Origin of the sequence: Paenibacillus alkaliterrae (assembly GCF_021532375.1) — a bacterium.
Lineage (GTDB): Bacteria > Bacillota > Bacilli > Paenibacillales > Paenibacillaceae > Pristimantibacillus > Pristimantibacillus alkaliterrae.
In genome coordinates, this window is record NZ_JAKGAP010000007.1 from 171014 (window position 1) to 228684 (window position 57671).

Here is a 57671-nt window from a genome sequence, read left to right on the forward strand (position 1 = left end):
GTGGACGTTCCCGATCATCCCGGTATTATAGGTAAAATAACAAGCGAGCTTGGCAATAGCCGAATTAACCTGAGTAACATTCAAGTAATCGAGAGCAGGGAGGATGTGCCCGGCATTTTGAGACTGTCGTTCCGGACTCAGGATTATTTGGATCAAGCTATCGCTCTGCTGTCAGCTAACGGCTATGACGTACACCTTTAGGGCTGTGCGTCCTTTTTCTTATTTGCTTAATAAAAATGAAAACGCTTATTGACAACTTGGAAGCGTATACATATAATAAAGGTACAGTATGGTTTCTCTCCACTCCTATCCAAATCCTTCGCACTTTGTGCGGACCACCTTTATAGGTGGTTTTTTTTTTGCCCATTTTCTTCTTTTCATTTGTAAAATTATTGAATTTCATCCTTTTGTCGAAAGAAGCAGGAATTTGGTCTTGGAACTCGAATTATATGTATACTCGTATTTTTTGAATTTTTTATGATAAAGACCGCAACTTTTCGTTCACGGGTCGGTACAATGTTACAGAACGGTCCGGGAATAATCCGCAGGTGGAGGAGGTTCGCCTGTCATGACTGATTCCCAATTAATACGTGAGATCAAGGATGGCAATGTCGAGCTCTACTCCGAGCTTATGCGGCGCTATCAACGGAAAATATTGGCATTCATTTATCACATGCTTAAGAGCGCTAAACTTGAGCTGTTAGCCGAGGATTTGTGCTCGGAAACCTTTTATAAAGCTTACCGCAGCCTCCACTCGTTCCGCGAAGTGGATGCTTCTTTTTCGACCTGGTTATATACGATTGCGCGCAATACCGTTCTAAGCGAGCTTCGCAAGCAGAAATCTGCGCATATGTCGCTTGATGACTCGGGATTCGAGCCGGTTGCCGCGCTCGATGCGGCACCGGAGCAGCATGTGCTTCGGAATGAGCGGATGGCAATGGTTCGGGAAGCCATAAATAATTTGCCTGAGAAGCAGCGCTCGGCACTTATTCTTCGGGAATATGACCAATTAGACTATCAAGAAATCGCTAATATTTTAGGACAAACGGTCAGTTCCGTAAAATCACTGCTTTTCCGGGCGAGAGCAAGCGTTAAGGCGCAGCTGGAGCCGTATTTCGGACAATCGCCGTTGATGGAAGAATTCGAAGGGATGAATACGAGATGAATTGCAACGATGCACAAGAAAGATTCGGCGAATATTGGGATTTATCTGAACAGGACGATGATCGTAAGGCTATAGATCGACATCTGCTTGAATGCAACTCTTGTAAGGAACAATTTCGACTCTGGGAGGAAAGCGAGGATATGATTCGCTTCCTGTCGGAGGAAGACGAATTGATCGGACCTACGGAGCATGTAAATCGCAATGTGATGGAGCGCATTTATGCGGAAGAGTCCTGGCTAATGCCGATCCCCCATAAGAGCTATCAATTCAGCAAATCATTCCGCCGCAATTTCGCACTCATCGTTGCCGCATGTATGGCGATGTTTGCCTGCGCTTTTTTCGTATTCGTGTTCGATAACGAGGAAGGCGCATCGCAGGCGCAGGTTGCCGAGCTGTCAGGATTAATGGATACGGCGAACGTATCGGGAGATGGACTTGTCATTACTGCAGGCATTTTTGCGGAAGTTCCGGTTGCGAGCATTAGCGATCCTTTCGTACTGAAGGTAGTGCCGGCTTTTCCGCAATACTATGTGGCGCTATCTTTACTTGGCATCATTATGACATTGCTCATTTTGAACTGGTTGTCCAGGACGCGCAGCTAATGGACTTATCTACTGAAGCTCCTGAGGGAGCTTTTGCTGTTTATAGAGAAGGAGATGAGAAGACGTTTGATTATCGGATTGGTGCGTCATGGGAAGACGGATTGGAACGCCGAAGGTAAAATACAAGGTCAGACCGATATTCCGTTGAATGCGGAAGGGTTAAGACAAGCTGAAGCGCTTTCGGAGCGTTTAAGCAGGGAGAAGCGCATATGGGACGCCGTAGTATCGAGCGATTTGCAGCGTGCGCAATCGACCGCCCGCATTATTGCTGAGAAACTAGCCATCCCTCTGCTTGAAGGCGATCCGCGCTTGCGTGAAAGATATTTCGGAGAGGTTGAGGGAACGAAGGAGCTGGAGCGCCATACGCGTTGGGGCAAGGATTGGCGTCAAGTCGCCAATGGCATAGAGCCTGATGAGGCCGTGCGGACTCGCGGGCTTAATGCCATTAAACAGTGGCAATCCGAGCATCCGAATCGCAAACTTCTCGTCGTGTCGCACGGCAGCTTTCTGGCGCAAATCATTTCGGAGCTGTGCGCGGAGCTGGAGGATCAGCATTTGAATAATCTCTCCTACTCCATATTAGAGCTTCGCGGCGAGAAATGGTATCCGCAGCTTTATAATTGCACGATTCATTTAGATCTTTAGCAAAGAGCTTATGCAAGAGGCCTTCTCCCGAACATAGGAGAGGGTCTCTTTTATTTATATAAACTCGTTTTTCGATCACGGTTATAAAATAAATCATATTTTCCCATAATGGTACTAACTAACGCTGATCCATCGCACAATTTACTTACGAAGCGAGTCCTGCTTACTTTTAAAGGCGGGAATTCACAGAAAGGAGAGAGTTATGAATTTATCGGATATGCTAGGATATGCAGATATACAGCAGCTTAGCAGAATTGCAGACGTTTACCGATGCGAGTGCAATGGGCACTCCAAAAACGATTTGATTCAATCCATTCTCTCCACCGTAAGTCGAAAAGATGTCTTTGAGGCGCAAATAAGCAGCATGAAGCTGGAGGATTTACGTTTTCTAAACTCATTGCTGTTCGAAGCGCGCAGCTCCTACAGCTTGGAGGATTTGATCGCACGCGTCCAGCTAAGCAGATTTGGAGAAGAGTCTGCTAAAGTGGAGGTTGAGCCGCCTAAGAAATCAAAACGAAGCAAAAAAAATGCGGAGACCGATAATAAACCGCTCAGTCCGAGAGAAATGATCGCTAATTTCAAGCATCGGGGCTGGCTGTTCAACGGTTTTAGCGGTCCAAGCCGGTATCTGTTTCAGGTTCCGAACGACTTGAAGACCCGCTTTCGCGAAACGCTGGCAAAGAGGTTTGCCGCAGAGCTGCAATATACGGACGAGCCGCCCGTATACCGCGATGAGCAATTGCTGATTCATGACGATGTCACGCAGTTTCTTCATTACATTTACCACAATGAAGTGCAGCTCACTGCCGATGGCTCTATGTACAAAAGGTTTACGCTGCAGTTGCTTGACCGTTTCGGAGTGCAGGAGGAGCTGCCGGCCAAAGGCGCATGGCGTTTCGGCTACGGCAAGCATTTCAATCACTATCCAAACCGGTTTTCGTTCATCTACGATTATTGCTTCTCTAACCAATATATAAACGAGAATCAAACCTCATTGACTTTATCAGCGGCGGGGGAGGAAAGGCTTGCGTCGAAGCCGGCCGGGGAAGCGGAACAGATCTATCGGTATTGGTTAAAGCTTTATAAAGGACCTGTCTCGAATTTGTTATCGCTTGTGCATTGGATGAGCGCTTTGGCCGAGCAATGGGTGACGGTTGAGTCGTTAAGAAAGGTGCTTGTCCCCTATATTAAGCCTTACTATTACGACGATGCCAATACAATTTTGGAGCAGAGAATCATGAGTATGATGGTTCATCTGGGTCTGCTTCGTCTAGGCGAGCATCCGCTGTTTGGAGCCGTAGTAAGAATGACAAAAGCAGGCAGAGCCATAATCTCGGGAGTTAGTTTGGACGAGCAAAAGCAGATGACCTTAAAGTAATATTCTATTTCGCTCTTGGTACGGGCTGAAATATAAGCTAGAGTATAGGTATGACACTTGTACGTTCTTATATTTTATATCCAAAGGGAGCGAATGAAGGATGTTACTGCCGTTCAAAGGCATGATGCCGAAGGTTGATGAGGAAGTATACATAGCGGAAGGCGCCAAAATCATTGGCGACGTCACGATCTCGCGGCATAGCACGGTTTGGTTTAATGCCGTGCTGCGCGGCGATCTAGCGCCGATAACGATTGGTCGAAGCTGCAATATTCAGGATGGAACAATAGGCCACGTCAATACGAATCAACCATTGATTTTGGAAGACGAGGTTTCGGTCGGTCATGGCGCGCTCATACACGGCTGCCTGATAGGCAAAGGCACATTAATTGGAATGGGGGCAATCGTACTTAACGGCGCAGACATTGGTGAATATGCTTTAATAGGAGCCGGTTCGATTGTTACAGAGAACAAAAAAATACCACCCTATACTCTTTCTATCGGTTCACCCGCCAAAGTCGTAAGAGAGTTGACAGAGAGCGATTTGCAGCGCATGAGAAAGACGATGGAGAGCTACGTGACGAAAGGAATAGAATATAGGATCTCTTAACGCCGGTTTGGAGGTGTATCCTATGGACAAAATGAAAGTATCGTATGAAGCCATGCTCGGTCTAGTTGCGGAATTCGTGCTTGACGAGGCGGTGCTGAAATTTCAAACGAATCAAATTAACACCGCAATCGATAAAGCGCTGGCTGCTGGAGACGAGGATACGTTTTACCGTCTTGCGAAACAGTTACATGAATTAAAAAGATAGCGTCTGCTCGAAGGTTTTTGTTGTAACCGGGCAGCGCGGAGCTTCCTTGTTTGAGCGGACGCAGAAGTCCGCCCAATCAATAGGAGGCTTTTTTTTGTGAGATAACAATTGGCAAGAAGGTGGAATGGGGGTAACATAGAGATTGCGAAACGGGTCATTATGTTAAGGAAGCGGGATGAGAAGGATGAAGTTTAGCGAAATATCGTGCGAGCAATGGGAGGAGCTTAGTCCTTTCCTGGATACCTGCCTGTTGCCGGTAACGGGAATGACAGGGATGGTGCAGCCTTTTGAAGCAACCGCGTGGCTGGAGCGATTGCGGGACATTATGGATTTAATAGAAATTCCGTTCAAAGGCAGAGTGGTTACTTACCCGGCATGGCATTATATTTCTGACCATAGCGCATTTGCTGAAATGTTAAATGAATGGTGCGCATCGGTCAAAAAAGCGGGTTTTCGTTATATCATTGTCGTTACGGCAAATCAGACTTTAAATATAACGGGTCCGGAGATTGATCTATCGCTGCGTCCGGACGAGGACGGGGGCCTTCCGCTCCAGGCTGAAGTATCGGGGGCAATTCGTGCATTATGGAGTGGTCAAGCTACATAAACTTATTGCTTTTGTCGTATAATGTTTACGAAATTTGGGGAAAACAAATGGCAGACAAGGTCAAATGTGACAAAATGATAACAAATTATTGAACGGCTTTTTGATAACCATGCAAATATCCAGCCATATTCTTGACGCTCCCAAGCACCTAGGCTATTATAAGTTATGTCCTAGTTCGTCATGCGTTTTTGCCATGCGGCAAGACGCGAGATATGGTTGGCAAAGGGGGTTAGAACAGAAGATGAGTAACCATGAACAACACGAAGCCGCGCATCGACCGGTTCAGCGCAAGGAAATGTCCCGGCGTCAATTTTTGTCATATACGCTTGGCGGCACGACTGCATTTATGATGGGTGGCGCGGTATTGCCAATGGTCCGTTTTGCAGTGGACCCGCTCTTGGTTAAAAAGGGCGAAGGCACTTATGTAAAAGTTGTGGAAGAAAGCAAGATTACGAACGAACCGCAAGAATTCAAATTTACGATTCATCAGATCGATGGATGGTATGTAAGCGATCCGGAGCTTTCGGCTTGGATTTCGAAAGACGCGAACAACACGATATTCGCGCTCTCGCCTGTATGCAAGCATTTAGGCTGTACGATAGGCTGGAACGTGAAGGGCCTGAACGAGTATGACTGTCCTTGTCACGATGCCCGTTACACGAAAGACGGTAAGAACATTACCGTTGCACCAACCCCGCTGGATGAGTATGAAGTGAAGCTTGAGAATGGATTCGTGTACTTGGGTCCTGTAAAGCCGAATACGAGAACGAAATAAGGAGGGCGTATTGCAGATGTTTAAAAGTGTATACAACTGGATTGACGAACGTCTTGACATTACGCCGCTTTGGAGAGATGTGGCTGACCACGAGGTGCCAGAGCACGTTAACCCGGCTCATCATTTCTCTGCGTTCGTATATTGTTTCGGCGGCTTGACGTTTTTCATTACCGTCATCCAAATTTTGTCCGGAATGTTCCTTACGATGTACTACGTTCCAGACATCATTAATGCTTATGCAAGCGTTGACTACTTGCAGCACAAGGTTGCATTCGGACAAATCGTTCGAGGCATGCATCACTTTGGGGCAAGCCTTGTTATCGTTATGATGTTCCTACATACCCTGCGAGTATTCTTCACTGGCTCTTACAAAGCGCCTCGAGAAATGAACTGGGTAGTCGGAATGCTCATTTTCTTCATTATGTTAGGCCTGGGATTCACCGGCTATCTATTGCCATGGGATAACAAAGCTTACTATGCAACTAAAGTAGGTGTTGAAATCGCTGCATCCGTGCCCGTACTGGGACCTTATATCGCTGACTTCCTATATGGGGGCGATATCGTAGGTGCACAAACGCTCACTCGTTTCTTTGCGATCCATGTATTTTTCCTGCCTGGCGCATTGATTGCGATGCTTGCGGCGCACTTTATTATGATTCGGAAGCAAGGCATTTCAGGACCACTTTAAGCGAAGGAGGGCTTACTTATGGCGCATGGTCATAATTCGAACGAGAAGGTTGTCTTTGTCGGCGACTCGCGTGTAAAGAAAAGCAACCATCCTAACATTCCGCCAGACTATACGTCCTTTCCGGGCAAATCGGAAGCGTTTATCCCGAACTTCCTGTTAAAGGAATGGATGGTTGGCTGTGTAGTTTTGGTTGGTTTTCTAGTATGGGTTATTGCAGAGCCGGCACCGCTTGGCTATCCCGCAGATCCGACTAATGCTGCTTTCATACCGATGCCAGACTGGTATTTCTTGTTCCTATATCAATTTTTGAAATATCCATACGTATCGCAGGATTATATATTGCTCGGTACGCTTGGCGTCCCAGGTGTCATGTTCGGCGCTTTGATGCTCGCTCCATTCCTGGACACAGGAAAGGAACGCCGCTTCTACCGTCGTCCGATCGCATCTTCTCTAATGATTCTATCGCTAGTGGCATGCGTATACTTGACCGTCGTGTCTTGGGATCATTACCAGCATATGCTGGAGGTTAACGGACAAGTGCCGGAGCATCATGAACGTGCAGACAAAGCTCGCGAAGCTGCATTGGCTGGTGAAGAACGTCCTAACTACATGGAGCCGGAAGTTGAAGCCTCGCTTGTTGATGCAAACGATCCGGCAATGGATATTGCCAAGCAAGCGCAATGCATCGGTTGTCACGCGGCTGATTTGAAGGGTCAAGGAAGTATTCCGGGACTCGCAGGCGTTGGTGATCTTCTGACGAAGGAAGAAATCGCAGACGTTATTACGAACGGTCGCGGCGGTATGCCGGCTCAAGCAGACAAACTTAATGCGGAAGAGATCGATCAGCTGGCTACCTGGTTATCCAAGCAGAAAGTTGCTGCAGAATAAATGTATGCCAAATAAAAACCTGATCGTATTTATACGGTCAGGTTTTTTTGAATCGTACACCGGAGGTGGAATGGTGAATGAAGCTCTCTTTTTTTTGGAGCCGTGAATTTTTGCTTAACCGTTCTTTTTTATGGCTGCTGTTCCTCGTTAATCTTGCGGGGACGATATACGGATACATATGGTATGAATATCAACTAATCGACACGTACAATACCCATCCGTTATGGAGAATCGTGTTCGTTCCGGATTCACCGACAGCGAGTTTGTTTTTTACCCTGGCCCTGCTCTATTTATTGTTTCCGCCCCACAGGCCTAGCAGGCTCGTCTCAATTGGCAGGAGCATCCTTGAAGCGTTAGCTGTCGTTTGTTCGGTTAAATACGGCTTATGGGCCGTGGCGATGATTGCAGCGGGCGCGTGGCAGGGTGCCGACTTGAATTGGAAGCATTATATGCTCGTAACCTCTCATTTAGGGATGGCCTTCGAGGCCTTGCTGTTTTTCCGATTTATGAAAGCGGGAGCGGCGGCATTAATTGTCGCGACCGGCTGGTTATTTCTGAATGATACAGTCGACTACACGTTTGGTGTATTCCCGACGCTAGCCGACGAGCTTGACGATGATTTGTCGGCTGTAAGAGCGTTCACGTATGGGCTTTCTATATTTAGTTTGGCGGCAGCTCTTCATGTATGGTGGTGGCATAGAAAAAAGGTATAACATGGGACATCCCCTCATAGATTGGTCTATGGGGGGATGTCCATGAAGGTACGATTTATTATTCCATTCATCATATGTATCGTCATGATGATCGGTTCGGCAGGCGCTGTCTGGGGGAACGCTTCTTTATTAAGTCAATATTCACCCGTACTCTCATCTGGTCCATATAAACAGTTGACTCGAATGGATGAATTAGCAAGCTCTTTATATCAAGCTGCATATACGAATAATCGCCAAGCCGGTTATGTTCAGGTCCAGCAGCTGCAGCGTATATTAGAAGGAGAACTCAAATATTCGGCAGGTATGCCCGAAGGCTGGCGAGTAATGGAGCAGGATGCCCGTTTCATCGAACAAACGCTTATAAGCGGAGCGACGACTGCCGATTGGCTAATGGAGGCTGCGCGCTTAAGGCTTGCGACGGATGCACTCGTACGTCCCGAGCATGCGTTGTGGCTCCAGTACGAGAATATAATGCTGGACGATCTCTCGCGCGTCGAGAAGGCCTGGAAACGCCAAACAGGGGACGGGGCTATAGCGGCCAGAGCCGCGATGAACAGCCTCCAGAAGCATGCGGAACGTATAGAGCCTTCTATTGCAATGATGTATGGCATCATGCATGGATCGGAATTGATGGAACGAATTCGTTATACGAATCAGCTGTTAGAATCAAAATCCTTGAGCGCGTTGAACGCGGATATGGTTACCCATTCATTGAAGTCCTTGAAGGAAGCGATTACCCGCGTATATGATCAGGGTGGACGGGCTGACGTGCTGCCGGCAGTCGCTCCGTTAGGCGCGGCGAACCCGCTGAGTTGGACTCTCTTTTTAGGCGCAATCATTTCTGCGGTGCTTACTTATTCCGGCTGGAGGAAATATAAGACGAATCCTTTTGGCGTCAAGCCCTTATCATAGCGTCATTCTTCCTTGAAGCCTTCGCCCAGCACATCATGCACTTCATTAATAACGATAAAAGCCCGCGGGTCGATAATGCGAACAATCGTTTTCAGACGGCGAATTTCTTGCCGGTGAACGACGCAGTAGACGACCTCTTTTTGTTGACCGGAAAATGCGCCTTTGGCAGGAATAAGGGTAACACCGCGGTCAAGCTCGATTGTAATTTTCTTAGATAGGGCTTCTCCTTTATCGGTAATGATCGAGAATGCTTTTGCTGCGTATGCGCCATCTTGAATGAAATCAATTATTTTGGAAGCGATGAATACCGTGACCAGTGTATAGAGTACCTTTTCAATGGAAATGTAGAATAACGAAATGCCAATAATGACCGCATCCAGCGTCAATATAATTTGTCCCATGCTAATACCCTTGGACCTGGTGACGATTCGTGCGACGATGTCGACTCCTCCCGTCGTTCCCCCGAAACGGAATACGATGCCAAGTCCGGTACCAAGCGTTACACCAGCATATAAGGCGGCTAGCATATAATCATTCGAGCTTTGAAAGGGGATGAGCATGCTGCGATCAATTAATCGTTCCATAAGCGCCAAAAAACCTGATAAGGAAATGATCCCGATCAGCGTATATACCATTTGGCCGCGTCCAAGCGCCTTCCAGCCCAAGAAAAACAAAGGAATATTAAGAAGTAAGGTAGAAAGGGAGAGGGGCCAGCCTGCCGCATAGTTGAGCAGTACCGCAATGCCCGTCACGCCTCCTTCCATGAGCTGGTTCGGGAGCACGAAGTAATGCAGTCCGAATGCATAGATGGCAGTGCCGATTAGAATGGGAATGATCATTCGCATTTGTTTTAGCGTTTTGGACATCGGTCAGCGCTCCTTTATGTTTTTAGTAGCACTTCAAGCCTAATCATCATACTGGATAGCTAATAAGTATTTTATGGATTCACCTTTAGTATGGCTCAATTCCCCCTTTCGAAAAACATTGATTTTAAATAGGCGAATACGTTAACATAAGAATGTGTAGCTATCGGCAGAAAGGAAGCTAATCGATGTCGGAAAAATCGTTGTCGGAAATTCAGCGAGAAGTGGACGAATACATTTCTCAATTTAAAGAAGGCTATTTCAGCCCGTTAGCGTTAATGGCAAGAATGTCAGAGGAAGTTGGCGAGCTTGCCAGGGAAGTGAACCACTATTACGGTGAGAAGCCCAAGAAGGCCGATGAAGCGGAAAACACGGTCGAAATGGAGCTGGGCGATATTTTATTTATTCTATCTTGCTTTGCGAATTCGCTCAACATTGATTTGGCGGAAGCACATAATAAAGTCATGCACAAGTTCGCTACACGCGATGCGAATCGGTGGACGAAGAAAATGACCGAACTGTAAACAAGCTCCCTACATATGCTGTACCATCAACCTGTGTACAAGGAGGATGGGCGGATGGATGGAGAGAGCTGCATCAAAAAAGCGTATGAATTCATCTTTAACAGTGATTTTGAGCAAGCGATATATTGGTTTGAGCAAGCGATTGCCGCGGAGCCGGAAAATGCATCTTATTATCATAAATGTGCCGTATCCTGCGCAAGAAGCGGCAAGTGGACGAAAGCGAAGCAGTATGCCGAGTCGGCGCTAAGGCTGGATCCCGAGCAAAAAGAATATCAATATCATATGCAAACCGTCGAAGCAAGTCTGTTGCTCTCCGAAGCGGATTTATTGCTTGCTTCAGTTCCGCCTCGATTGAGCGAAGCGGCTGAGCTTTTGAAACGCGTCGTTGTATTGGATCCGCTAAGCTTTGACGCATTTTATACGCTTGGAGTAATTTATGCATCGCTGAATCAACTGGAAGAGGCGGTAGTGAATGCGAGGGAAGCGGTGCGGCTTGATCCAAGTCATTCAGCGGCCCGCAGGTTATTCGCAGATGTCAATCGAAAGCGGCGCATGCTGCGCGACCGCATAAAAGCACGTAAAAGAAAAAGGATCAGGTGATTAGCATGACGACACAAAAAATAAAAGTAGCAGTAGCGGGAGCAAGCGGAAGAATGGGGCGGGAGGTTGTGAAAATGGTGCTGGAGGACGAGGCGCTCCAATTGGTCGCTGCCGCTGCTCCTTCAGCAGGTCCTGTTGATGCGGGCATCTTTGCTGGAAAAGCGAATACGGGGGTAATCGTAAGCTCATCACTCGAAGAAGCTTTAAACGGATCGGGCGCGGATGTTTTAGTTGATTTCACAGTGCCTCAAGCCGCATACAGCAATACGAAAACAGCGATTGAATACGGAGTTCGTCCTATTATCGGGACAACCGGCTTTACGCCTGAACAAATTGAGGAATTGGACGAGCTTTGCCAAGAGAAAGGAATCGGCGGCTTGATCGCTCCTAACTTCTCGATCGGAGCGATACTGATGATGAAATTCGCGGCAGAAGCTTCAAAATATATGCCGCATGTGGAAATCATAGAATATCACGGAGACCAGAAGCTGGATGCGCCTTCAGGCACGTCAATCAAAACGGCCGAGCTTATTTCCCAAGCGCGGCAAGAGCTCCGTCAAGGCAATCCGAATGAGGAAGAAGTGATTGAAGGCGCAAGAGGCGGCTATTACAACGGATTCCGCATACATAGCGTTAGACTTCCAGGCGTGTTCGCGCAACAGGAGGTCGTATTCGGCGGTTATGGGCAGACGCTCAAAATCCGTCATGACTCCTACGATCGCGCCGGTTATATGCCGGGCGTTAATGTTGCCGTAAAAAAGGTTATGACTTACAACGGTTTAATATACGGCTTTGAACATATTATGGATTAGTTTCATTTGGCAGCGGGAGAGGGGAACGGTATGTTAAACATTGCATTTATCGCACATGATCGCAAGAAAGAGGAAATCGTAAATTTTGTTATCGCCTATGAGAATGTATTTGTTCCTCATCGCTTGTATTCGACCGGTACGACCGGTACTCGCATTATGGAGCAAACCGGCTTATCCATTCATCGCTTTATGTCAGGTCCGCTCGGCGGGGATCAGCAAATTGGCGCATTGGTTGCCCAGAATGAGATGGACCTCATTATTTTCCTGCGGGATCCATTGATGGCGCAGCCGCACGAACCGGATATCATTGCATTGCTCCGTTTATGCGATGTGCAGGGGATTCCGGTTGCGACTAACGTTGCTACTGCAGAATTGCTTGTTAAAGCGCTTGAGCGTGGCGATTTTGCATGGCGCGAGCTTGTTCATAAATATAAACCAGGTATAGAAGAATGAGTGATAAGCTGGATACTCTCGTATTTGGCGCTCATGCGGATGATGCTGAAATCGGAATGGGCGGCACGATTGCGAAGCATGTACAAGCCGGTTACCGCGTCGGCATTTGCGATCTTACCGGGGCGGAGCTGTCCTCGAACGGTACTGTAGAACTGCGCATGCAGGAGGCCGCTGAAGCATCCGCAGTGCTTGGTTTAGCTGTCCGTACAAACCTTGGGTTGCCCGACCGCGGCTTGGAGCCGACGCGCGGCCACATCGATCGTATCGTTGCAGAAATACGTAAATTCAAACCGCGGACGGTATTTGCTCCATTCTGGGTAGACCGTCATCCCGACCATGTAGCATGCAATCGTTTGGTAGAGGAAGCGGTATTCAATGCGAAGCTGCGCCGTTATATGCCCGAGCTGCCGGCCGTGCAGGTCGAACAACTTATCTATTATTATATAAATGATATAGATCAAGTATCACTGGTTGTCGATATCAGCGATTATTATGAGACGAAGCGCAATGCACTAAGAGCGTACCGATCACAATTCGATTCGTCATCGGGAGGCGCCGATCGCGTAGCTACACCATTGACTAACGGCTATGTGGAGCGCGTAGAAGCGCGTGATTCCTTGCTTGGACAAGCTCGCGGATGGGCATATGCCGAGGGTTTTGCATTGAAACGTCCGCATGCCGTACAATTTTTTTGACAAATCGTACAGCTCTTGTCGAATACAATAGGATGACGTGACCAACACAGGAGGTGCGAAATAGTGGCGAGAAAATTGAAGATCGGGATAACTTGTTATCCAACCTTAGGGGGATCGGGCGTCGTTGCTACAGAATTAGGCAAGCTGCTCGCCGAACGCGGTCATGAAATTCATTTCATAACCCACAGCATTCCGTTTCGACTCGGACAATTTAAAAAGAATATCTTTTTTCATGAGGTTGAAGTGAATGATTATTACGTATTCCGTTATCCTCCTTATGATTTAGCTTTAGCAAGCAAAATGGCACAGGTGGCCAAGATGCAGCAGCTTGATCTTCTTCATGTGCATTATGCAGTCCCCCATGCGGTATGCGCGTACTTGGCTAAGCAAATGAATGGCGACGGCCTCAGAACCGTTACGACCTTGCATGGGACCGATATTACCGTGCTGGCGCAAGACGAATCTCTAAAGGATCTGATTCGACTGGCGATTCACCAAAGCGATGCCGTAACAGCCGTATCGAATGATTTAATAAATGAAACAAGACAGCTGCTTGATATTACTACACCTATAGATTTAACTTATAATTTTGTGGATAAGCGAGTATATTACCCGCGGGATATAATCTCTCTGCGATCGGATTTTGCTGCGCCGAACGAGAAAATTTTAATGCACATCTCGAATTTCCGTCCCGTTAAGCGGGTAGGCGATGTTATAGAAATTTTTGAACGTGTTTCCAGAAAGTTGCCTTCTAAGCTTCTGTTGGTAGGAGAAGGACCTGAGCTTTCAAAGATGCAATGCCGTATACGGCAGCTCGGGCTTGAGGACCGTGTCCACTTCCTGGGCAAGCAAGAGGATGTTGCGCAAGTTATTTCCATGGCCGACGTACTTCTTCTGCCTTCGGAGAAGGAAAGCTTCGGCTTGGTTGCGCTTGAGGCTATGGCATGCGGCGTCCCGACGATCGGATCCGACGCTGGAGGGATTCCGGAGCTGGTTACGCACGGGGAAACCGGCTTTTTATCAGCGATCGGCGATGTTGAGGACATGGCCGCAAACGCGGAGCGACTCTTGACGGATGATAAGCTGCACGAGCAGTTTAAGAAGGCATGCATGTTTAGAGCTAGACATGAATTTTGCAATGATGTCATTACAACGCAATATGAGCAAATTTATTATCGTGTGCTCGGAATTGAAGCAGATCTGCCTGTCGCTGTCTGCAGTGAATAGAAGTATGGCTGCTGCAGAGGACGGTGCTTGATGTGGAGCAATTGCTGCCAGAACCCATAAGGATTGCTTCGCCCATCGTAAGACGGCTTCGAGCGCATGAATTCGAAGCCGTCTTTGTTGGCGGCTGCGTTCGGGATACGGTGTTAGGCTTACCCATAAAGGATGTCGATATTGCAACATCGGCCCGGCCGGAGCAGGTGATGGAATTGTTCGAGCGCTGTATTCCGACAGGATTGCAGCATGGAACAGTTACGGTCCTATATGAAGGGTCTGGCTATGAAGTTACAACCTTTAGGCAGGAGTCCAGCTATGAGGAGCATCGCAAGCCGGAGAGCGTTCTTTACATTACAAGCTTGGAAGGCGACCTGCTTAGACGGGATTTTACGATGAACGCGATGGCTATGGCGGAGGACGGAGAGCTGCTGGATCCGTTCGGGGGTCTTCGCGATTTGGAAACAAAGGTTCTGCGATGCGTTGGAGATGCGGACGCCAGGTTTCAGGAGGACGCGCTTCGTATGCTCCGGGCCGTTCGATTCATCGGCGCTTATCATCTGATACCAGCCCATCATACATGGAAAGCGCTTATTCGGCATCGAAAGCTGATGAAATTTATCGCAATGGAGCGAGTACAAGCAGAGCTTGATAAAATGATGGCAGGAGCGGCGCCGCAAAGAGCGCTTTATTTTGTTGGCGCGAGCGGGCTGCTGCTGCATCTGAAAGAGCCGCTTACCGAGGATGCTTTATTAGCTCTAACGAATGCTTGCCGAACTGCCGAATCAGCTTCGTTATTTTCGCGATTGCACCAGCTGAGTTCTCTTGACTTGAGATGGGCTGCGGTCGGAATCGGGTTAAGCCTTGCTTTGGAGGACATTCTGCATGTCATGCAAGTGCTGCGATTTTCGAATCAGCGCACGAAGAGCATAGCCGCCATTTTTGCTATCCATAAACAAGCGTTAGTTCTTGCAAACCAACAAGACGAGCAACTGCTGCGTTTGGAGTGGATTAAGCTCATTATACGCTTCGGGGAAAGCCCGGCTAAAGAATGGATCGACGTACTTCGCGTTTTAACGGGAGGAAATCTAACCCGCCTGAATGGCTGTTTGTCGCGTTTTGAAGTATGGTTGAATGAGATTTCGATTTCTTCGTTAAAGCAGCTTAAAGTGAACGGCAGCGAGCTTAAAAAGCATTTGCGCCGGAAGCCGGGGCCATGGATTAGCGATTGGCTGAACAGACTGCTGGTCGAAGTCGCTAATGGTCAGCTTGTGAACGACAAGCAGCAGCTTCTTAAGCAAGCATCAGAATGGGATAAAGAGGATACTAATGATGAATAATGAATCGTTGTTGCAATTGTTTGAAGCAAAACCTGGGGAATATGTATCCGGAGAGAGCATAAGCCAAGAGCTCGGCGTGAGCCGAACAGCGATTTGGAAACACATTCGCAAGCTTGAAGCGGCGGGCTACCTTTTTGAAGCGTCCAGGCGGCTTGGTTACCGTCTTATTAGCGCGCCGGACAGCTATTCCTTAGAGGAATTACAAAACAGCTTGACCTCTACCGTTTTCGGTAAAAGCTTGAATCTGTTCGATTCTGTGGAGTCTACTCAAAATCTTGCTCGTGCGGCTGCGGAGGAGGGGGCTGTTGAAGGGACGATCTTTCTCGCGGAGCAGCAGCTCAGCGGCCGAGGCCGTATGGGACGCGGCTGGATCTCGCCTCGCGGCAGAGGGATTTGGATGAGCATGGTGCTGCGTCCGTCCGTGCCGGTTCATTTTGCCCCGCAGCTTACGTTGTTGACGGCTGTTGCGCTTTGCAGAAGCTTGATGCGGGTAACTTCACTTCCGATCGGGATCAAATGGCCCAATGACCTGTTGATCGGCGGCAAGAAAATAAGCGGCATATTACTTGAGTCGGCAGCCGAGGACGAGCGTCTTCGTTATGTTATCGCAGGCATTGGAATAAGCGTGAATTTAGAGGCAGCCGATTATCCGGAGGAATTGCTTGAGAAGGCGACATCCCTTCGAATCGCAGCTGGACAGAAATGGGACCGTAACGAGCTTATTGCTGATTTTTTGAAGGAGTGGGAGCAGCTTTATTTCCTCTATCAAGAGCAAGGCTTCAGTCTGATTATTACGTTATGGGAAGCTTTGTCTGTCTCGCTTGGAAAGCCGGCAAGACTGATCACCCCGCAGGGGGATATAGTGGGCATTCCGGTCGGTTTAGACGAAAGCGGAGCGATTCGCGTTGAGCTTGCGAATGGATTGACTAAAGCCGTTTTTTCAGCAGAAATGGGAGAACCGCAATAGGACGATTTCTTTCGTTTACGGAACGTGAAAAATTTGTTAAACTACATGTATCAGGCGGTATTTTTCGAAAGCTGCACTGATCTAGGAATCACACAATGCATATGATTGGAAATGCACACTCTGCTCTGAGCCGTAGGGACCGAGACAGAAGGAAGCACGACAAGCAAACGTTTCCTTTTCAGTTCGGGGACCTTTTTAGCAGCGGCTAAAAGGTTTTTTTGTGTTTATCCTATCATTGAACGGGGGATGAAGCTGATGAGGAAACGACTGACGATTACGAATATGAAAAAGATGAAGCAGGACCGCAATGCGATTTCCGTATTGACAGCTTACGATTATCCTTCAGCCAAGCTTGCTGAGGAAGCAGGCATCGACGTTATTCTTGTCGGTGATTCGCTCGGAAACGTCGTGCTGGGTTACGATACGACGATACCTGTAACGATTGACGATATTGTTTACCATACAAGAGCGGTTGCCAGAGGAGCGCAGCAGACGTTCATCGTAGCGGATATGCCGTTCATGACGTACGGCATCGGCCGCGAAGCGACGCTTCGCAATGCGGCGCGCATTATGCAAGAAGGCGGCGCCCAAGCCGTGAAGCTCGAGGGCGGATCAGACATGGCTTCCGATGTAGCCGCGCTTGTCAAGGCCGGAATACCGGTGATGGGACATATAGGCTTAACCCCGCAATCGGTACACCAGCTTGGCGGCTATAAGGTACAAGGAAAGCTGGATATGGAAGCCGAGCGTCTAATGAATGATGCGAAAGCGTTGGAGGAAGCGGGAGCCTTTAGCCTCGTTTTAGAGCTTGTAACCGAACCGCTGGCTACATTAATCAGTGATTCGCTTGCCATCCCTGTCATCGGAATCGGCGCAGGCCGCGGATGTGACGGTCAGGTGCTCGTGTATCATGATATCTTGCAATACGCATCACCGTATTTCGAGAAAAAATTTGTGAAAACCTATGCCGATATCGGCTCAACGATAAGAAATGCCATTGAAGCTTATGTGAATGACGTGAAACAAGGCGCTTTCCCCGGAGAGGATCATGTATTCTCGGCGCAGCCGGCTGTCTTCGGGCCGCTTTATGGCGGCGCCGAGCAAAGTTCGAAGGAAATCGCGAAGGAAATCGGGCACCAAGGCGAACAGCAGGCAAAGAAGGAAGGACGGCCCATATGAACATTTGCCGAACGAAAGCGGAGCTAAAAAGGCTAATAGCCGAATGCCGCAAGGATGGTCTAAGCGTCGGATTTGTCCCTACAATGGGATTCCTTCATGAAGGCCATGCGAGTTTATTGCGAAAGTCTAAAACGGAAAACGATGTTACGGTGCTCAGCATCTTCGTCAATCCGCTCCAATTCGGACCGAACGAGGATTTGGAGAGTTATCCTCGGGATGAGAATCGCGACATTGCTTTGGCGCAGGAGAACGGAACGGATATCGTCTTTATCCCTTCCGTTCATGAAATGTATCCGGAGAAACCGCTGACCACAGTCATTGTGAATCAAATTACGGATCGGTTATGCGGAGCTTCAAGACCCGGGCATTTCGACGGCGTCGGTACGGTCGTCAGCAAGCTGTTTCATCTCGTACAGCCGGATCGCGCTTATTTTGGAATGAAAGACGCTCAACAGGTCGCCGTTATCCAAAAAATGGCGGACGATCTTAATTTCCCTGTGAAAATCGTCGCCTGTCCAATTGTGCGGGAGCCAGACGGTCTCGCCTTAAGCTCACGGAATGTCTATTTGAGCGCGGACCACCGACAGCAAGCTGTTGTACTTTCACGGACGCTGCAGGAAGCGGAGAAGCGGCTTGCTGACCCCGATATAACCGTGGAACGGCTTCTTGCGTTGGTAAAGCAGCAAATCGGTAAAGCGGGAGATGCCGTAATTGATTATGTGGAATTGCTGTATTATCCAAACCTGCAATTACCGGAAGCGTCAGCTAAAATTCAAACCTTAAGACAACCTTTATTGCTTGCATTAGCTGTTAAATTTGGTGCGACTCGATTGATCGATAATAAAATATTTGACGCGGCGGAGGTGAATGAATATGTTCAGAACGATGATGAAATCGAAGCTGCATCGGGCAACCGTAACGGAAGCGAACCTGAATTATGTCGGTAGCATTACCATCGATGAGGATTTGATGGATGCGGCTAATATATGGGAAAATGAAAAGGTGCAAATCGTAAATAATAATAATGGTGCGCGCTTCGAGACGTATGTCATTACGGGAAAACGAGGATCGGGCGTTATTTGCTTAAACGGAGCAGCGGCAAGGCAAGTACAGCCTGGCGACCAAGTGATTATCATATCTTATGCGATGATGACGGACGAAGAAGCAAAAGCGCATAAGCCGATCGTTACCATTCTCGATGAAAGCAATCGGCCTTTGCAGTTGTTAAGCGCAGAGCTTCACGCAACAATCCTTTAACTTCATGATTAGTCCGGCTTGCCCCTGCGTTATGTAACGGCTGGTATACTGTATGAAAAGCATCGATTAAACAAAAAATGAACATAACACTCCTTAATTCTTTGGCGAAGGCGGGATGCGGTATGTTCCAGCATATGTTTGCATCAATGAACGAGATGCTTGATCGAATTATTGACGGTTATGAAGGTGCAGATGCACAGGAGAAACTGAAATTTGCAGAGCAAATGATTGAGCTTAAAAAAATGAGCGACACTTTCATTGAACATTGGCTCGATTTCGAGGAAAAATTTGCTAATTTCAAGGAACAGCACATGGAACTCAAAGAAACAGCCAACGCTGCGATGAAATCGAAGGAACCAAAAGCTGCTGGAAGTGCCATGTCCACATGCAATTCAGCAGATTTGGAAATATCAGATGAGGCTGCCACGATCATTAATAAAGGCCAAGGCTATTATAAGTTATTTATGTTTCCGCAGGCTGCCATACAATTTCAGGCTGCCATGAATCAAGCTCCTGATTGCAATTTAGCTAGACTTTTTTTAGGCATGACGTATATGCATCTTCAAAATTGGAGCGAAGCACAAAGACATTTTCAAATGCTTATTTCTTTAACAGACTTTCCTAAGTGGCGGGCAATGGGCTATAATGCGCTAGGATGCATTCAAGCGGTTTACATGAATATTGCTAAAGCTGAACAGCTGTTTATGAAAGCATATGATGTATGTCCAAGCTTCAAGGATCCGCTTAATAATCTTAGATCATGTCAAGAAACGCCTCAGAAATTATCGTTATATTTCGGAAGCACGGAGCTGTGCTGTTTGTGAGAGGAACGGGGAATAAATGAAATTCGCAGTATTGGATTTAGAAACGACGGGACATAGCTCAGAGGATGACATTCTGCAGATCGGTCTGGTCATTGTTTCTGATGAGCTGGAAATTATCGATACCTTTTGCTCCTTTGTTCGACCTAATATCCCAATACCTGCTTTCATCACACAATTGACGGGTATAGGTGAGTCGGATGTAGCCGATGCTCCCGGGCTTAATGAGGTGTTTGGCAAGCTTATTCCGATTCTTGATGATGCTGTGCTTGTTGCCCATAATGTCGGTTTTGACGCAGGATTTCTTAATCAAGCGCTTGGTCGCTGCGGCTACCAGCGATTTGCCGGACGAAAATTGGATACGATAGAACTGCTGCGGATCTTATATCCGACAATTAATACCTATCAGCTTGGAGCTGTCTCCGAACTGTTTGGCATCGTGCACGAGCAGCATCACCGTGCGGATAGCGATGCAATGGCAACCGCGTTATTGCTTATCGAATCGATCAAGAAGCTACGTCAACTGCCGCTGCTCACTTTGCAGCGGCTATCCGTTCTTATCGACGATGGGAGCGATTTAAGCTGGTTTATTAAAGAAACACTAAGACTAATGGAATATCGCACTCTATTTGAGTCCAATGAATATGAATATTTCAATCAATTTGCACTGAAGGTTAGGGAATGGTCCGATGAACAAGCGCCGCGTTCAGGAAGCAGCGAGGAACCGTTAAACGATTTATCCTTCAACCATTATTTAGACGATGTAAAGGCTCGCTTCAAGCAGCGGTTTGAAAATTATGAGGAGCGGGAAGCGCAAACCGCGATGTTTCAAGAGGTTTACAACGCGTTAAGCAGCAATCGGCATTTGTTGATCGAAGCTGGCACAGGAACAGGCAAGTCGCTTGGCTATTTAATTCCAGCCCTGTATTATGGTATACAAAATAATAAGAAAGTTGTTGTAAGTACACATACGATTAACCTTCAAGAACAGCTAAGGCAGCGCGATTTGCCCCTTCTTGAGGAGGTTCTTCCGTTTGCCTTTAAAGCCTCCATCTTCAAAGGGAGAGGGAATTATTTGTGCTTGCGCAAATTTGAGGGAAAAGTGAATACGAAGGATTTAGTATCGCCTATCGACGATACGGTTACGGCCGCTCAGATGCTCGTATGGCTAGGTGAAACGGAAACCGGTGATCAAGAAGAGCTTAATTTCGGCAATAAAGGATCCGAATTTTGGTCAACGGTTGCCAGCGATACGGATTCTTGCTTGAATCGTGCTTGCCCGTGGTTCAAAAGATGTTTTTATCATCGCGCCAAGCATGAATCGAATATTGCGGATGTTTGCATTACGAATCACTCGATGTTATTTACGGACATTCAAGCCGACCATCGGCTGCTGCCATCATATACACATCTCATTATTGATGAGGCACATCATGTTGAAGAGGTTGCCGGTAAGCATTTGGGGATGCAAATCAATTATTTTTCCTTGACACAGGCCGTCCTTCGTTTGTATAAGGATACACGTTCGGGACTTTTACCTGCACTGCGCCAAAAGCTGCTATACGAAGACGATGCCCATCAATCTGCATGGATAGAGACGATCGATACGGTTATTCCTATCTTTCAAGAAGTGAAGGAGCATTGGGATAAGCTCTTTGAAATGTTTTACAGCTTTACGTCAACTTCAACCGATGGACCATCCGATAACGGGCAAACGGTATGCCGATTGAAGAAAGATGAGCTGCCAGGCGGCTGGGACGATGCGGCGAACGTCGAGTCGAATGTACATACGGAGTTAAATCGCGTAATTCGTACAGTAGAGAAAATGATGACCGACATAAAGGACCGTATTGATGACATGTCTGTTCAAGCTATTTTGACCGATTTGAACGGCGCGGTTCGGGATTTGACGAGAGTGAAGGATGAACTGCGGACTTTCATAAAATTAGAGCTTTCTGAATCCGTGTTTTGGATCGAGGCAAGCAGCGTTTACCGTTACCGGTCCGTACAGCTATACGGCATGCCCGTTGATGTAAGCGCCCAGCTGCAAAAATATTTTTTCGATGTAAAAGAAAGCATCGTGCTGACATCTGCGACATTATCCGTTCAAAAATCGTTCCAATATGCCGAAGAACAGCTTGGCCTTAGCGGATATGAAGAGCAAGGAAGATTAAAAACGGTTCAGCTCCCATCGCCATTTAATTATCGGGAACAGGCTCTGGTCGTCATTCCTCGTAATTTTCCCGTACTAAAAGGGGCGACGGTTGATGCTTCCTATCTCGAAATGCTGGTTCAATCATTAGCCGCTTCAGCGAAAGAAACAAAGGGCAGGATGCTGGTCTTATTCACGTCCTACCGTATGCTTAAGCAGGTGTATGAGCCTTTGAAGGAGATGCTTTCGGCTTCGGGAATTCAGGTGCTTGGGCAAGGCATCGACAGCGGGAACCGGACGAAGCTAACAAGACGGTTCCGACAAACGCCTGAGTCCGTCTTGCTTGGAACGAGCAGCTTCTGGGAAGGAGTCGACATTCCGGGAGAGGCCTTAATATGCTTGGCGATCGTGCGGCTTCCTTTCCAGCCGCCGAATCATCCGCTGGCGGAAGCAAAGGCCGAGTTGCTGCAAAGACAAAAGCAAAATCCGTTTATGAAGCTTTCGATTCCGCAGGCGGTTATCCGTTTTAAGCAAGGCTTTGGCCGGCTTGTCCGCAGCTCGCAGGATAAAGGCATTGTTATCATTTATGATACAAGAGTCATTGATACCTTTTATGGAAAGCATTTCTTGTACTCTCTGCCGGGTCCAAAGATCGAAACGATGCATACCGATCAGATGATTATCCGTATGAGGGAATGGTTGGAGGAGGAACGATGAAGCAAACGAAAATTTCCGAAGCTGTCGTCAGAAGGCTCCCGATCTATCTTCAAGTATTGAATGAAATGCATAGCCGTGAAATTCAAACCGTTTCTTCACAAGAATTGGGCTATAAGCTCGATTTGAATCCTGCTCAGATCCGAAAGGATCTTGCCTATTTCGGTGAATTCGGCCGTAAAGGCATCGGGTACGATGTTCAATATTTAATTGAGAAAATCAGGCAAATACTAAAAGTCGACCAAACCATTAAAGTAGCATTGGTAGGAGCCGGCAATCTGGGTCACGCCTTGTGCAATTACAATAAATATTCAAAGGATAACATGCAGATTACTGCTGTATTCGACGTGCTTCCGAGCAAGATCGGTTCACATATCAATAGCTTGAAGGTATTGCCGATGAGCGAGCTGGCACGCGTCGTGGCTGAACAAAATATCCGCATCGGAATTATTACGGTCCCGGCATTTGAGGCGCAAAACGTGGCAAATCAGTTCGTTGAGGCCGGTGTGGAAGGCATTTTAAATTTCGCGCCTGCTATATTAAGAGTTCCTGACGAGGTGCGTATACAGAATGCCGATTTTACGAAGGAACTGCTTAGTCTGGCCTATTATTTAGTTAGAGAAGGAGAAGCCGAAAATGAGTCAGATTTGGATTGAAAATGGTTTGTTTGTCACGATGGATGATTCTAATCCTTCTTTTAAAGGACATATGGTCGTAACGAATGACCGCATTACGTACTTGGGAACGGAATCGCCGCAGCAGCTTGAGGGAAGCGTGCAAAAGGTTGACGGGAACCGGATGGTTTTCATGCCAGGCCTTATAAATACGCACGGACACGCAGCGATGAGCTTGCTGCGCGGCTATTCGGATGATCAAAACCTGCAGGTATGGCTGGAGCAAAAGATGTGGCCAATGGAAGGCAAATACGTCGATCAGGATACCCGGGCGGGCAGCGCGCTTGCCATCGTGGAGATGCTTCGCACCGGCACGACGGCTTTCGTCGATATGTATGATCGCATGGACCAAGTTGCTCAAATGGTGCTGCAGGGCGGTATTCGCGGCATTTTAACCAGAGGCGTAATCGGACTTTGTCCGCAGGATGTGCAAGAGGCTAAGCTGGTCGAAGCTATCGCTTTCGCAAGGGATTGGAATGGAAAAGCGGATGGCCGCATCACGACGATGATATCGCCTCACGCGCCATATACTTGTCCTCCTGCGTATATCGAACGATTTGTACAGGCTGCTCACGACTACGATCTGCCTCTGCATACGCATATGTCGGAGACGCTTGCAGAGGTCGAGCAGAATGTGAAAGATTACGGTGTAAGACCGGTTGAGCATCTGGATCGGCTAGGTTTTTTCTCGCGTCCCGCATTAGTGGCTCATGCCGTCCATCTCCATGATTCGGAGATTGAATTGCTGGCTGCGAAAGGGGTTTCCGTTTCCCATAACCCTGTCAGCAATCTGAAGCTGGCAAGCGGTATAGCGCGCGTGCCTGAGCTGCTGCGTGCCGGCGTAACCGTATCTCTCGGTACGGATAGTGTGGCGAGTAATAATAACTTGGATCTATTCGAGGAAATTCGGTTCGCAGCTTTGCTTCATAAAGGCGTATCCGGAGATCCTACAGCCATCCCGGCTATGGAAGCACTTAAGCTGGCGACCGTATATGGAGCGAAAGCGATCTGGCAGCAAGATCATATCGGCAGCTTGCGTGAAGGGATGAAGGCTGATTTCATTGCGATCGATTTGGAGCAGCCTCACTTTTATCCGAAAACGGATATCATATCTCATCTCGTCTATTCCGGCTCAGGCCGCGATGTAAAGCATGTTTGGATTGATGGTCGGCAGGTTGTGCGGAACGGCGAATGTACATTGCTCGATGAGGAAAAAATTCGTTACGAGGCGCAAGCAAGCTTCGAGCGCTTGCTTCAAGCCTAATGCGTGTCATCTCCAAGAAGCGTCCGCCGTTCATGACGCCGCATCGATGGATCTTCCTTATTGCAGCTGGCATTCTGCTGTCAGCAACCGGATTCGGAGTTTATTTCCGCGAAATCCAAATGCCTAGATGGACTGCAGCAAGCGATGCCGAGGCGAAAGCGATCGAAGCAGCCGGACTGGAAAATGTTGATAACGTATATAATCATGTCTGGCATAAGGAAAGCTGGATCGTAGAAGGCAGCGATCTGGACGGCAACAAAGTGTTCGTGTGGTTAACCGGCGACAACGAGTCTCATGCAGTTAAGGCCGAGTATGGCGTTTCTTTCAAACAGATCAAAAATACGTTTCTAGTAGAGAAGCCCGACGCGGCGATTAAACGAATTCAGCCAGGAATGTTTGACGGTAAGCCCGTATGGGAAGTATTTTACAGTATCGGCCAGAGCCCGGAACGATATTACTACGAATTTTATATGTTTGACAGCGGAACGTTTATTGATATGTACCAGCTGCCTGCCAAAACGGAGCCATAAGGCTCCGTTTCCTATTTTTACAACGTCAATCCCGATCGCAAATATGATATACTTTCGTATAGCGGAGTTGATATACGGAATATACAATCATACGCTTTGGGAGGGATTTTGACTATGATGAAACCACGCGTGATGCCTATTATAATTACAGCTGCAATTTCCGCTTCTGTATTATTCGGGGGTTGGGCTATATATAATCAAGCGGCTGTAGCAGCGCCATTAGAAAAGGCCGTAAAAAATGTTGAGGGTGTCGTCTCCTCTACTAAGCCGGTAATGACAAGTGACCGAGTCATGATAGATATGGTGTTAGAGCCGGATGCGAACGTTAAGTCCATCTATGAGACGGTCCAAGCGAACGGCAAGGATGTGTTCGGTGACCGCAAGCTGGAACTGAATATTAAGGCGGAGTCAAGCAAGCAGCTTGAAGAGCTGTGGTCGGCTTCCTTATTTCAAGTAGCGGAGGCAATGGAAACGAAGGCCTACTCTGATATTCCAATAGCGATGGCGGAAGCCGCCGAGTCCTATAAAGATGTATCCGTTACGACAGATATGGATGATACTAACGTGTATATTACAATTAAAAATGCTGAATCCGTAAAATATGTCGTGCTTCCTCGCGCGGCTGCCCAATTGGGGGTGTGGTAAGATGCGTAAATATTTGCCCGAGATCGCAATCGGCATCGTCCCTGTCCTTCTTGCTTTTTTCATTTTTATCGGACAGAACGTCGTACCGATTCTGCTGTTTGGCGTATTAGGCTTTGTCGTATTCTATGCATCGCGCGGAAGAGGAAAAATGACGGCATTATCGAGTCAGCAGCGTCGTCCGAGCGTAAAAGCAACTCCATTTACTTTTGAACAAATCGGCGGTCAGGAACGAGCGAAGCAGGAGTTAGTCGAAGCGCTTGATTTTCTCGTTCGTCATGAGCAAATCGCTAAGCTTGGGATCAGGCCGCTTAAAGGTATTTTGCTAGCCGGACCGCCGGGAACAGGCAAAACTTTATTAGCGAAAGCAGCTGCACAATATACCGATTCAATTTATTTGGCCGCTTCCGGCAGTGAGTTCGTTGAGATGTACGTCGGCGTAGGAGCAGGGCGGGTTCGGGACTTATTCAAGGAAGCGCGTACGAAAGCGAACAAAACAGGGAAAAGCAGCGCAGTTATCTTTATCGATGAGATCGAGGTCATTGGCGGCAAAAGAGACGGCGGCCAGCAGAGAGAATATGATCAAACCTTGAACCAGCTTCTAACGGAAATGGACGGCATTCACGCGAACGAATCGCCTCGCATTTTGCTCATAGCGGCGACGAACCGCAAGGAAATGCTGGACAGCGCACTGCTTCGTCCGGGAAGATTCGATCGGCATATTCATGTTGAATTGCCCGATAAGAAGGGCAGGCTGCATATTTTGAACATCCATGCAAACAATAAGCCAATCGCCGAAGACGTTGACTTGGAACGCATTGCCACCGAGTCCTACGGCTTCTCAGGCGCTCAGCTTGAAAGCGTCATGAATGAAGCGGCTATATATGCCCTGCGCGAAGAGCAGGACAAAATTGCCGAGAGCCATCTGACGATGGCGATCGATAAGGTTATGATGGGGGAGAAGACTGACCGCGAAGCGTCAAGAGAAGAACGCGAGCGAGTAGCCCTTCACGAGCTTGGCCATGCCATTATGGCGGAAATGGTTCGCCCGGGGAGCGTATCCCAGGTTGCCTTATCGCCTCGCGGTAAAGCGCTCGGCTACGTGCGTCATAATCCGCAGCAGGACCAATATCTTTATACGAAAGCTTTTCTGAACGGTCAGATTATGATCGCGTTAGGCGGAGCGGCGGCCGAAGAAATGTTCTACGGGGATCGGAGTACAGGCTCGAGAGGTGATTTCGAGCAGGCCATGAGCATCGTGAAAACGTTGGTTGAATCCGGGTTAACGGATCTCGGTATTATAGATTCCTCTATGATGACCAAGGAATCATGGGCCGGCATTAACCGTTCCATTTTGGACGAGCTAATGGAGCAAACGAAAAAAATGCTGGAGCCGAAGCGCGGCATATTCACGCAATCTTTGCAGACGCTGCTTCGCGAAGAAACGCTTAGCGGTGATGAATTCCGGCTTCTATTGAACGGAACTACAGCGGCATAATGCTTTTATAATATTACAATTTGAAGGCGGAGCAGGCGTCCGCCTTCTATTTTTTATGAAAACCGTTATAATAAGATCTGACAATATACGCAGAGAAAGCTGCATAAAGGTTATAAGGCGCATTCTCAACATACTAAAGGGGTTATATACATTGAACATAAAAACAGTCGGCGTGGTCGGAGCAGGTACGATGGGTCAAGGTATTGCCGAAATGCTGGCATCAAAAGGCTTAGAGGTCATCATCATCGAGCAATCGGAGGAGCGGCTTGATTACGGCAAGCAGATGATTGAAGTTAGTCTGGATAAGCAAATCGAGAAATGGGCGCTTACGAAGGCGGAAAAAAAGCTCATTATGAACCGGATTGAGCCATCGCTTGGCTATGACAAGCTTGCCGGTTGCGAGCTTGTCATTGAGACGATTACAGAGGACCTGGACAGCAAGAAGGAAATATTCAAGAAGATAGACAAGATTTGCGGCGCGCATGTTATTTTGGCGAGCAACACCTCGACGCTGAGCTTGACAGAGCTTGCAAGCGTAACTGGAAATCCGGACCGTGTCATCGGGATGCATTTTATATATCCCGTATTCAAAATCGACTTGGTTGAAATTGTTAGAGGATTGAAGACATCGGAGGACACCTTCGCAAGAACGAAGCATTTTGTCGAGGAGATCATTAGAAAGAAGGGAGTCATGGTGTTCGAATCACCCGGATTCGTGACGACTCGGCTTATATGCTTGTTCATAAATGAAGCCTTGCATGTGCTTGAGGAAGGCGTTGCGTCAGCTGAGGATATCGATAGTGCAATGCGTATAGGTTATTCCTTTCAGCACGGGCCTTTCGAAATGTGCGACCGCTTCGGGCTGGATTCCGTTCTGGCCGCTTTGGAACGGATGTTCCGCGAGTACGGCGAATTGAAGTACCGTCCATCAATCGTGCTGAAGAAGATGGTGCGTGCCGGACATCTTGGCGTCAAATCAGGCGCGGGTTTCTTCAAATATGATATGGATGGAGATCGAATCGGATGAAAATACTCGTAATCAACGCAGGAAGCTCGTCTTTAAAATATCAGCTCTATGATATGAGTAATGAATCTGTGCTTGCAAGCGGGCGCGTTGAGCGAATCGGCATGGATTCCTCCATCGTTACGCATGAACCGATCGGTAAACCGGAGGTTAGGCATGTAAGTGAAATATTAGATCACGTTACTGCTGTGAAACGGGTTACCGATATGCTGCTCCATCCGGAGTTTGGAGCAATCAGAAAGCTGACGGAAATTGAAGCAGTCGGTCATCGCGTCGTTCACGGCGGCGAGGCATTCAGCAGCTCCGTTCTCGTTACGCCGGAGGTAAAGCTTGAAATCCGCAGATTGTTCGATCTTGCGCCGCTGCATAATCCAGCCCATATGATGGGAATTACGGCGGTTGAAACGAATATGCCTGATGTACCGCAAGCCGTCGTATTCGATACGGCCTTTCATCAAACGATGCCGAACACCTCCTATCTGTACCCCATTCCGACAGTTCTGTATCGACGTCACAAAATACGCAGATACGGCTTTCATGGAACGTCGCATTCTTATGTAAGCGCACAGGCAGCCGCCTATTTGCAGAAACCGCTGGAATCGCTTAAAATGATCTCCTGCCATATTGGGAACGGAGCAAGCTGTGCGGCTATTTTAGATGGCAAATCTTTTGATACAAGCATGGGAATGACGCCGTTAGAAGGTTTGATGATGGGCACGAGAAGCGGTGATCTTGATCCGGCCATCGTTCCATTCGTCATGAATAAAGAAGAATTGACATTAAATGAGGTAAATTCTATGCTTAACAAGCATAGCGGCATGCTGGCTATATCCGGAATTAGCAGCGATATGCGAGAAGTAACCGAAGCCATGAACGATGGCGACAAAAATGCAAAGCTGGCTTTCGACATGTATACGTATCGCGTGAAAAAATATATCGGAGCATATGCCGCAGCCATGAACGGACTGGATACGCTCGTATTTACGGCAGGCGTAGGCGAGAACTCCGCTGCACTTCGTAAAGCAGTATGCGAGGGCATTACTTTCCTTGGCATTGAGCTTGACGAAAAACGCAATTCGGAGCGGAGCAAGGATGCGAGACAAATATCGACGGACAATTCCAGAATCAAGGTGCTTGTGGTTCCAACGAATGAGGAGTTGTTGATCGCGAGAGATACCTATAATCTCGTTAAGCAATCCGAAATTTCATAAATGCAGAATAGTTGGGGGGACAGCAAGCAGTGAACAACGAGATTTGGAAGGCGTATTCGCATGGGATGGCCGCTGCGTTGCAGGAAGGCGGCGTACATGTATCCGCCATGCTGCTGCGTACATACCGCCAGCTTGATTTATCGGATACGGAAGCGATGCTTTTGTTGCAAATTATGGTCTATATGGAAGCGGATTTGAATGATTTCCCGACGCTGGAGGAGCTAGCCGAACGTATGGGACTATCGGTCCGAGAGGTTGGCCAGCTGTTGGGCAGGCTTATGAAGGATGAGTTCCTCACCATTGATGAATATATTGACAGTTCGACCGGAATGCAGTCCGAACGGTATAATTGGAGCGGCTGGCTGTTCAAAGCCGCGCAGCTGACGTCCGAGCTTAAGCGGGAGACGAAGAAAGCGGAGCGGCAGCCCGCGAAGCCGCTTTCTGCTTCATCTGCCGATTTATTCAGCGTGTTCGAGCAGGAATTCGGACGTCTGCTGTCGCCGATGGAGTGCGAGACGATAACGGGATGGCTTGACCAGGATCGTTACACGGATGAGATTATACGTTTCGCTCTAAAAGAAGCCGTATTCGCCGGCAAGCTAAGTTTGCGATATATCGACCGGATTCTGATTGAATGGAGCCGAAACCGGGTGACGAACGCCGATGAAGCGCGAGCCCATTCGCAAAAATTTCGCGGAGGAAGAGGCTAAGCCGCCAGGCTTGGCCTATTTTTGCATAGGGCTTGTCCAAAAGGCACTCATCGTCTATTTAAGTTGAACTAATACATCAAGCGAGATCACGGCTGCTATTTGGATCATAGAAATATGATAAAATAATGATACCTACAGAGAAATATAAAGAAACGATTACTTAAAAATGAAATGGAGGAATTATAAATGAAGTGGAAAGAGGTAAGGGAATTATTTCCAAACCAATTTGTTTTAATCTCAATCCTTAATTATCATGAGGGAAAAGATAAAAAGGTAATAAACGAAGTTGCACCTATTCGTTCAATATTTGAAGAAGATGCAAATAAAGAATTTTTCAGAGCAGAACCTGGAAGCATTGTATATCATACATCTAATGAGGAATGTGTTATTCATATTCGTAGAGATCCATTGATGAGAGTGAGACGAGTGTAATGATATTTCGTATGATGGACAACTTATCACTACTTCTCTCACTGTTAGATTTCAAGGGAGAATGCTACAAATTAATGATGTTATTATAGATACCGGTTCAGTACAGGAATATTACATATTCGGAGAATTATTATCATGGGGAGGTGTATAAATAAGTGAATTTTAACATCGATCTTGAGCATAAGGAGAACGATATTTCAATAAAACAAAGAGCGGTCCAAAACCGGTTGTTCCCGTTTTGGACCGCTCTTTGTTGATTGAGAATGAACTTAACGATTTCCGCGCTGCAGCAGCTCGAGGCGGTACACGTATTCGAATATAAATTCGAATGCTTCAAGATGGCGCTTCGCTTCGAAGGCGTTTGCTCCCCAAGCATAAATGCCGTGCTTGCGCAGCAGGATACCTGGAATGTTCGATGTGATTCGCTCCGTAATCTCAGGCACGATTGACGGGATGCGGGCAAAGTTTGAAACGATCGGAATTTCAATATGCGCTTCCTCGTCCCATATGTTAAATCCTTTGATTAGCTCGACACCGTCCACGGGCACCGATTTGCGATTCCAGAAATATTCAGAGATTACGCTGTTAAACACAGTATGGACGTGAAATATAGCGCCGGCACCTGTTAGCTTGTATATTTCGCAATGAATCAGCGTTTCCGCCGAAGGCTTAAGCCGAGTCGCTTCGCAAGGCTTGCCGTCTTGATCGACAAACAAGTAATCCTCAGGCGTATGTACCGTCTTATCTTTACCGCTTGCCGTCACGGCAAACTGGAATTCATCCGGCTTGAAATCTCCGACACGTATGGACAGGTTGCCGCTTGTGCCCGGGAACCAGCCGCGCGAGGCGAAAAGTTCCTTGACGTCGCGGAGCTCGCTTAAAGCCCGCTGCTTATCCTCTAAAGCAATTTGTAGAAAGCTCATTTCGAAATCGTCCTTTCAGCATTCATCTCGTGAATGATATCGTGAAATGTTTCGTATTCGTGATGCGGCAGTCCAAGCTCCTTGCATTTCGCGGTCAAGTGGGAGCGCGAGTAAACGACATCTGCCAGCTTGGCGCCTTCAAAATCGGTTACGCTGTCGCCGATAATAATACGCTCGTATTGGTCGGCAGGGAAGCGGCGCATGATCGTCGTCTTGCACATGCCGCAATCGTTGCCGCAATGCTCATCGCATGGATTCGGCCACAGGATTTCAATGACTTCACCGCTGAAGTCGCTTCCGTTGCAATAAATATGATCCTGCGGTATGCCGAAGGGCTCAAGTATCGGATAAACAAAAAAATCGATACCTCCGCTTGTCACATAAAATGCAATGTCCTGCTCTTTGCAAAACGACAAAAAATCAGCGAAGCCTTCCCGAATGCGAGCATTGGAAATGCCGAATTCAATAACCTCTTTCTGAATGGAAGCGGGGAGGAGACGGAACAATTGCCCGACTCCGTCCTTTATAGAAAGTTCCTGGGCGATGGTCTGTTCGGCAATCCGTTCCCAGCCATCTGGATTGAAGTGCTTGATGATCGCGATAATATTGTCATTCATCGTAATCGTACCGTCAAAATCACAAAACACGATGCGTTTTTTAGCTGCTTGATTATCACTCATTATTCTTTAATCCCCCACGCGTTAATAGCGGCCTGCAGCGGCTCATTGCCGGGTTCCGAGGCTGCATCTCGTAAAGGAACTCCGTCCATTACTGCTCCAATGGCTTGACGGAACGCTTGTCCGCCTGCTGCTGTACCCATGGCATGGCCGTGGATGCCCCCGCCGGCATTAACGACAACGTCCGTGCCGAAATCCTTCAGAATGAGCGGGACAAGTCCAGGGTGGATGCCGGCAGACGGGACAGGGAAGCTTGTCCGAAGTCCATGCAGCGGGGTCGTTAAAGCATCCTTCACAGCCAGATTCTCTTCCTTCGGCATCACAACCGAGCCGTAGGGCGAAGGGAAGAGAACGAGATCGGCCCCAGCCAACCGCATTAGCTTGCCGAGGAGCAGCGGAGCGCTGAACCCATAATGCGGTGACGGATACATCGCGCCAGCCATGGCTGGATGGGCTGCTATGGGCACATTGATCGATTTATCACTGCTGAGCTCATGGAGTACATCGTAGCCGTATGCCAACACGTTGAACAGCAGTGCGTTTGCGCCTGCTTGGACGGCTTTGCGGGCATTAGCGGCAAGCTTTGAAGTAGGACCGGTCAGGTTAACGGCATACAGCAGCTTTTGGCCGGTTTCGGCTTCCGCAAGGCGCGCTGCGTCCATACAGGCTTCAACACGCTTCTCAAGCGGCGTCAAAGGATTTTCGAACAAAATTTCATCGTCCTTAATCAAATCGACGCCGCCTAATGCTTGCATGTAGAACTGATCCTTCAAATTAGCAAGATTGTGGCCGACAACGGATTTGAAAATACTCATAAGCAGCGGCCGGTCATGAACGCCCAGCAGGTCCCGGACACCGTCCAGTCCAAATGCCGGACCCGGGAAAGCGGAAGCGAAATTATCGGACACATCCAGGTCCAGCAGCTTGATCTTGCCGTCCATCGACAGCTTGCCGAACACCGTGACGAGCAGGGCAGGCAAATCGCGGCTAAAGTTTATATCCGGATAGGAGATTTGAATATCGGCATAACGCTCGCCTGGAGCGGCTCCGGCAGGTTCATGGACATAAACTGAAAGCACTTTGCCGAGATGCTTTTCCATTTCGGCCTTTTGCGCCTCAGGCAGCTCCGTCCAGCTGCCGACTGTTAATCCGACAGCGATCGAAAGCGCCTTTTTGTTAAAATCGGCTTTATCGTCATAAGAACGATAGGTTGCTATGCATACTCCTTTCATTCCGTAATACTCCTTTCGATTGCTGCGCCAAGCTCGCCGGCACGTTCAGCAGAGCGATGAACGGCTTTTATAATCGTTTCCGAAAAATGACGCTCCGCCATTAATTCAAGCGCAGCTTGTGTAGTGCCGTTTGGCGAAGTCACTTTTCGGCGAAGCTCAGCAGGCTCCTCGCCCGTTGACCGAACCATCTCCGCTGCGCCCAGAACCGTCTGAACGACAAGCTCTTTCGCAGCTTCCTGCGACAAGCCAAGCTGGCTCGCTGCTTCAATCATAGACTCCATAAAATGATATACATAAGCAGGTCCGCTGCCGGAAACGCCGGTTACCGCTTGCTGCAGCGATTCGTCCACGATCGCATTAATGCCGATTGAGCTGAAGATCGCCTCGGTGAGCAGTCTTTGCTGCGGCGTGACTGACTCGGAATAACTGATGCCTGTTGCTCCGAGACCGATTGTGCTCGACGTGTTAGGCATAGACCGTACGATTGCTGCTTGTTCGCCAATCATCTGACCAATAGAGCTGATCGATAAACCGGCGATAACCGAAATGATGAGCTGCTTTTGGGATACATAAGGCTTGATCTCGGCCAATGCGGCAGCCGCATCCTTTGGTTTCATCGCAAGAAAGATGATATCGGCTTCCCGCAAATAGGCTTCATTGCTGGAGCCTTGAATAACGGTTTGAACGCCGTAACGCTCGTGGAGCTCTGAGAGACGTTCCTTGTTATGCCGATTGAGCATAGAAATACGGTTAGGCGCAATAAGCTTCTCGTTAATTAGGCCTCTGACGATCGCCTCGGCCATCGAGCCCGCCCCGTAAAAACTAAGCTGCAGCGAGGCAATGCCAGTTTGTGTTAACAGTGACATGGTAGAATTCCTCCGATACTCAAATGGAATAATAAGCAAAAGAAGGCTGTAGGTTAGCCCCGAATTTGTCCGTTTCCGAAAACCCGATATTTCGTAGAAGTAAGGGCAGGCAAACCCATCGGTCCGCGCGCATGCAGCTTCTGCGTGCTAATGCCGATTTCCGCGCCGAACCCGAATTCGAAGCCGTCCGTGAAGCGGGTAGATGCATTATGATATACGGCAGCCGCATCGACCTCATGTATGAAACGATCGGCGTTTTGCGCGTTTCCGGTTACGATGCATTCGGAATGCTTGGTGCCGAAGCGGCTTATATGATCGAGGGCTGCGTCGAGATCTGAAACTACTCGGATATTCATTATATAATCATTATATTCTGTGCCATAATCCTCATCTGTAGCAGGCTTAGCCGAAGCAAGCAGCGAAGTCGTCCGTTCGCAGCCGCGAAGCTCGATGCCGGCCTGAATGAAACGATCGGCCAGCCGAACCAGATGCTTCTCTGCAAAGGCCTCATGAACGAGCAGCGTTTCCATCGAGTTGCAGACGGAAGGGCGCTGTACTTTGGCGTTAAAGGCAATGGCTGAAGCCATGTCGAAATCGGCGCTTGCATCCACGAACGTATGGCAAATGCCGGCTCCCGTCTCTATAACAGGCACGGTCGCATTTTCGACGACATTGCGGATAAGAGATGCGCCGCCGCGCGGTATAACGACGTCAAGCAAGCCGTTTAGCTTTAGCATTTCATTGACGGATGCGCGGTCCGAATCCTCAATTAGCTGAATGGCATCCGCCGGCATTGCCGTTTCACCAAGAGCCGCCTTAAGCACCTCTACGATTTTGCGATTTGACTCGATGGCTGCGGAGCCCCCGCGAAGCACGACGCTATTGCCGGTTTTCAGGCATAGTCCGGCGGCATCAACCGTTACGTTCGGGCGTGCTTCATAAATCATGCCGATAACGCCAATCGGCACGCGTACCTTCTCGACTTTCAAACCATTTGGGCGGTCAAAATGTTCAAGCAGCTCGCCGACAGGATCCGGAAGTCCGACAATTTGACGCAAGCCCTCTGCGATTGCCGCGACCCGGTCGCCGTTTAAAGCAAGCCTATCAAGCAGGGAAGGGCTGGTGCCTTGCTCGCGTCCGCGCTGCAAATCGAGAGCATTCGCTTCAATTATAGCTGCCTGCCCGGAGAGTAAGGCATCCGCCATATGTAGAAGCGCCGTATTTTTTTGTTCGGTCGTCAGTCTGTTCATTATTGCTGCCGCATCTTGGGCTAGCGCTGCTTTCTGTCTCACTTCACTGGTCATGGAAGACTCCTCCTTATTATTTCAACGTAATCCATTCGTCGCGGTGAATAACCTCAATACGTGAAACATCGACTCTGCGTCTTACTTCTTCGGTAGTTAAACCTGCTACCGCTTGAATTTGCCATGCTGCATAATTAACGACGCCGCGGCCAAGCGTATCGCCAAGTCGGCTGGTTACCTCTACGACGTCGCCAGGCAGGAATTCGCCTTGAATATCCGTTACGCCCGCCGGAAGAAGGCTTTTGCCGCCTTCGAGCAAAGCGGATACGGCACCGTCATCAACGCCGATTCGCCCTTGAGGGATTGAATGGAAGCCAAGCCATTGCTTCTTCATGGACAAGGTATGAAGCTTCGTATCGAAATAGGTGCCGCGGCCATTGCCTTTGGCTGCGAGCGTCAGATCGCCTTCCTGCTGCACCTTGCCGATAAAGGCATGCACGCCGCCGCGCATGGCGATGCGCGCAGCCTCGATTTTGGAGCGCATGCCGCCTGTTCCTACGGAAGATCCGGCGCCGCCTGCCAGCTTCATAATATCCTCGGAGATCTGATCTACCCGCTCGATTTTGACCGCTTGCGGATTTTTGCGCGGATCCTCTGTATATAAACCATCCATATCCGTAATGATAATGAGCTTCGCTGCTTTCGTCATTGCCGCCACTAGTGCCGATAGGTTGTCATTGTCCCCGAATTTAAGCACGAGCTCATCGGTCGCGACCGTATCATTTTCATTAATGATCGGAATAATCCGCTGCTTGAGCAGTTCTTCTATCGTCATCAAAGCATTTTGGATACGGCGACGGTTGGAGAAATCTGCGCGGGTAAGCAAAATTTGCGCAGCTACGATCCCGTATTGGCTGAAGGCCTCCTGGTAGGCTTGCATAAGCAAAGCCTGCCCGACCGCGGCAGCCGCTTGCTTCTCGTGAACGAGCTTCGGCCTTGCGGCATAGCCTATTTGGCGAAAGCCGGCTGCTACCGCACCGGAGGTCACAAGCATAACGCCGTCACCGTTTCGGTGCACAGAGGCTAATTCGGCAGCGAAGTACCGGATTCGCTCACGGATTAGACCGCCTTCCTCCGATGTAAGCGAGCTGCTGCCAATTTTTACAACGATACGTTCTGACATAATTAATCCCATCCTATGCTTGTTTCGTGACGACAAAAAAGGCTTTCGTCCATAAAGGACGAAAGCCTTAGCTTCCGCGGTACCACCTTTGTTGATGATCGCATTAAATAAGATCATCCAGCTTAAGCCTATAACAGAAGGCGCTGTCCGGCTCATCGCCGGCCGCTCGGAGGTAGGTTCAGCAAGCGGCCTTCGGTAAATTCTTGCAGCCCATGGAATTTACTCTCTGATCGCGACCCTTCTTGCTTACTAGTCCCGTCATCACGTTACATGTTCAATTCCTATAAGCATATCACGATCGCAAACCGCTGTAAAGCGAGGCAGCAGGCGCGGACAGCCTAAAATAAATTCAGCTTGCCGATTCTCTGGACGGCCTCCTGCAGCCTTGCTTCACCGGTTAACAAGCCAAGGCGTACGAAGCCTTCGCCATGCATACCGAAACCTACGCCGGGCGCAACTACAACGTCTGCTTCCTGCAGAAGTATGTCGGCGAACGTTTCAGACGTATACCCGGGCGGCACCGGCAGCCAGCAGAAGAAGGAGCCGCCAGGACGCGATGCCTTCCAGCCGATCTTGTCCAGCGCGCCGAATAGAGCCTCGCGCCTGCTCTCGTACACCGCTTTAAGATCGGCTACGCATTGCTGCGGACCGGTCAACGCCAGCGCGGCGGCTTCTTGTATGCCACCGAACAGGCTGCAGTAGTAATGGTCCTGAATCAGGTTGATCAGCTTGACGATTTGGGCGTTACCAATGGCGAAGCCGACTCGCCAACCGGCCATATTATAGGTTTTGGACAACGTATAAAATTCTACGCCGACTTCCTTCGCGCCAGGCGTCTGCAGGAAGCTGACCGGTTTATTTCCGTCAAAGCCGATGGCTCCGTAAGCGAAATCGCTGGCGACTGCGATGCTGTGCTTCATCGCATAATTCACCGTTTTAGCGTAAAATTGGGCATCGGCCACCGCGCCAGTAGGATTGTTCGGATAATTCATGAACATGAGCTTCGCGCGCATTGCGATCTCAGGGCTAATCGCATCATAGTCCGGCAAATAACGGTTCGTTTCCGTTAACGGCATGAACGACATTTCCGCACCCGCAAGCGCAACACCCGACCAGTAATCGGGATAGCCGGGATCAGGCACGAGACAAACATCGCCCGGATTAAGCAGACATTGGCTGATCTCGACAAGACCGGTTTTTCCGCCGAACAATATAGCTACCTCGGAAGACGGATCGATATCAACGTTGTAATCCTCCTTGTACCGCTTCGCTACGGCTTCCTTTAGAAACGGATAACCGCTGAAAGGAGGATATTTATGGTACAACGGATTAGCCGCAGCCTCCTGCAGCTTCGCAACAATATGGGGAGGGGTCGGCTGATCTGGATTGCCTTGTCCCAAATTGATTACATCTCGTCCTTTGGCCGTCTGCGCATTCGCTTTGGCGACCAGCTTGGCAAAAAATTGCGTCGGAAGACCGTTCATCCGATCCGCAGGTTGAATCAGGCGTTGACCTTTTTGCGTTTCCATACCTTCACACTCCACATGACAAAATCGCTATATTAGGCAATAGCATTAATGTAGCATGAATGCGGAGAGAAGAGAAGCGAATCGCTAGACAGCGGGTACTCCCACCTTTTTGATGAAAGGTGCAATGTCGGCTTTGAACAGAAATAAATACGGTCTGCGCTGGTCATCGAATACGAGCAAAAGCGGCGGCTTATCCTTGCAGTAAAATACAAATAGATCATCGGAAGCTACGGAAAGGTCATTTACTTTGATCGTTACGGCTTTCTCGAGCGGCACCCGGTAAACGTAGCTGCAGCTTGGATCGCTTGTAATCTGCGGAGCCAATCCCGTGATCGATGAGGTCCATTCGGCCGCTAAGCTTTGAAATTGCGCATCATTCGGTATCGTTTTGATGACTTTTCCTGCTGCTACGTCAAAGACCTGTACCGGTTTAAGTCCCGTCTCGGTCGTTGGCTCGCTTTGAAGGGGGACGTTTGGCGACGCGACAGCCATTTGCGCATAAAGCAGCAGCGAGCAGAAAGCTATAAGCAATGCGGTTATTCGTTTCGGAAACATAACGGACATACTCCTTTTTAATCGTAAAGTAGTAAAAGCCTCATCGTTAAGCTTCCCATCTTGACACAGAACCATGAGACGGTATCATTAGGGAAAATAAGCAAACGTGGGAGGAACGGCAGATGAAAAACAAATTGCGGCTTGCTTTGCTGCAAATGCATGTAGAAGCGGGATATCCAGAAGCGAATTTCGCTAAGCTTTCGACGATGCTGGAGGACGCGGTAAGCGCAGCTGAAAAACCGGATGTCATTCTATTTCCCGAAATGTGGAATACAGGATATGCGTTAACGCAAATTCAAACGATCGCGGATAAAGAAGGGGAGAGGACGAAGGCGTTCCTGTCGGCCTTCAGTAAAATGCATCGAGTTCATATCGTCGGAGGATCGATCGCGGAGCTTAGGGAGGATAAAGTGTTCAATACGATCTATGTCTTTGACCGGGAAGGGAATGTAACGGCTGATTATTCGAAAATACATTTGTTCCGTCTAATGGACGAAGAAAAGTATCTCGCTGCCGGAGATAAGCTTGGCACGCTTGAAATTGAAGGAGCCAAGGCGGGGATGATGATCTGTTACGATATCCGTTTCCCGGAGCTTGCGCGGAAGCTTGCGCTGGAAGGAGCCAAGCTGCTTTTTGTGCCTGCAGAATGGCCGCACCCGCGCCTTCACCATTGGCGAACGCTGCTTACAGCGCGCGCGATTGAAAATCAAATGTTCGTCATTGCCTGCAATCGGATGGGCTCAAGCGGAGACGCCCATTTCTTCGGTCATTCAATCGTGCTGGATCCTTGGGGAGAAGCCATTGCAGAAGCCGGAGATGAGGAAACGATTATCTATGCGGATATCGATTTGTCGCTCGTCGATACCGTGCGATCCAAAATTCCGGTGTTCGAGGATCGCAGACCCGCCATATATGAAGCTTAATTAGCGAAAGTTACTGATCGTTTTGTTCAATGTCCGTATAAAAGCGTCAGCCGCCTTGGATAGATAACGTCCCTTGCGGCTTGCGACTACAAGCGTTCGCGTAGGCTTAGGGTTTAAGGGTAAGTAAACAGGAATAAACTCTGCGCCTTTGGCCCGCGTCAGCATTTGCGGGACGAAGGCGATTCCCATGCCGCCGGCAACAAGAGATTGAATCGTCTCCATATTGCTGCTCTCGAACACGATTTTGGGCGTGAAACCGGATTGCTCACATAATTCCACCGTAATTTGACGGAAGCCTTGCCCGCGTTTTAGCCCAATGAACGGCTCCTCCTCCAAATCCGCGATATCGATCGCTCCTTCTCGCTGCGCAAGCGGATGCTGCGGCGATACGGCCAAGCAAATTTCTTCTTCCAGGAACGGCTCGTAAGAAAGGGAATGATCGATGAGCGGCAGCGAAAGCAAGCTTAAATCGGTGCCGCCGCTGGCGGTAAGCTGCTCCAGCTTGGCAGTCGTGTCTTCTACAAGTACGACTTCGATCTGCGGGTACAGCGCACCAAACAAGGGTAATACAATCGGCAATATATGCGAGCCCGTAATAGGCAGTGTCCCAACGACAAGCCGACCCCTGCGCATTTGAGCCATATCGTCCATTTCCTGCTTCAATTGCTCTACGGCATCAAGAATGGAATGCGACTTATCTACAAAAACTTGTCCCGCCTGCGTCAGTTCTACCGAGTTGGTCGTTCTTCGAAAAAGCAGCACGCCAATCTCTTGCTCAAGCTTTGACAATTGCTGGCTAAGGGAAGGCTGGGCAATATGGAGCTTCTCGGCGGCACGGGAAAAATTTTTTTCCAACGCGATCTGGATCACGTAGTTTAGTTGTCTCAGTTCCATTATGAATGTCCCCTTCATTTGGTTATGAAAGTTAGAAAACTTCCATTATAGTTTTTTTCTATAGACGTTATAGATATTATATCTTGGATCAATGAAGAAAGAAATGATATAGTAGGTTCAGTTAAGAAATGCAGAAGATTTCATGAAACGATGAGGTGAGCATAATGACGAAAAAGACAATGTTTGAGAAGATCTGGGATAATCACGTCATTCATCAAGAAGAAGGAAAGCCAAGCGTTATTTATATCGATTTGCAGCTCGTTCACGAAGTAACATCGCCGCAAGCGTTCGAAGGCTTACGCCTATCAGGCCGTAAAGTTCGCCGTCCTGACTTGACATTCGCTACGATGGATCATAATGTACCGACGAAGGATCGTTTCAACATTACCGATCCGATCTCGAAGCAGCAAATCGATACATTGACGCAAAACTGTAAAGATTTCGGCGTAACGCTGTTCGATCTTGACAGCATTGACCAAGGTGTCGTACACGTAATGGGTCCTGAGCTCGGACTTACGCATCCTGGTAAAACAATCGTATGCGGCGACAGCCATACTTCCACGCACGGTGCATTCGGCGCTTTGGCGTTCGGTATCGGCACGAGCGAGGTTGAGCACGTTATGGCTACTCAGTGCTTGCAGCAATCGAAAGCAAAGACGCTGGAGGTTCGCTTCAACGGCACACGTAAACCGGGTGTAACGGCAAAAGACTTAATTCTTGGCGTTATCGCGCAATACGGCACTGACTTTGCAACGGGTTATGTAATCGAGTTTACCGGCGAAGCCATTACCAGCTTGACCATGGAAGAGCGTATGACGGTTTGTAACATGTCAATCGAAGCGGGCGCACGCGCCGGCCTTATTGCTCCGGATGAGACAACCTTCAACTACCTGCGCGGACGTGAATATGCGCCGGCTAACTTCGATGAAGCGGTAGAGGCTTGGAAACAGCTTACAACAGACGAAGGTGCAGAATACGACACAGTCGTTCACTTTGACGTAGATGCTCTTATCCCGCAAGTAACATGGGGAACCAGCCCGGGCATGGGTACAAACATTACGGCTAAGGTGCCATTCCCGGCTGATCTTCCAACGGAAAATGAACGCAAAGCGGCAGAAGCAGCACTTGAGTATATGGATTTGAAGCCGGGCACGCCAATGACTGAAATCGAAATCGACTACGTGTTCATCGGATCTTGCACAAACGGCCGTATCGAGGATTTGCGCGCTGCCGCTGAAATTGCCAGAGGCTACAAAGTTAGCGACCGTGTAACGGCAATTGTCGTTCCGGGATCGGGCCGCGTAAAGATTCAAGCAGAGAATGAGGGCTTGGACAAAATCTTTACAGAAGCGGGCTTTGAATGGCGTGACGCAGGCTGTTCGATGTGCCTTGCAATGAATCCTGACGTTTTGAAGCCGGGCGAGCGCTGCGCATCAACATCCAACCGTAACTTTGAAGGCCGCCAAGGCCGCGGCGGACGTACGCACCTTGTATCTCCTGCGATGGCAGTTGCCGCAGCGGTTAAAGGCCGCTTTACAGACGTACGCGATTGGGAAATCAAATCCGAAGTGTTGAACTAATTGAACGCGAGAGAGGGGTATATCCGATATGGAACCTTTTAAAAAACTTACAGGCATCGTCGCCCCGGTCGACCGGGTCAATGTCGACACTGACGCCATTATACCGAAACAATTTTTGAAGCGCATCGAGCGCAGCGGCTTCGGCCAATTCCTTTTCTTCGAATGGCGTTTTCACGAAAACGGCGATGTGAACGCCGAATTCGAGCCGAACAAACCGCGTTACGAGGGTGCTTCCGTTCTGATCTCCCGCGCGAACTTTGGCTGCGGCTCCTCCCGTGAGCATGCGCCATGGGCCATTCTAGATTATGGCTACAAAGTTATTATCGCTCCGTCTTATGCGGACATTTTCTATAATAACTGCTTCAAAAACGGTATTTTGCCAATCAAGCTAAGCGAAGAGCAGGTTGAAGAGCTGTTCCAGCGTACGGCGAAGCATGTTGGCTACAAGCTGACTGTCGATCTTGAGAACAAGCAGCTTACTGACGAGCACGGTCTTTCTATTTCGTTTGACCTCGATGAGCACCGTCGTCAATTTTTGCTGCAAGGCCTCGATGATATCGGCTTGACGCTGCAGCATGAGGACAAAATTACCGCTTACGAGCAAAAGCACGCCGCTCGTCTTGGATAATGTACACGTAACGAAGAGGGCAATTCGGCCGATAATGGCGAATTGCCCTCTTTTTTCCTCTAAACGCAACTTTTTCTGACAAGCTGCGTCTATATTTTAGTCTGTAATAGTCGAATGCACTCATTCGATGCGGGCAATTTCAGTCATCGAGGTGGGAAATGAAAAGATTTGTATCCATGTTGTTGTTTATGTCGGTTTTTTTCACGATGTTCGCCGCAGTTGGACATGCTGCACAGATCGTCCCAAAGCTTTATTTGAACGGCCAGCCATTAACTTCTGACGTCAATCCGCAAATCGTCAATGAATCTACGATTGTCCCGGTGCGTACGATATCGGAAGGTTTGGGCTATCCAATTGAATGGGACAACGCTACCAAGACGGTAACGGTCTATAACGGCCAAGCTGTCATTAAGCTGAAGTTAAATGACAGCGTTGCGAAAGTTAATGACCAGCAGGTCCAAATGGATACGCCAGCATCGATAGTGAAAGGAACAACGCTCGTTCCGCTGCGCTTTATTGGCGAGCAATTCGGTCTTGACTTCGAATGGAAGCAGGCCGAGAAGGAAGTACATATTTATGAGAAGCCAATGGAACCGGAAGTGCCGACATCGCCTGAGGTGCCAAAGGAATCGGAAGAAACGACGGGCTGGATTACACAAGTGTCATTTGACGGCATTAGCAGCTTGAAGATCAATTATGCCGGCAGCGTTACGACGAAAGAACCGCTTTTCTTGGATAATCCGAAGCGAATCGTGTTTGATTTGCCGAATACCGTCTATTCTAATGAATTGAATAACCTATTCGCGAAAGGTCAAGTCGAAAGCATCGTTGCCGACAATCCCTTCCTGCAGAAGTTTCGTTACTCGTTATTTTCCAATTCTCCATCCGTAGCGCGCTTGGTTTTGGAGGTAAGCGAGGATACTGGCTTCATTATGTCGGAAAGCGTAGGTGAAATTCGTTTCGACTTATTGCCGGCGAATGAGGTTCCGCAAGAGCCGATCGAGCCGCCGCCGGTCGTTGTCGACCCGCCCGTTACGGAGCCGGTAGCGCCTGCGGATGATGGCATTTTCGACATCGTCATCGATGCGGGGCATGGAGGCAAGGACCCTGGCGCCATAAGCGTGCTAAAGAGAACCGAGAAGGAATTTAATTTAAGTATTGCGCTAAAGATTCAAGCCTTGCTTAATAAAGAAACGAACATAATGGCTCATCTCACTCGTTCGGACGATACCTTTGTTGAGTTGGTTGATCGGGTGAAATTTGCGGAAGACCTGAAAGCGGACTTATTTATATCTGTTCACGCCAATAGAGTCGAAAATTTTTCTGTAACCGGAACTGAAACCTTTTACAATCGCGCAGCCAGCAAGCCGTTCGCAGATGTCATTCATAAGCATCTGCTTGCTGCAACAGGCTTGAAGAATCGAGGCGTGAAGGAGGGACCGTATAAGGTTATTAGAGAGACGACGATGCCTGCAATATTATTAGAAGCCGGCTTTTTGTCGAATAAAACAGATGCCAAGCTATTATATGATGAAAAAGTGCAAGATCGGATCGCTTCAGAGATTGTAGCAGGTATTAAAGAATATTTAAAACTTAAATAGGAAGCGGGTGTTCAGCGATATGACGACATCAAAAACGCGGGGGCTGCTTGCTTTCATTGTACTTTCTTGTGCATTAGCAGGCTGCGGCGCTCAGGACAAGCCATTGGGAAACACGGGAACTTCGATGGAGGAGCCGACAGCCACGGTTATGCCGACTGCAACAGCTTCTCCATCTCCGTCTCCGTCTCCGTCTCCGTCTCCATCTCCGTCTCCGGAGCCGACGGCTGTCATCAATGAGCGAGAGGCTATCATTTACTTAACCGATGCCGAGCTGCTTGCAACGGTAGAAAATCCGGTGGTAATTCCCTATGAGACCGAGGAGGAGCTCGTGAAAGAGGCTGTTGCCGCCTTGCAGCAGGATGCCGGCGAGAATGCCTTGTCGTTATGGAAACCGATTGAAATCAAAGCGGTCGAGCTGGCAGACGGTCTTGTCACTCTGGATATTCATATACCGGATGAAGCCCGTCTCGGCGCGCCTGGGGAACTGCTCGTTATCGAAACGCTGCAAAAAACATTGTTTCAATTCGAATTTGTCGAGTCCATCGATGTGCTGGTTGACGGCGAAGCGGTCGAGAGTTTGATGGGCCACGTCGACCTGGAGCATCCGTTGCACAAGGAATAAAACTAAAATAAGGGTGGCTTCCATTGTCGTTTTTGTTACGGCGGTGGAGGTCATCATCAACTTTCAGGGGGAATAAGTGTCTATGCCATTTCCATTTACAGGGAATAAAATGTTGATTGGAGCGCTGGCGTTATCGCTAGTCGCAGGAAGCGGTATGAGTGGTGTTGGATCGGCAGATGCTGCATCAGCGGCATTAACGACGCCTTTTACCGATATTAGCAAAGGGCATTGGGCCGAGAAGCATGTGGCTAAGCTGGCTCATCAGGGTATTATTACGGGTTACCCGACAAGCGGCGGCACCTTTGAATTCCAGCCAAATAAAAACGTCACGAGGGAAGAAGCGGTTATTATGGCGCTTCGTTTTGCCGGACTTGAAGATCAAATCGATAATGGCACGTTGATTGGATTTCCAGATACTTTCGAGGTCAGTTCTTTTTTCAAACCTTATGTTCTGCTCGCCTTTACCTCCGGACTGCTAGACCAGACTGAGGAATTCGCGCTCGCGGCAAAAGATCCGGAATCGGCATGGGGGACACGTCCTGCGTCGCGCGAATGGGTAACAAAGCTTATGATTCGTGCGATTGGCCAGGATGAAGCAGCCGTCCAACTGCAAGACACGCTATCGATGTTCGTAGATGCCGACCAAATCGACGATTTGTACAAAGGCTATGTGAATGCGGCATCCAGCCTGGAGCTCGTAAAAGGGGTTACGGCTGATAAGTTCGCTCCGAAAGCGGATGTAACGAGAGCGAGTCTAGCTACCCTTATAAGCCGTGCGCAAAATCAGTTCCCGGTTGAATATGAGGGCCAAACGAGCGGAATCGTATCACTATTGTCGGATTCTTCTATTACGCTGTACAACGATATGACGGAAACGACCTATGCGCTTAGCGCAGACACGCTTTATTATGAGACTAATTCGGAAACGCCAATTACGAAGGAAAAACTGATCGAATACGGCGAAGTTACGATCATTGCTAAGGAAGGAAAGGCACTTTACGTCGAACTGACGGATATCACTCCGCATACGGAGACCGTTAGCGGTACGCTGGGTCGTGTTATTTCCGCAGAGAACAAGCTTTACATATGGGTTAACGATAAGCCTGTTGAAATCAATTACAATGCTTCTCTTACCGTAACGGACAACGCGGGCAATGCCATCGCTCTAAACAGCATTAAACAAGATGCGCCAATAAGAATCGTAAGAGATACTTTCCGTGAAACGCCGCTGGCGTTTAAGATTACTGCTGCGCCTCAAACGGCGGACGCGGTCGCAACAGGCACTTTCTATGGAACGGACGGGGAGCTCATTACGATCATGGGCGAATCCGGTTTGATCACTAAATTCATGGCAGTTGCTGCCACCGTTGAGATCGAGGGGATGAGCGGCTCGACGGTATCGGATCTGCTTAAGGAATCCGATCAGGTGGAGCTCACTATGAATGCCGATGACAAAGTTACGAAAATCAAAGTGGTAAACCGTAATGTCAAGTTGGTGGCCGGCGCACAAATCGCAAGCTACGCGGAGGATAATAAACTCCTTACGATCCTGGGCGGAAATGGCGGAAGCCCGATGGCTCTTTTCTTCACAGATCGCACCAAAATCGATTTCGGCGGAAATGCGATGACGCTGGATTCTGCCAAATCGTTTTTAACGAAAAATCGCAAAGTGATCGTTTCCTATACGGGCGACACGATCGTCTCGCTGCAGTTTGTAACGAAGTATGAGGGTTCGCTTGTTTCAATGAACTCGGTATCGAATCAGCTGACTCTTCGTCTTGAAAGCGGTGCTCAGGTGTCCATACCTTACAATACCGCCGTAGTCGAAGTTGCAGGTGCGGCTTCGGCCTCATATGCCAGCCTGAAAGCAGGAGACAAGCTTACGTTATTGCTAAATGCCGATCAAGATAAGGCAGCGACCATTAAAGTTCACCGCAGCCTTCAGTATGAGATTGCGTCGGTGGACGCCGTTAACAAGAAGCTGGTTGTCAAAAACGCGGCGACTACGGAGCTTAATCTTCCACTGTTCAATGTTGAACTGTTTAACGAGGCAGGAGCGAAGCTGGCGATCAGCCAACTGCAGCCGGGAATGATCGTGAGCGCAGCTTACGTCGGTTCGCTGCCGGTATCGGTTAAGACCATTACCGCTACGTACGGTACGGTCGAAGCGGTTGATGCCGGCAGCGTGACCATTACGGACATGGCCGGCCAACCGGTCGTTGTGAATGGCGACGGTGGGTTCATCATTTATAAAGGAGCTGCGCAGGACAGCGTTACAAGTCTCTTGTCTGCAGGCGACTATGTAGAAATTCTCAAAACCGATGACGGTAAAACGCAAATATCCGTAGCTCCCGGTGAAAGCAGAACCTTTACAAACTACAATCTGCTATCCAAACTTGTGCAAACCGAGAAGCTGTCAGCAACGGATACTCGCAGCTTTTTCAAAGTGACGAATCAAACGAAGTATTACCAAGGCGGAAATACCGTGACGATAGGTTCATTTAAGTCCGGCGACCGCATAACCGTTTACGGTTTTAGAAACACGGCGATCGCTATCGTTAAGCAATAAATATAGAGCGATTTATGGATCTGAATAAGAGAGATACAAATATTTTGTGAAAAAACTGCCCTTCGGGGCAGTTTTTTTATAGAATGTGGTTGAATCTAGTTGCTAACCGTGACAAATTTCGCTACACTTTGAACGATAGTGTATCGATTAGGGGAGAGGACGATGAGCGCGAAACAGAAAATGCGTCATGTGCTGGACATTATAGCGGATATGTTTCCAGATGCGCACTGTGAGCTTAATCACAGCAATCCATTCGAGCTGACGATAGCGGTGTTGTTATCGGCTCAATGTACGGATGAAACGGTGAATAAAGTGACGGCGTCTTTATTTCAAAAATATAAGCGGCCCGAGCATTATTTAAACGTTCCGCTGGAGGAGCTGGAGCAAGATATTCGCCGCATCGGTTTATTTCGCAGCAAAGCTTCCAATATCCAGAAGCTATGCCGCATAATCATTGATAAATATGACGGGGAAGTACCGGATAGCCATGAAGGGCTGACGGAGCTTCCGGGCGTTGGCCGCAAAACGGCGAATGTCGTCATGTCAAATGCGTTTGGCGTACCGGCGATTGCAGTTGATACGCATGTGGACCGAGTTTCAAAGCGTCTCGGCTTTGCGAAGCCGGAGGATTCGGTCCTTGAGGTCGAGAATAAGCTGATGAAGCTCGTTCCGCGCGAGGAGTGGACGTTAACCCATCACAGACTCATTTTTTTCGGCCGCTACCATTGCAAGGCGCAAAGCCCGCAGTGTCCGATTTGTCCGCTGCTTGATTTGTGCAAGGAAGGTAAACAACGTATGAAGCCAGGCTTTAAAACAAAAAATAATACCAAGAAACCTAAAATAGCCAGTGAAGGATGATGATGATGAATTGTATTTCCGTGTACACGAATAATTTTGAGCTTTTTTCCGATATTTATGAGCAGGTTCTTGAATCTCCCCCTCAGGAGCACGAGGATATCGTCGTGGAAGGCATTACGGTCAGCGGCTCCGGCGATGTGCCGGATCAGTACATCGAGCGCATGCGCGTAAAGCCGGAGGTTGTCGTTATGAGAGATAAAGAGCGCAACATCATGATTTTGCAGCATGGCAATGTATTTGAAATTTGTTTGCCGTCTGTTGAAGTGGAAGCCGTTTAAGGAGCCAGCAAATGACTGAATTGACCGTTCAAAGCATAGCGGGAGCAATATCCGAAGCAGCAGGCGCCATGGCAGCCGCTGGAGATACAAGACATGCAAAGCAAGCGCAGGAGCTGAACAGTAAGCTGACCGATGGTCGGCTTACTGTCGCTTTTTGCGGACATTTTTCGGCTGGAAAATCCACTTTGATCAACCGGCTGTGCGGCACGAAGCTGCTGCCTTCGAGCCCAATACCGACAAGCGCCAACGTGGTCTCGATTCGCGGCGGCGAAAGAGCTTATGCGGCTGTTGAGACGCTCCGGGGAGGGGTTGTTTCGAAGGCTGAGGTTGCAATCGACGAACTTGACCGGTACTGCGTAGACGGTGAGCAATTTATGTCTGTATCTATCGTATATCCGAGCGAGCGTTTAAGCGATCATACGGTGCTGCTTGATACGCCGGGCATTGATTCCACCGACGATGCGCATCGTATGGCGACGGAGTCGGCGCTGCATCTGGCGGACGTCGTGTTTTATGTGATGGATTATAATCATGTGCAATCCGAAATTAATTTTTCCTTTGCCAAGCAGTTGAAGGACTGGGGTAAGCCCTTATATTTTATCGTGAATCAGATCGATAAGCATCGCGATCGCGAGCTATCTTTTGCCAGCTACCGCCAAAGTGTTGAAGATGCGTTTCATGCGTGGCATTTAGAGCCTGCGGGAATCGTTTATTTGTCGTTACGCGAGCCTGATCATCCGCATCAGGAGTGGACATCTTTAATGGAGCTGATGGATCGATTGCAGCAGCTGCGAGAGCCGCTTTGCGCTTATAGCGTAGATGCATCGCTGCGGCATTTGGTGAAGGAGCATTTGAAGTGGCGCGAGCTGAAAACGGAGCCTGAGCGGGAAAGATTGCTCGGGGAGGCCGGCGGGGAAGAAGCGGCAGCGAGCGTCAAAAACGAGATGGAAAGACTTAGCTTGCGAATAAGCAGCATTGCGGGCGAACGGGACGTTTATCGGGCGGAGCTGCGCAAGGAGCTGCAGCTGCTGCTCGATAATGCGAATATTACGCCTGCCGGGCTGCGCGATCTGGCGCAGTCGTTTCTGGAAAGCCGCAAGCCCGGCTTCAAGGCGGGCTTGCTGTTCGCCGCTGCGAAGACGGCTGCGGAGCAGGAAAGGCGTTTGCAGGCGTTTGGCGATGAATTGAACAGCTTGATCAGCGCCTCGATCGATTGGCATGTAAAGCATTTGCTGCGCGTGGCGGCGGAGCGAATCGGATATGATGCCGACCGGCTGGAGAGCGAATTGTCGCTTAAGCTGGGCTGGCTCCCTGAACCGAAGTGGCTCGTGGAGCGCGTTAAAGCGGGGGCCGTCATCGGCAATGAATATACGATGACGTATAGCCGCGACCTAGCCGCGGATATTAAAGCGGTTTATCGCCAGCGGGCGCTTGAGCTGATCGACGCGCTGGCGGAGCATGCGGCGGCGGCGGGCGAAGCGGCGGCCGCCGAGGCGCAGGCACAGATTGCGGCGCTTCGTGCGCAGGCTGGCGCTTTCGGTGCGCTGGCAGAGCTGGCGAAGCGCGCTGGCGAGCATGAGGCCCGGCTGGCGGCAGCGCTGCCGGAGCCGGCGGCGAAGCCGGCTTTGCCCGCGCCGCGCGCAGCTGACGCGGGTGCGGGCGCGCAAGCGAAGCAGACGGCCGGCGGCGGGGCCGCTGCCGGAGCTAGCGCCGCGGAGCGAGCGCTGCGCGCGGGTGCAGCGCGCGGCGGCGCCATCGCCGGCGGAGCCGCGCTCGCGCAGCAGCACGGTGCAGCCGCGCGCTTAGCCGGCGCGGCGGAGCTGCTGGCGCCGCACGCGGCGCTGGCCGCGGCTGCGCACGCGATGCGCGATAAGGCGAAGCGGCTGCGGGACAGCCGCTTCACCATCGCGTTGTTCGGCGCCTTCAGCGCCGGCAAATCATCGCTTGCTAACGCGCTGATCGGCGAACCGGTGCTCCCGGTATCGCCTAATCCGACGACCGCAGCGATCAACCGGCTCGTGCCCCCTACGGAGGAGCACGGTCACGGCACGGCGCGCATCGTCATGAAGCCGCGCGCCGCCATTCTGGACGACGTGCGCTACTCGTTAGCGCTGCTCGGAGAGAAAGCCGCGTCCGAACAACTGCCGGACGCCGAAGCGCTGATGCGGACGATTGACCGCCTGTCTCCCGATTCCATCGGAGCCGGCGGCCGCCCGCATTACAGCTTCCTGCGCGCCGCCCGCGCAGGCTGGGATGAGCATGAAGCGCTGCTTGGGCAGCAGCTTTCGGTCAATCAAGCCGAGTACGAGCGGTACGTAGCCGAGGAATCCAAATCCTGCTTCGTCAGCGAAATCGAGCTTTATTACGACTGCGCCTTAACGGCGCAAGGTATCGTGCTCGTGGATACGCCGGGCGCCGACTCTGTTAATGCGAGACACACGGGCGTAGCTTTCAACTACATCAAGAACGCTGATGCGGTGCTTTTCGTTACGTACTATAATCATGCCTTCTCTCAGGCGGATCGGCAGTTTCTGATGCAGCTTGGCCGCGTGAAGGACCAGTTCGAGCTCGACAAAATGTTTTTCCTTGTTAATGCAGCTGATTTGGCAGCCGATCCGGAGGAACTGACGGGAGTGCTTAACCACGTGGAAGAAAATCTGCTGCAGCATGCCATACGGTCGCCGCGTTTATTCCCGGTATCGAGCCTGCAGGCGCTTGACGGGAAGCTGGATGGCGACGCAGGGCTGCTTGCGCGGTCAGGCGTTGAAGCATTTGAGCAATCCTTCCTATCCTTTATCCGGAACGATCTCGGCCGTCTCGCTATTGAATCCGCGGAGCAGGATTTGCAGCGTTCGGCAGCGACGGTTGCTGGCTGGCTAAAAAGCGCGGAAGGCAGCGAAGCAGCGAGGGAAGCGGAGCTTAATGAGCTCTTGACAGCGGCAGAGGCCGCTAAGAAGGAGATCGCAGCCTTGCAAGCATCGTCCATGCCGGAGCAGCTTAAGCAGGAGCTTAATGAACTGCTTTACTATGTTGTTCAGCGGATCCAATACCGCTTTGGCGAGTTTTATAACCTTGCCTTCAATCCGGCCTCCCTGCAGGATGACGGCCGCGATTTGCGCAAAGCGGTCTGGACGTCCTGGCTCGAGCTGCAGCGTCTCGTTCAATTGGAGCTGTCGCAGGAAATGCTTGCAACGTCGCTTCGATTGGAGAAAGGGGTTCACTCCTTATTACAGAAGCAATACGCAAGCTCTGTTCAGAGCATTGAATCGTCAATCCATGCTTATCGTGCAGTGCCTTATGCGGCTGCCGCATTGCCGACGCCGGAGCAGCCTGAGACATGGGAAGCGAAGACTGTCGAGGCCAAGCTGCTATGGAGCCGCTTCAAGTCGCCAAGGCAGTTTTTCGAAGGAGAAGGCAAGGGACTGCTGCGCAAGGAGCTGGAAACACTGCTCTCTCCTTCCTTGAATGACTGGATGGCCGGTCAGTCGGCACAATGGACACTCCTTTACGAACAAATATGGAGAACGGCCGCGGAGCATGCAGGAAGCAAGCTTTTAGCGGACATGCTTGCTTACGCGGAGGGCCAGCGCAGCTCGTTGACGGGAAGTGCAAATACGGACGAACTGAGGGCGCTTTACGAAAAATTGATTCATCTCTAATCGTCAATGAATATTGATCATTTCATCGCATTAATAGCTCAATGCTTTTGCGGGTGCGTGTACACCCTGCAAAAGCTTTTTTTATTTTTGTGTGTTTCTGTGCAAAAAACGAGCAATTGGCACATTATTGTCACGATTTAAGACCATTTGAGAGTATTAATGGTATCTAATTTCCATATCGCCACTATAAGCGGGTTCAATCACATATTCGCATATTTATACTGTTTGCTACCATTTACCGATGCTGATAATATTCATTCATGCTTACAAAATAGATACGGGGAGATGGATTTACTTGGACGTGTTAAGACAGTTGAAAGCATTTTATTGGGCGGAACGAAAGTTATTGTTCTCCTCGATTATATGCTTAATGTGCGCGACAGCGCTCGGACTTGTCTATCCCAATTTGCTGCGCTACTTGATTGACGATGTCATCGGGCCACAGAAATTTGAGCTAGTACCGGCGCTTGCGTTCACGGTTGTTGGAGTTGTTACTTTTAAAGGCTGCATGCAGTTTTTGCACGGATTTTTTGGAGGACGCCTCGGCAATCGGGTCGCATACCGCTTGCGCAACGCATTGTACGACAAGCTGCAAACATTGTCCTTTCAATATTACGATAAAGCGAAGACAGGTGACCTCATGTCGCGGCTAACCGCTGATCTCGAGGCAATCCGGCAATTCATCGGCTTCGGTTTTGCGCAAATTTTGAACATGGGACTTATGGTCGTGTTCGGCGGTGCGATGATGCTTTTCATTAACTGGCAGCTTACGCTAATCACACTCATTACGATTCCTTTGCTGGGCTTCACGGCGATTCGGTTTGAACGACACATCCATCCGGCCTTTCGCGAAATGCGTCAAGCTATGAGCAACTTGACTACAGCTGTGCAAGAGAACGTTACCGGCGTGCGGACGGTCAAATCCTTTGCCCGCGAGTCGCACGAAGTATCGAAGTTTTCAGTCCGAAGCGAAGCCTATCAGACGAATCAGGTCGGCGCCGCAAAGATTTGGGCGAGATTTTTCCCGGTCATGGAGCTCGTAGCGAATTTAAGCGCTGTCATTTTGCTTGTTGCAGGCGGTATTCTGGTCATCAACGGATCGCTTTTGCTCGGTGAGTTCGTCGCTTTCTTCAGCTTGATTTGGTACATTATCGGCCCGATGTGGGGCTTAGGCTTTCAAATTAACAACTATACGCAGTTTAAGGCATCCGGGGAACGGGTGCTTGGCCTTCTGAATGAGCATGTTCATGTCAAAAATGCGGAGCATGCGGTAGAAGTTAGCAGCGATACGGTCAAGGGCCATGTGCGCTTCGACAGGGTTACGTTCAGCTATCCGGACAAATCGCCGGCTGTAACCGATCTGACCCTCGATGCTCCCGCAGGAACGGTCATCGGCTTGCTTGGCGCTACGGGATCGGGGAAATCCACGATCATTCAGCTGCTTATGCGCGCTTATAACGTGAAGCAGGGCACCATTTTACTGGATGGCATGGATATTCGAAATCTGGACGTGGAGAGTCTTCGCCGCCTCATTGCACCGGTGTTCCAGGAAACTTTCCTATTCTCGGCTTCGATTCGCGATAATATCGCCTACGGTGTTCGCGATGTCACACCGGAGCAAATCGAATATGCCGCCAAGCTGGCGAAGGCCCATGATTTCATTATGGAGCTGCCGCTCGGCTACGATACGATTGTCGGTGAGCGGGGTATGGGCTTATCCGGCGGTCAGAAGCAGCGGATTGCCATTGCGAGAGCGTTGATCAAAAATCCTCGCATTCTGATACTGGACGATGCGACAAGCGCGGTTGATATGGAAACGGAGCATGAAATACAGGCGGGCTTCAAGGAGCTGATGGCGGGCCGCACAACGTTTATCATTGCGCATCGCATATCGTCCTTGCGCCATGCGGACGAAATTATCGTGCTTGATAAAGGTCATGTGGTGCAGCGCGGAACGCATGCCGAGCTTATCGCACAGAATGGACCTTACCGCGAAACCTACAATATTCAATACGCTGACTATCCGCTTGATGTCGTTCCGACGGCCTTACAAGCAAGTGATCGGAAAGGAAGTACCGTCTAATGAGCGCAAGTATCAAAGCCAAAGCAACCAATAAAAATGAACGATTCGTATACCAGGACGACGAGCTGATCGAAAAGCCGTTTAACTGGAGTCAGCTGCGCCGTTTGTTCATGTACATGAAACCCTATACGAAGCAGCTTATGCCAGTCATTTTCATGATGATACTAGGAACGCTTACCCGTCTTGGCGTGCCGGCGCTCGTTATTCTCGCGATCGATGAAGCGATTGCGCCGGTGAACGGAGCAACGAGCGTCTCAAAGCTTATCCTTATAGCGGGAATCATGCTTGTTTTATACGTTATCCAATGGGCCTCCAATACGTACCGGATCAAATATACGAACATTATCGGTCAAAAAGTTATCTATGATCTTAGGAATCATCTGTTTCAGCATATTCAGAAGCTATCCTTCCGTTTCTATGATAAAAGGCCGGCCGGCTCGGTGCTTGTCCGTGTAACGAATGACGTTAACGCACTTCAGGATTTATTCACGAACGGTGTCGTCAACCTGCTCATGGATTGTGTTCAGCTGTTCGGTATCGTTATCATCCTGCTTGTCTGGAACTTCAAGCTAGGTCTTGCGGTTATGATTACTGTACCGATTATGTTCCTTGTCTCCACCTCGCTGCGCAAAAGGATTCGTACTGCCTGGCAGGATGTGCGGATCAAGCAATCGCGAATCAACTCGCATTTGAACGAAAGCATTCAAGGGATGAAGGTCACGCAGGCTTATGTGCAAGAAAAAGACAATATGAGCTTCTTCAACCATATGAACACGACGAACGTGCTTTCCTGGAACAAAGCGTCGGCGCTCAATCAAGCCTTTGGCCCGGTTATTGAAATAACGTCAGCTGTCGGAACTTTTATTTTGTTCTGGTACGGCTCGCATCTCATTCAAGCGGGGGCTATTACAGTCGGGCTGTTGGTCGGTTACGCCAACTACATCGGGAATTTCTGGGATCCGATCAACCGCTTAGGCCAGATGTACTCCCAACTGCTTATTGCCATGGCTTCATCGGAGCGGATTTTTGAATTCATCGACGAGGAGCCGACCGTTGGCGAATCAGTCGTCGCGAAGGCTCTTCCTGAGATTAAAGGCGCAGTCAAATTCGATAATATCGTTTTCGAATACGAGAAAGGCAGACCGGCTCTGAAGGGCGTGACCATCGATGTGAAAGAAGGACAGTCGATCGCGCTTGTCGGTCATACCGGCTCGGGTAAGAGTACGATCATTAACCTGCTGTGCCGCTTCTATGATCCGGTTGAGGGACGCGTGCTTATCGACGGCATCGACATCCGCGACGTTACGATCGAGAGCCTGCGTTCTCAAGTAGGGATCGTGCTGCAGGATACATTTATATTCGCAGGCTCGATCCGCGACAATATTCGTTACGGCAGGCTGAACGCAACGGATGCGGAAGTCGTCAAGGCGGCGCAGGCCGTAAACGCTCATGATTTCATTATGAGCCTGCCGGACGGCTACGACACGCAGGTCGAAGAGCGGGGCAATGTTCTATCCATGGGTCAACGCCAGCTATTGTCTTTCGCCCGCGCGCTGCTTGCCGATCCGCGTATCCTGATTCTGGATGAAGCAACGGCAAGCATCGACACCGAGACAGAGCTGAAAATCCAGGAGGCGCTCAAAGCACTTCTTGCAGGCCGTACCTCCTTTATGATTGCGCATCGCTTATCGACAATTCGTCATGCAGATGAAATCATCGTTTTGGATCACGGTCAAATCGTCGAGCAGGGCAATCATGAAGAATTGATCGCTAAACGCGGCGTTTATAACGGTTTAATCGAAGCGCAATATCGTTTTCTTTAAAATATAATAATGGTTGATTTTTGCATTCGGAACCTCCACAATGGAAGAAAAACGAACCGGATCGTTGGTCTGTGCTCTTACTCGCACAACGAACGGCCCGGCTAGCTTCCAGGAGGTTCTTTTTTGTTATGTATGGATCACCGTTGTCATCAAATGCCCGGAAAATACTGCTGCTCGGTTCAGGAGAGCTAGGGAAAGAAGTCGTGCTGGAGGCGCAGCGTTTAGGCGTCGAGACCATTGCTGTAGACCGTTACGATCATGCTCCTGCCATGCAGGTCGCGCACCGCAGCTATACGATCGACATGCTTGACGGAGCGGCCATTCGCCGCATTATTGAACAAGAGCGCCCGGACTTTATCGTTCCGGAGATCGAAGCGATCGCAACCGAAACGCTGCAAGAGCTCGAGAAGGAAGGACATCGCGTCATTCCGACCGCCCGCGCGGCCAGGCTGACCATGGACCGCGAAGGGATTCGCCGACTTGCTGCCGAGACGCTCGAATTGCCAACCGCCCCTTACCGCTTCGCCGATACGCTTGACGAGCTGCTTCAAGCGGCGGGGGAGCTTGGTTACCCTTGCGTCATTAAACCGATCATGAGCTCCTCGGGCAAAGGTCAAAGCGTATGCCGTTCGGAAGCAGAACTTGAAGCCTGCTGGAACTATGCGATGGAAGGCGGACGGGCAAAGAAACAACGGATCATCGTCGAGGGCTTCATCACCTTCGAATCCGAAATAACGCTGCTAACCGTACGTTCGGTTTCCGGGACAAGCTTTTGCCCGCCGATCGGACATGTTCAGAAGGACGGCGATTATATCGAATCTTGGCAGCCGCATGAGATGACCGCTCAGCAAATCGGGGAAGCGGAAGAAATGGCTCAACGAATTACGGATGAGCTTGGCGGTTACGGCATTTACGGCGTGGAGCTGTTCATCACGAAGGATGGCGTTCTCTTTAGCGAAATATCCCCTCGTCCGCATGATACGGGCATGGTGACGATGGCGACGCAGGATCTCTCGGAATTTGCGCTGCATGTGCGCGCCATTCTAGCATTTCCGATTCCGGCGATCCGTCTGCTGACGCCAGGCGCTTCTCATACGCTCAAAGCGGACCGCGAGACATCTTCATTCCGCATTGGAGGAATCGAAGAGGCCCTTTCTGTTCCGAACACGCAGATTCGGG

General features: G+C 49.4%; 57 protein-coding genes (2 of these 57 running past the window's edge). 47 read left to right on the plus strand and 10 right to left on the minus strand.

Annotation, left to right across the window (positions count from 1 at the left end; genetic code table 11):
* The 13 genes from L1N85_RS04130 to L1N85_RS04190 form a co-directional block, all read left to right on the plus strand.
* Positions 1 to 201 carry the 3' end of a prephenate dehydrogenase gene (locus tag L1N85_RS04130; RefSeq protein WP_235235072.1) on the plus strand. Its footprint begins 891 nt before the window's first position, so 201 of the gene's 1092 nt are visible here — the last part of the coding sequence; the start codon falls outside the window, past its left edge; its stop codon occupies positions 199 to 201.
* 367 nt (positions 202 to 568) lie between these two features.
* On the plus strand, positions 569 to 1165 hold the full coding sequence (locus L1N85_RS04135; protein WP_235235074.1) for an RNA polymerase sigma factor: 597 nt from the start codon (positions 569 to 571) through the stop codon (positions 1163 to 1165).
* A complete protein-coding gene (locus L1N85_RS04140) occupies positions 1162 to 1767 on the plus strand; it encodes an anti-sigma factor family protein (RefSeq protein ID WP_235235075.1) in 606 nt (201 codons plus the stop codon). The genes L1N85_RS04135 and L1N85_RS04140 overlap by 4 nt, the downstream gene beginning before the upstream one ends.
* A 66-nt stretch (positions 1768 to 1833) precedes the next feature.
* Positions 1834 to 2412 (plus strand): histidine phosphatase family protein, encoded by a 579-nt coding sequence (locus tag L1N85_RS04145; protein ID WP_235235077.1) that lies wholly within the window; start codon positions 1834 to 1836, stop codon positions 2410 to 2412.
* A 202-nt stretch (positions 2413 to 2614) separates the two neighbouring features.
* Entirely contained in the window at positions 2615 to 3790 is a 1176-nt protein-coding gene (locus L1N85_RS04150) for a hypothetical protein (RefSeq protein ID WP_235235079.1), read from the plus strand.
* A gap of 100 nt (positions 3791 to 3890) precedes the next feature.
* Positions 3891 to 4397, plus strand: coding sequence for a gamma carbonic anhydrase family protein (locus L1N85_RS04155; protein ID WP_235235080.1), 507 nt, complete (start codon positions 3891 to 3893; stop codon positions 4395 to 4397).
* A 22-nt stretch (positions 4398 to 4419) separates the two neighbouring features.
* On the plus strand, positions 4420 to 4602 hold the full coding sequence (locus tag L1N85_RS04160; RefSeq protein ID WP_235235082.1) for an IDEAL domain-containing protein: 183 nt from the start codon (positions 4420 to 4422) through the stop codon (positions 4600 to 4602).
* Between the two features lie 184 nt (positions 4603 to 4786).
* Positions 4787 to 5209: a DUF2487 family protein gene (locus L1N85_RS04165; protein ID WP_235235084.1), complete on the plus strand. Its 423-nt coding sequence runs from the start codon at positions 4787 to 4789 to the stop codon at positions 5207 to 5209.
* Positions 5210 to 5450: 241 nt separating this feature from the next.
* Complete coding sequence (locus L1N85_RS04170; protein ID WP_235235086.1) at positions 5451 to 5984, plus strand: ubiquinol-cytochrome c reductase iron-sulfur subunit; 534 nt, start codon at positions 5451 to 5453, stop codon at positions 5982 to 5984.
* 16 nt (positions 5985 to 6000) lie between these two features.
* A complete protein-coding gene (qcrB, locus tag L1N85_RS04175; RefSeq protein ID WP_224722481.1) occupies positions 6001 to 6672 on the plus strand; it encodes a menaquinol-cytochrome c reductase cytochrome b subunit in 672 nt (223 codons plus the stop codon).
* 18 nt (positions 6673 to 6690) lie between these two features.
* Positions 6691 to 7560 (plus strand): menaquinol-cytochrome c reductase cytochrome b/c subunit, encoded by an 870-nt coding sequence (locus L1N85_RS04180; protein ID WP_235235087.1) that lies wholly within the window; start codon positions 6691 to 6693, stop codon positions 7558 to 7560.
* A 77-nt stretch (positions 7561 to 7637) separates the two neighbouring features.
* Positions 7638 to 8273, plus strand: coding sequence for a DUF1405 domain-containing protein (locus tag L1N85_RS04185; protein WP_235235089.1), 636 nt, complete (start codon positions 7638 to 7640; stop codon positions 8271 to 8273).
* Positions 8274 to 8315: 42 nt separating this feature from the next.
* Positions 8316 to 9185: a sporulation protein YpjB gene (locus tag L1N85_RS04190; protein ID WP_235235091.1), complete on the plus strand. Its 870-nt coding sequence runs from the start codon at positions 8316 to 8318 to the stop codon at positions 9183 to 9185.
* Between the two features lie 2 nt (positions 9186 to 9187).
* Here the strand turns inward: L1N85_RS04190 and L1N85_RS04195 are convergent, their stop codons facing one another.
* Positions 9188 to 10051 (minus strand): YitT family protein, encoded by an 864-nt coding sequence (locus L1N85_RS04195; protein WP_235235092.1) that lies wholly within the window; start codon positions 10049 to 10051, stop codon positions 9188 to 9190.
* A gap of 185 nt (positions 10052 to 10236) precedes the next feature.
* Here L1N85_RS04195 and L1N85_RS04200 point away from each other — a divergent pair, with 185 nt between their 5' ends.
* From L1N85_RS04200 to L1N85_RS04305, 22 genes are all read left to right on the plus strand, one after another.
* Positions 10237 to 10572 carry a nucleotide pyrophosphohydrolase gene (locus L1N85_RS04200; RefSeq protein WP_235235094.1) on the plus strand — a complete coding sequence of 112 codons (336 nt, stop codon included), beginning with the start codon at positions 10237 to 10239 and terminating at the stop codon, positions 10570 to 10572.
* Between the two features lie 54 nt (positions 10573 to 10626).
* A complete protein-coding gene (locus L1N85_RS04205) occupies positions 10627 to 11172 on the plus strand; it encodes a tetratricopeptide repeat protein (protein ID WP_235235101.1) in 546 nt (181 codons plus the stop codon).
* 5 nt (positions 11173 to 11177) lie between these two features.
* A complete protein-coding gene (dapB, locus tag L1N85_RS04210) occupies positions 11178 to 11984 on the plus strand; it encodes a 4-hydroxy-tetrahydrodipicolinate reductase (RefSeq protein ID WP_235235107.1) in 807 nt (268 codons plus the stop codon).
* Between the two features lie 30 nt (positions 11985 to 12014).
* A complete protein-coding gene (mgsA, locus tag L1N85_RS04215; protein ID WP_235235109.1) occupies positions 12015 to 12437 on the plus strand; it encodes a methylglyoxal synthase in 423 nt (140 codons plus the stop codon).
* Positions 12434 to 13132 (plus strand): bacillithiol biosynthesis deacetylase BshB1, encoded by a 699-nt coding sequence (gene bshB1, locus L1N85_RS04220; protein ID WP_235235115.1) that lies wholly within the window; start codon positions 12434 to 12436, stop codon positions 13130 to 13132. The genes mgsA and bshB1 overlap by 4 nt, the downstream gene beginning before the upstream one ends.
* A 63-nt stretch (positions 13133 to 13195) precedes the next feature.
* Positions 13196 to 14359 carry an N-acetyl-alpha-D-glucosaminyl L-malate synthase BshA gene (bshA, locus tag L1N85_RS04225; protein WP_235235122.1) on the plus strand — a complete coding sequence of 388 codons (1164 nt, stop codon included), beginning with the start codon at positions 13196 to 13198 and terminating at the stop codon, positions 14357 to 14359.
* A gap of 32 nt (positions 14360 to 14391) precedes the next feature.
* The gene (locus tag L1N85_RS04230; RefSeq protein ID WP_235235124.1) at positions 14392 to 15690 is read left to right on the plus strand and encodes a CCA tRNA nucleotidyltransferase; all 1299 of its coding nucleotides are present in this window, start codon (positions 14392 to 14394) and stop codon (positions 15688 to 15690) included.
* On the plus strand, positions 15680 to 16657 hold the full coding sequence (locus L1N85_RS04235; protein WP_235235130.1) for a biotin--[acetyl-CoA-carboxylase] ligase: 978 nt from the start codon (positions 15680 to 15682) through the stop codon (positions 16655 to 16657). Before L1N85_RS04230 ends, L1N85_RS04235 begins: the two co-directional genes overlap by 11 nt.
* Positions 16658 to 16912: 255 nt before the next feature.
* Positions 16913 to 17836, plus strand: coding sequence for a 3-methyl-2-oxobutanoate hydroxymethyltransferase (gene panB, locus L1N85_RS04240; RefSeq protein ID WP_235235137.1), 924 nt, complete (start codon positions 16913 to 16915; stop codon positions 17834 to 17836).
* Positions 17833 to 18783, plus strand: coding sequence for a pantoate--beta-alanine ligase (gene panC / locus L1N85_RS04245; protein ID WP_235235148.1), 951 nt, complete (start codon positions 17833 to 17835; stop codon positions 18781 to 18783). Before panB ends, panC begins: the two co-directional genes overlap by 4 nt.
* Positions 18710 to 19093 (plus strand): aspartate 1-decarboxylase, encoded by a 384-nt coding sequence (panD, locus tag L1N85_RS04250; RefSeq protein WP_235235155.1) that lies wholly within the window; start codon positions 18710 to 18712, stop codon positions 19091 to 19093. The genes panC and panD overlap by 74 nt, the downstream gene beginning before the upstream one ends.
* A 122-nt stretch (positions 19094 to 19215) precedes the next feature.
* Complete coding sequence (locus tag L1N85_RS04255) at positions 19216 to 19917, plus strand: hypothetical protein (RefSeq protein ID WP_235235157.1); 702 nt, start codon at positions 19216 to 19218, stop codon at positions 19915 to 19917.
* Positions 19918 to 19933: 16 nt separating this feature from the next.
* Positions 19934 to 22783, plus strand: coding sequence for an ATP-dependent DNA helicase DinG (gene dinG, locus L1N85_RS04260; RefSeq protein ID WP_235235159.1), 2850 nt, complete (start codon positions 19934 to 19936; stop codon positions 22781 to 22783).
* Positions 22780 to 23436: a redox-sensing transcriptional repressor Rex gene (locus tag L1N85_RS04265; RefSeq protein WP_235235161.1), complete on the plus strand. Its 657-nt coding sequence runs from the start codon at positions 22780 to 22782 to the stop codon at positions 23434 to 23436. Before dinG ends, L1N85_RS04265 begins: the two co-directional genes overlap by 4 nt.
* Positions 23417 to 24718 carry an amidohydrolase gene (locus L1N85_RS04270; protein ID WP_235235163.1) on the plus strand — a complete coding sequence of 434 codons (1302 nt, stop codon included), beginning with the start codon at positions 23417 to 23419 and terminating at the stop codon, positions 24716 to 24718. Before L1N85_RS04265 ends, L1N85_RS04270 begins: the two co-directional genes overlap by 20 nt.
* 32 nt (positions 24719 to 24750) lie before the next feature.
* The gene (locus L1N85_RS04275; protein WP_235235165.1) at positions 24751 to 25248 is read left to right on the plus strand and encodes a cell wall elongation regulator TseB-like domain-containing protein; all 498 of its coding nucleotides are present in this window, start codon (positions 24751 to 24753) and stop codon (positions 25246 to 25248) included.
* 114 nt (positions 25249 to 25362) lie between these two features.
* On the plus strand, positions 25363 to 25893 hold the full coding sequence (locus tag L1N85_RS04280) for a hypothetical protein (protein WP_235235167.1): 531 nt from the start codon (positions 25363 to 25365) through the stop codon (positions 25891 to 25893).
* Between the two features lies 1 nt (position 25894).
* On the plus strand, positions 25895 to 27388 hold the full coding sequence (locus tag L1N85_RS04285) for an AAA family ATPase (protein ID WP_235235173.1): 1494 nt from the start codon (positions 25895 to 25897) through the stop codon (positions 27386 to 27388).
* Between the two features lie 151 nt (positions 27389 to 27539).
* Positions 27540 to 28415, plus strand: coding sequence for a 3-hydroxyacyl-CoA dehydrogenase family protein (locus tag L1N85_RS04290; protein WP_235235179.1), 876 nt, complete (start codon positions 27540 to 27542; stop codon positions 28413 to 28415).
* Complete coding sequence (locus L1N85_RS04295; protein ID WP_235235181.1) at positions 28412 to 29623, plus strand: acetate/propionate family kinase; 1212 nt, start codon at positions 28412 to 28414, stop codon at positions 29621 to 29623. The genes L1N85_RS04290 and L1N85_RS04295 overlap by 4 nt, the downstream gene beginning before the upstream one ends.
* 29 nt (positions 29624 to 29652) lie before the next feature.
* Positions 29653 to 30333 (plus strand): DnaD domain protein, encoded by a 681-nt coding sequence (locus L1N85_RS04300; protein ID WP_235235189.1) that lies wholly within the window; start codon positions 29653 to 29655, stop codon positions 30331 to 30333.
* Between the two features lie 186 nt (positions 30334 to 30519).
* On the plus strand, positions 30520 to 30765 hold the full coding sequence (locus tag L1N85_RS04305; RefSeq protein WP_235235191.1) for a hypothetical protein: 246 nt from the start codon (positions 30520 to 30522) through the stop codon (positions 30763 to 30765).
* A 269-nt stretch (positions 30766 to 31034) separates the two neighbouring features.
* On the opposite strand, the gene mtnB is transcribed toward L1N85_RS04305, so the two are convergent.
* From mtnB to L1N85_RS04345, 8 genes are all read right to left on the minus strand, one after another.
* The gene (gene mtnB, locus L1N85_RS04310) at positions 31035 to 31688 is read right to left on the minus strand and encodes a methylthioribulose 1-phosphate dehydratase (protein ID WP_235235198.1); all 654 of its coding nucleotides are present in this window, start codon (positions 31686 to 31688) and stop codon (positions 31035 to 31037) included.
* The gene (locus L1N85_RS04315; RefSeq protein ID WP_235235213.1) at positions 31685 to 32368 is read right to left on the minus strand and encodes a 2-hydroxy-3-keto-5-methylthiopentenyl-1-phosphate phosphatase; all 684 of its coding nucleotides are present in this window, start codon (positions 32366 to 32368) and stop codon (positions 31685 to 31687) included. The genes mtnB and L1N85_RS04315 overlap by 4 nt, the downstream gene beginning before the upstream one ends.
* On the minus strand, positions 32368 to 33597 hold the full coding sequence (locus L1N85_RS04320) for a 2,3-diketo-5-methylthiopentyl-1-phosphate enolase (protein ID WP_235235215.1): 1230 nt from the start codon (positions 33595 to 33597) through the stop codon (positions 32368 to 32370). Before L1N85_RS04320 ends, L1N85_RS04315 begins: the two co-directional genes overlap by 1 nt.
* Positions 33594 to 34463, minus strand: coding sequence for a pyrroline-5-carboxylate reductase (gene proC / locus L1N85_RS04325; protein WP_235235217.1), 870 nt, complete (start codon positions 34461 to 34463; stop codon positions 33594 to 33596). The genes L1N85_RS04320 and proC overlap by 4 nt, the downstream gene beginning before the upstream one ends.
* 53 nt (positions 34464 to 34516) lie before the next feature.
* Positions 34517 to 35767 carry a glutamate-5-semialdehyde dehydrogenase gene (locus tag L1N85_RS04330; protein WP_235235224.1) on the minus strand — a complete coding sequence of 417 codons (1251 nt, stop codon included), beginning with the start codon at positions 35765 to 35767 and terminating at the stop codon, positions 34517 to 34519.
* A 16-nt stretch (positions 35768 to 35783) separates the two neighbouring features.
* Positions 35784 to 36890, minus strand: coding sequence for a glutamate 5-kinase (gene proB / locus L1N85_RS04335; protein WP_235235226.1), 1107 nt, complete (start codon positions 36888 to 36890; stop codon positions 35784 to 35786).
* A gap of 338 nt (positions 36891 to 37228) precedes the next feature.
* Positions 37229 to 38419 carry a pyridoxal phosphate-dependent aminotransferase gene (locus L1N85_RS04340; RefSeq protein WP_235235227.1) on the minus strand — a complete coding sequence of 397 codons (1191 nt, stop codon included), beginning with the start codon at positions 38417 to 38419 and terminating at the stop codon, positions 37229 to 37231.
* An 84-nt stretch (positions 38420 to 38503) separates the two neighbouring features.
* On the minus strand, positions 38504 to 38974 hold the full coding sequence (locus L1N85_RS04345) for a hypothetical protein (RefSeq protein WP_235235229.1): 471 nt from the start codon (positions 38972 to 38974) through the stop codon (positions 38504 to 38506).
* Between the two features lie 122 nt (positions 38975 to 39096).
* On the opposite strand from L1N85_RS04345, the gene L1N85_RS04350 reads away from it, so the two are divergent.
* Positions 39097 to 39897 (plus strand): carbon-nitrogen family hydrolase, encoded by an 801-nt coding sequence (locus tag L1N85_RS04350; RefSeq protein ID WP_235235231.1) that lies wholly within the window; start codon positions 39097 to 39099, stop codon positions 39895 to 39897.
* Here the strand turns inward: L1N85_RS04350 and L1N85_RS04355 are convergent, their stop codons facing one another.
* Positions 39898 to 40791, minus strand: a complete 894-nt coding sequence (locus L1N85_RS04355) for a LysR family transcriptional regulator (protein ID WP_235235233.1) — start codon at positions 40789 to 40791, stop codon at positions 39898 to 39900.
* 164 nt (positions 40792 to 40955) lie between these two features.
* On the opposite strand from L1N85_RS04355, the gene leuC reads away from it, so the two are divergent.
* From leuC to purT, 11 genes are all read left to right on the plus strand, one after another.
* Positions 40956 to 42371, plus strand: coding sequence for a 3-isopropylmalate dehydratase large subunit (leuC, locus tag L1N85_RS04360; protein ID WP_235235234.1), 1416 nt, complete (start codon positions 40956 to 40958; stop codon positions 42369 to 42371).
* 28 nt (positions 42372 to 42399) lie between these two features.
* Entirely contained in the window at positions 42400 to 42999 is a 600-nt protein-coding gene (gene leuD / locus L1N85_RS04365; protein ID WP_235235236.1) for a 3-isopropylmalate dehydratase small subunit, read from the plus strand.
* Between the two features lie 158 nt (positions 43000 to 43157).
* Positions 43158 to 44600 carry an N-acetylmuramoyl-L-alanine amidase gene (locus L1N85_RS04370; protein WP_235235238.1) on the plus strand — a complete coding sequence of 481 codons (1443 nt, stop codon included), beginning with the start codon at positions 43158 to 43160 and terminating at the stop codon, positions 44598 to 44600.
* 19 nt (positions 44601 to 44619) lie between these two features.
* Entirely contained in the window at positions 44620 to 45222 is a 603-nt protein-coding gene (locus L1N85_RS04375; RefSeq protein ID WP_235235240.1) for a GerMN domain-containing protein, read from the plus strand.
* A gap of 82 nt (positions 45223 to 45304) precedes the next feature.
* Positions 45305 to 47791 (plus strand): S-layer homology domain-containing protein, encoded by a 2487-nt coding sequence (locus L1N85_RS04380; RefSeq protein ID WP_235235242.1) that lies wholly within the window; start codon positions 45305 to 45307, stop codon positions 47789 to 47791.
* 162 nt (positions 47792 to 47953) lie between these two features.
* Entirely contained in the window at positions 47954 to 48649 is a 696-nt protein-coding gene (gene nth / locus L1N85_RS04385) for an endonuclease III (RefSeq protein ID WP_235235244.1), read from the plus strand.
* Between the two features lie 5 nt (positions 48650 to 48654).
* Positions 48655 to 48927, plus strand: a complete 273-nt coding sequence (locus tag L1N85_RS04390) for an NAD/NADP transhydrogenase alpha subunit (protein WP_235235252.1) — start codon at positions 48655 to 48657, stop codon at positions 48925 to 48927.
* An 11-nt stretch (positions 48928 to 48938) separates the two neighbouring features.
* Entirely contained in the window at positions 48939 to 52586 is a 3648-nt protein-coding gene (locus L1N85_RS04395) for a dynamin family protein (protein ID WP_235235254.1), read from the plus strand.
* A gap of 295 nt (positions 52587 to 52881) precedes the next feature.
* Positions 52882 to 54669 carry an ABC transporter ATP-binding protein gene (locus L1N85_RS04400; RefSeq protein WP_235235256.1) on the plus strand — a complete coding sequence of 596 codons (1788 nt, stop codon included), beginning with the start codon at positions 52882 to 52884 and terminating at the stop codon, positions 54667 to 54669.
* Complete coding sequence (locus L1N85_RS04405) at positions 54669 to 56492, plus strand: ABC transporter ATP-binding protein (protein WP_235235258.1); 1824 nt, start codon at positions 54669 to 54671, stop codon at positions 56490 to 56492. Before L1N85_RS04400 ends, L1N85_RS04405 begins: the two co-directional genes overlap by 1 nt.
* Positions 56493 to 56620: 128 nt before the next feature.
* Positions 56621 to 57671: the 5' portion of a formate-dependent phosphoribosylglycinamide formyltransferase gene (gene purT, locus L1N85_RS04410; protein WP_235235260.1), read on the plus strand. Its footprint extends 131 nt past the window's final position; only the first 1051 of its 1182 coding nucleotides appear in the window; the start codon lies at positions 56621 to 56623; the stop codon falls past the right edge of the window.

What these genes read in the sequence shown, in the direction of transcription:
- panC (WP_235235148.1), top strand. Translation starts at nt 17,833, where the DNA reads ATGAACATTTGCCGAACGAAAGCGGAGCTAAAAAGGCTAATAGCCGAA.
- dapB (WP_235235107.1), top strand. Translation starts at nt 11,178, where the DNA reads ATGACGACACAAAAAATAAAAGTAGCAGTAGCGGGAGCAAGCGGAAGA.
- nth (WP_235235244.1), top strand. Translation starts at nt 47,954, where the DNA reads ATGAGCGCGAAACAGAAAATGCGTCATGTGCTGGACATTATAGCGGAT.
- L1N85_RS04345 (WP_235235229.1), bottom strand. Translation starts at nt 38,974, where the DNA reads ATGTTTCCGAAACGAATAACCGCATTGCTTATAGCTTTCTGCTCGCTG.
- L1N85_RS04350 (WP_235235231.1), top strand. Translation starts at nt 39,097, where the DNA reads ATGAAAAACAAATTGCGGCTTGCTTTGCTGCAAATGCATGTAGAAGCG.
- bshB1 (WP_235235115.1), top strand. Translation starts at nt 12,434, where the DNA reads ATGAGTGATAAGCTGGATACTCTCGTATTTGGCGCTCATGCGGATGAT.
- L1N85_RS04370 (WP_235235238.1), top strand. Translation starts at nt 43,158, where the DNA reads ATGAAAAGATTTGTATCCATGTTGTTGTTTATGTCGGTTTTTTTCACG.
- L1N85_RS04155 (WP_235235080.1), top strand. Translation starts at nt 3,891, where the DNA reads ATGTTACTGCCGTTCAAAGGCATGATGCCGAAGGTTGATGAGGAAGTA.
- L1N85_RS04170 (WP_235235086.1), top strand. Translation starts at nt 5,451, where the DNA reads ATGAGTAACCATGAACAACACGAAGCCGCGCATCGACCGGTTCAGCGC.
- L1N85_RS04315 (WP_235235213.1), bottom strand. Translation starts at nt 32,368, where the DNA reads ATGAGTGATAATCAAGCAGCTAAAAAACGCATCGTGTTTTGTGATTTT.
- proC (WP_235235217.1), bottom strand. Translation starts at nt 34,463, where the DNA reads ATGTCACTGTTAACACAAACTGGCATTGCCTCGCTGCAGCTTAGTTTT.
- L1N85_RS04270 (WP_235235163.1), top strand. Translation starts at nt 23,417, where the DNA reads ATGAGTCAGATTTGGATTGAAAATGGTTTGTTTGTCACGATGGATGAT.
- L1N85_RS04255 (WP_235235157.1), top strand. Translation starts at nt 19,216, where the DNA reads ATGTTCCAGCATATGTTTGCATCAATGAACGAGATGCTTGATCGAATT.
- L1N85_RS04390 (WP_235235252.1), top strand. Translation starts at nt 48,655, where the DNA reads ATGAATTGTATTTCCGTGTACACGAATAATTTTGAGCTTTTTTCCGAT.
- L1N85_RS04340 (WP_235235227.1), bottom strand. Translation starts at nt 38,419, where the DNA reads ATGGAAACGCAAAAAGGTCAACGCCTGATTCAACCTGCGGATCGGATG.
- L1N85_RS04275 (WP_235235165.1), top strand. Translation starts at nt 24,751, where the DNA reads ATGACGCCGCATCGATGGATCTTCCTTATTGCAGCTGGCATTCTGCTG.
- L1N85_RS04200 (WP_235235094.1), top strand. Translation starts at nt 10,237, where the DNA reads ATGTCGGAAAAATCGTTGTCGGAAATTCAGCGAGAAGTGGACGAATAC.
- L1N85_RS04330 (WP_235235224.1), bottom strand. Translation starts at nt 35,767, where the DNA reads ATGACCAGTGAAGTGAGACAGAAAGCAGCGCTAGCCCAAGATGCGGCA.
- L1N85_RS04185 (WP_235235089.1), top strand. Translation starts at nt 7,638, where the DNA reads ATGAAGCTCTCTTTTTTTTGGAGCCGTGAATTTTTGCTTAACCGTTCT.
- L1N85_RS04280 (WP_235235167.1), top strand. Translation starts at nt 25,363, where the DNA reads ATGATGAAACCACGCGTGATGCCTATTATAATTACAGCTGCAATTTCC.
- L1N85_RS04305 (WP_235235191.1), top strand. Translation starts at nt 30,520, where the DNA reads ATGAAGTGGAAAGAGGTAAGGGAATTATTTCCAAACCAATTTGTTTTA.
- mtnB (WP_235235198.1), bottom strand. Translation starts at nt 31,688, where the DNA reads ATGAGCTTTCTACAAATTGCTTTAGAGGATAAGCAGCGGGCTTTAAGC.
- L1N85_RS04355 (WP_235235233.1), bottom strand. Translation starts at nt 40,791, where the DNA reads ATGGAACTGAGACAACTAAACTACGTGATCCAGATCGCGTTGGAAAAA.
- L1N85_RS04160 (WP_235235082.1), top strand. Translation starts at nt 4,420, where the DNA reads ATGGACAAAATGAAAGTATCGTATGAAGCCATGCTCGGTCTAGTTGCG.
- L1N85_RS04190 (WP_235235091.1), top strand. Translation starts at nt 8,316, where the DNA reads ATGAAGGTACGATTTATTATTCCATTCATCATATGTATCGTCATGATG.
- L1N85_RS04140 (WP_235235075.1), top strand. Translation starts at nt 1,162, where the DNA reads ATGAATTGCAACGATGCACAAGAAAGATTCGGCGAATATTGGGATTTA.
- L1N85_RS04295 (WP_235235181.1), top strand. Translation starts at nt 28,412, where the DNA reads ATGAAAATACTCGTAATCAACGCAGGAAGCTCGTCTTTAAAATATCAG.
- L1N85_RS04235 (WP_235235130.1), top strand. Translation starts at nt 15,680, where the DNA reads ATGATGAATAATGAATCGTTGTTGCAATTGTTTGAAGCAAAACCTGGG.
- mgsA (WP_235235109.1), top strand. Translation starts at nt 12,015, where the DNA reads ATGTTAAACATTGCATTTATCGCACATGATCGCAAGAAAGAGGAAATC.
- L1N85_RS04205 (WP_235235101.1), top strand. Translation starts at nt 10,627, where the DNA reads ATGGATGGAGAGAGCTGCATCAAAAAAGCGTATGAATTCATCTTTAAC.
- L1N85_RS04180 (WP_235235087.1), top strand. Translation starts at nt 6,691, where the DNA reads ATGGCGCATGGTCATAATTCGAACGAGAAGGTTGTCTTTGTCGGCGAC.
- panD (WP_235235155.1), top strand. Translation starts at nt 18,710, where the DNA reads ATGTTCAGAACGATGATGAAATCGAAGCTGCATCGGGCAACCGTAACG.
- L1N85_RS04150 (WP_235235079.1), top strand. Translation starts at nt 2,615, where the DNA reads ATGAATTTATCGGATATGCTAGGATATGCAGATATACAGCAGCTTAGC.
- qcrB (WP_224722481.1), top strand. Translation starts at nt 6,001, where the DNA reads ATGTTTAAAAGTGTATACAACTGGATTGACGAACGTCTTGACATTACG.
- dinG (WP_235235159.1), top strand. Translation starts at nt 19,934, where the DNA reads ATGAAATTCGCAGTATTGGATTTAGAAACGACGGGACATAGCTCAGAG.
- proB (WP_235235226.1), bottom strand. Translation starts at nt 36,890, where the DNA reads ATGTCAGAACGTATCGTTGTAAAAATTGGCAGCAGCTCGCTTACATCG.
- L1N85_RS04165 (WP_235235084.1), top strand. Translation starts at nt 4,787, where the DNA reads ATGAAGTTTAGCGAAATATCGTGCGAGCAATGGGAGGAGCTTAGTCCT.
- leuC (WP_235235234.1), top strand. Translation starts at nt 40,956, where the DNA reads ATGACGAAAAAGACAATGTTTGAGAAGATCTGGGATAATCACGTCATT.
- L1N85_RS04135 (WP_235235074.1), top strand. Translation starts at nt 569, where the DNA reads ATGACTGATTCCCAATTAATACGTGAGATCAAGGATGGCAATGTCGAG.
- L1N85_RS04320 (WP_235235215.1), bottom strand. Translation starts at nt 33,597, where the DNA reads ATGAAAGGAGTATGCATAGCAACCTATCGTTCTTATGACGATAAAGCC.
- L1N85_RS04375 (WP_235235240.1), top strand. Translation starts at nt 44,620, where the DNA reads ATGACGACATCAAAAACGCGGGGGCTGCTTGCTTTCATTGTACTTTCT.
- L1N85_RS04395 (WP_235235254.1), top strand. Translation starts at nt 48,939, where the DNA reads ATGACTGAATTGACCGTTCAAAGCATAGCGGGAGCAATATCCGAAGCA.
- panB (WP_235235137.1), top strand. Translation starts at nt 16,913, where the DNA reads ATGAGGAAACGACTGACGATTACGAATATGAAAAAGATGAAGCAGGAC.
- L1N85_RS04265 (WP_235235161.1), top strand. Translation starts at nt 22,780, where the DNA reads ATGAAGCAAACGAAAATTTCCGAAGCTGTCGTCAGAAGGCTCCCGATC.
- leuD (WP_235235236.1), top strand. Translation starts at nt 42,400, where the DNA reads ATGGAACCTTTTAAAAAACTTACAGGCATCGTCGCCCCGGTCGACCGG.
- L1N85_RS04195 (WP_235235092.1), bottom strand. Translation starts at nt 10,051, where the DNA reads ATGTCCAAAACGCTAAAACAAATGCGAATGATCATTCCCATTCTAATC.
- L1N85_RS04405 (WP_235235258.1), top strand. Translation starts at nt 54,669, where the DNA reads ATGAGCGCAAGTATCAAAGCCAAAGCAACCAATAAAAATGAACGATTC.
- L1N85_RS04380 (WP_235235242.1), top strand. Translation starts at nt 45,305, where the DNA reads ATGCCATTTCCATTTACAGGGAATAAAATGTTGATTGGAGCGCTGGCG.
- L1N85_RS04285 (WP_235235173.1), top strand. Translation starts at nt 25,895, where the DNA reads ATGCGTAAATATTTGCCCGAGATCGCAATCGGCATCGTCCCTGTCCTT.